Source organism: Staphylococcus nepalensis (assembly GCF_014635045.1).
GTDB lineage: Bacteria > Bacillota > Bacilli > Staphylococcales > Staphylococcaceae > Staphylococcus > Staphylococcus nepalensis.
On sequence record NZ_BMCF01000002.1, the window covers coordinates 288,358 to 346,028 of the forward strand.

General features: G+C 31.7%; 62 protein-coding genes, 1 pseudogene and 1 riboswitch (2 of these 64 only partly in view). Of the genes and pseudogenes, 54 read left to right on the forward strand and 9 right to left on the reverse strand.

The annotated features are described in order from the left end of the window. The 24 genes and pseudogenes from IEU88_RS04460 to gcvPB all read left to right on the forward strand — a co-directional run. Positions 1-702 carry the 3' portion of a DEAD/DEAH box helicase gene (locus IEU88_RS04460; RefSeq protein WP_096809474.1) on the forward strand. Its footprint begins 630 nt before the window's first position, so only the last 702 of its 1,332 coding nucleotides appear in the window; the start codon falls outside the window, past its left edge; its stop codon occupies positions 700-702. 20 nt (positions 703-722) lie between these two features. Next, positions 723-1,613, forward strand: coding sequence for a deoxyribonuclease IV (locus IEU88_RS04465; RefSeq protein WP_096809476.1), 891 nt, complete (start codon positions 723-725; stop codon positions 1,611-1,613). Positions 1,614-1,766: 153 nt separating this feature from the next. Beyond that, a complete protein-coding gene (locus tag IEU88_RS04470; protein ID WP_096809479.1) occupies positions 1,767-2,540 on the forward strand; it encodes a metal ABC transporter ATP-binding protein in 774 nt (257 codons plus the stop codon). Continuing rightward, positions 2,537-3,400: a metal ABC transporter permease gene (locus IEU88_RS04475; protein ID WP_096809481.1), complete on the forward strand. Its 864-nt coding sequence runs from the start codon at positions 2,537-2,539 to the stop codon at positions 3,398-3,400. The genes IEU88_RS04470 and IEU88_RS04475 overlap by 4 nt, the downstream gene beginning before the upstream one ends. Next, positions 3,387-3,803, forward strand: coding sequence for a Fur family transcriptional regulator (locus IEU88_RS04480; protein WP_096809484.1), 417 nt, complete (start codon positions 3,387-3,389; stop codon positions 3,801-3,803). The genes IEU88_RS04475 and IEU88_RS04480 overlap by 14 nt, the downstream gene beginning before the upstream one ends. 285 nt (positions 3,804-4,088) lie before the next feature. Next, positions 4,089-4,688 (forward strand): superoxide dismutase, encoded by a 600-nt coding sequence (locus tag IEU88_RS04485; protein WP_103373014.1) that lies wholly within the window; start codon positions 4,089-4,091, stop codon positions 4,686-4,688. A gap of 120 nt (positions 4,689-4,808) precedes the next feature. After that, on the forward strand, positions 4,809-6,860 hold the full coding sequence (locus tag IEU88_RS04490; RefSeq protein ID WP_096809489.1) for a peptidoglycan D,D-transpeptidase FtsI family protein: 2,052 nt from the start codon (positions 4,809-4,811) through the stop codon (positions 6,858-6,860). Between the two features lie 129 nt (positions 6,861-6,989). Continuing rightward, entirely contained in the window at positions 6,990-7,139 is a 150-nt protein-coding gene (gene rpmG / locus IEU88_RS04495) for a 50S ribosomal protein L33 (RefSeq protein ID WP_019469354.1), read from the forward strand. A gap of 143 nt (positions 7,140-7,282) precedes the next feature. Next, positions 7,283-7,825, forward strand: a complete 543-nt coding sequence (locus tag IEU88_RS04500; protein ID WP_096809492.1) for a 5-formyltetrahydrofolate cyclo-ligase — start codon at positions 7,283-7,285, stop codon at positions 7,823-7,825. 11 nt (positions 7,826-7,836) lie between these two features. Next, positions 7,837-9,285 (forward strand): rhomboid family intramembrane serine protease, encoded by a 1,449-nt coding sequence (locus IEU88_RS04505; RefSeq protein WP_107644053.1) that lies wholly within the window; start codon positions 7,837-7,839, stop codon positions 9,283-9,285. Beyond that, entirely contained in the window at positions 9,272-9,478 is a 207-nt protein-coding gene (locus IEU88_RS04510) for a YqgQ family protein (RefSeq protein WP_103373744.1), read from the forward strand. Before IEU88_RS04505 ends, IEU88_RS04510 begins: the two co-directional genes overlap by 14 nt. A gap of 299 nt (positions 9,479-9,777) precedes the next feature. Beyond that, the gene (locus tag IEU88_RS04515; protein WP_103373080.1) at positions 9,778-10,764 is read left to right on the forward strand and encodes a glucokinase; all 987 of its coding nucleotides are present in this window, start codon (positions 9,778-9,780) and stop codon (positions 10,762-10,764) included. Further along, complete coding sequence (locus tag IEU88_RS04520) at positions 10,764-11,090, forward strand: MTH1187 family thiamine-binding protein (protein WP_096809501.1); 327 nt, start codon at positions 10,764-10,766, stop codon at positions 11,088-11,090. Before IEU88_RS04515 ends, IEU88_RS04520 begins: the two co-directional genes overlap by 1 nt. Further along, positions 11,090-11,713: an MBL fold metallo-hydrolase gene (locus tag IEU88_RS04525; protein WP_103373081.1), complete on the forward strand. Its 624-nt coding sequence runs from the start codon at positions 11,090-11,092 to the stop codon at positions 11,711-11,713. The genes IEU88_RS04520 and IEU88_RS04525 overlap by 1 nt, the downstream gene beginning before the upstream one ends. Positions 11,714-11,774: 61 nt before the next feature. Continuing rightward, a pseudogene (comGA, locus tag IEU88_RS04530) lies at positions 11,775-12,748 on the forward strand (competence type IV pilus ATPase ComGA). Beyond that, complete coding sequence (gene comGB, locus IEU88_RS04535) at positions 12,720-13,787, forward strand: competence type IV pilus assembly protein ComGB (protein WP_229719007.1); 1,068 nt, start codon at positions 12,720-12,722, stop codon at positions 13,785-13,787. Before comGA ends, comGB begins: the two are co-directional and overlap by 29 nt. Before the next feature lie 20 nt (positions 13,788-13,807). Then, entirely contained in the window at positions 13,808-14,125 is a 318-nt protein-coding gene (gene comGC, locus IEU88_RS04540; RefSeq protein WP_096809507.1) for a competence type IV pilus major pilin ComGC, read from the forward strand. A gap of 34 nt (positions 14,126-14,159) precedes the next feature. After that, positions 14,160-14,555, forward strand: a complete 396-nt coding sequence (locus IEU88_RS04545) for a competence protein (RefSeq protein WP_229719008.1) — start codon at positions 14,160-14,162, stop codon at positions 14,553-14,555. After that, positions 14,536-14,829, forward strand: a complete 294-nt coding sequence (locus IEU88_RS04550; protein ID WP_096809511.1) for a hypothetical protein — start codon at positions 14,536-14,538, stop codon at positions 14,827-14,829. The genes IEU88_RS04545 and IEU88_RS04550 overlap by 20 nt, the downstream gene beginning before the upstream one ends. After that, entirely contained in the window at positions 14,807-15,250 is a 444-nt protein-coding gene (locus IEU88_RS04555; protein WP_096809514.1) for a competence type IV pilus minor pilin ComGF, read from the forward strand. Before IEU88_RS04550 ends, IEU88_RS04555 begins: the two co-directional genes overlap by 23 nt. 177 nt (positions 15,251-15,427) lie before the next feature. Next, positions 15,428-15,922, forward strand: a complete 495-nt coding sequence (locus IEU88_RS04560; protein ID WP_174221779.1) for a shikimate kinase — start codon at positions 15,428-15,430, stop codon at positions 15,920-15,922. 5 nt (positions 15,923-15,927) lie between these two features. Continuing rightward, a riboswitch (glycine riboswitch) is annotated at positions 15,928-16,025 on the forward strand. Between the two features lie 73 nt (positions 16,026-16,098). Further along, positions 16,099-17,190 (forward strand): glycine cleavage system aminomethyltransferase GcvT, encoded by a 1,092-nt coding sequence (gene gcvT, locus IEU88_RS04565; protein ID WP_096809520.1) that lies wholly within the window; start codon positions 16,099-16,101, stop codon positions 17,188-17,190. Positions 17,191-17,207: 17 nt separating this feature from the next. Then, positions 17,208-18,560, forward strand: a complete 1,353-nt coding sequence (gene gcvPA / locus IEU88_RS04570; protein WP_103372680.1) for an aminomethyl-transferring glycine dehydrogenase subunit GcvPA — start codon at positions 17,208-17,210, stop codon at positions 18,558-18,560. After that, the gene (gcvPB, locus tag IEU88_RS04575; RefSeq protein ID WP_096809525.1) at positions 18,547-20,022 is read left to right on the forward strand and encodes an aminomethyl-transferring glycine dehydrogenase subunit GcvPB; all 1,476 of its coding nucleotides are present in this window, start codon (positions 18,547-18,549) and stop codon (positions 20,020-20,022) included. The genes gcvPA and gcvPB overlap by 14 nt, the downstream gene beginning before the upstream one ends. Positions 20,023-20,589: 567 nt before the next feature. Here gcvPB and IEU88_RS04580 read toward each other — a convergent pair. Continuing rightward, positions 20,590-20,976 (reverse strand): rhodanese-like domain-containing protein, encoded by a 387-nt coding sequence (locus IEU88_RS04580; RefSeq protein WP_096809527.1) that lies wholly within the window; start codon positions 20,974-20,976, stop codon positions 20,590-20,592. A gap of 173 nt (positions 20,977-21,149) precedes the next feature. Between IEU88_RS04580 and lipM the strand changes: the two genes are divergently transcribed. After that, the gene (gene lipM / locus IEU88_RS04585; protein ID WP_103373704.1) at positions 21,150-21,980 is read left to right on the forward strand and encodes an octanoyltransferase LipM; all 831 of its coding nucleotides are present in this window, start codon (positions 21,150-21,152) and stop codon (positions 21,978-21,980) included. Between the two features lie 269 nt (positions 21,981-22,249). Here the strand turns inward: lipM and IEU88_RS04590 are convergent, their stop codons facing one another. Next, a complete protein-coding gene (locus IEU88_RS04590) occupies positions 22,250-22,468 on the reverse strand; it encodes an SA1362 family protein (RefSeq protein WP_096809532.1) in 219 nt (72 codons plus the stop codon). Positions 22,469-22,495: 27 nt separating this feature from the next. After that, entirely contained in the window at positions 22,496-23,077 is a 582-nt protein-coding gene (locus tag IEU88_RS04595) for a hypothetical protein (RefSeq protein WP_096809536.1), read from the reverse strand. Positions 23,078-23,180: 103 nt separating this feature from the next. On the opposite strand from IEU88_RS04595, the gene IEU88_RS04600 reads away from it, so the two are divergent. The 18 genes from IEU88_RS04600 to IEU88_RS04685 all read left to right on the forward strand — a co-directional run bounded on the left by IEU88_RS04600 (position 23,181) and on the right by IEU88_RS04685 (position 41,233). Beyond that, the gene (locus tag IEU88_RS04600; protein ID WP_096809538.1) at positions 23,181-24,239 is read left to right on the forward strand and encodes a M24 family metallopeptidase; all 1,059 of its coding nucleotides are present in this window, start codon (positions 23,181-23,183) and stop codon (positions 24,237-24,239) included. A gap of 27 nt (positions 24,240-24,266) precedes the next feature. After that, complete coding sequence (efp, locus tag IEU88_RS04605) at positions 24,267-24,824, forward strand: elongation factor P (RefSeq protein WP_096809542.1); 558 nt, start codon at positions 24,267-24,269, stop codon at positions 24,822-24,824. 293 nt (positions 24,825-25,117) lie between these two features. After that, positions 25,118-25,591 (forward strand): acetyl-CoA carboxylase biotin carboxyl carrier protein, encoded by a 474-nt coding sequence (gene accB, locus IEU88_RS04610; RefSeq protein WP_096809545.1) that lies wholly within the window; start codon positions 25,118-25,120, stop codon positions 25,589-25,591. Next, positions 25,591-26,949, forward strand: a complete 1,359-nt coding sequence (gene accC, locus IEU88_RS04615) for an acetyl-CoA carboxylase biotin carboxylase subunit (protein ID WP_103373191.1) — start codon at positions 25,591-25,593, stop codon at positions 26,947-26,949. Before accB ends, accC begins: the two co-directional genes overlap by 1 nt. 12 nt (positions 26,950-26,961) lie before the next feature. After that, entirely contained in the window at positions 26,962-27,324 is a 363-nt protein-coding gene (locus tag IEU88_RS04620) for an Asp23/Gls24 family envelope stress response protein (protein WP_096809550.1), read from the forward strand. A 118-nt stretch (positions 27,325-27,442) separates the two neighbouring features. Further along, positions 27,443-27,829 (forward strand): transcription antitermination factor NusB, encoded by a 387-nt coding sequence (gene nusB / locus IEU88_RS04625; protein WP_096809553.1) that lies wholly within the window; start codon positions 27,443-27,445, stop codon positions 27,827-27,829. Between the two features lie 14 nt (positions 27,830-27,843). Further along, complete coding sequence (xseA, locus tag IEU88_RS04630) at positions 27,844-29,184, forward strand: exodeoxyribonuclease VII large subunit (protein ID WP_096809556.1); 1,341 nt, start codon at positions 27,844-27,846, stop codon at positions 29,182-29,184. Next, on the forward strand, positions 29,174-29,416 hold the full coding sequence (locus IEU88_RS04635; RefSeq protein WP_229719009.1) for an exodeoxyribonuclease VII small subunit: 243 nt from the start codon (positions 29,174-29,176) through the stop codon (positions 29,414-29,416). Before xseA ends, IEU88_RS04635 begins: the two co-directional genes overlap by 11 nt. Then, positions 29,406-30,287, forward strand: coding sequence for a polyprenyl synthetase family protein (locus tag IEU88_RS04640; RefSeq protein ID WP_096809562.1), 882 nt, complete (start codon positions 29,406-29,408; stop codon positions 30,285-30,287). The genes IEU88_RS04635 and IEU88_RS04640 overlap by 11 nt, the downstream gene beginning before the upstream one ends. Positions 30,288-30,997: 710 nt before the next feature. Further along, positions 30,998-31,450, forward strand: coding sequence for a transcriptional regulator AhrC/ArgR (gene ahrC / locus IEU88_RS04645; protein WP_096809565.1), 453 nt, complete (start codon positions 30,998-31,000; stop codon positions 31,448-31,450). A 21-nt stretch (positions 31,451-31,471) separates the two neighbouring features. Next, positions 31,472-33,148, forward strand: a complete 1,677-nt coding sequence (gene recN, locus IEU88_RS04650; RefSeq protein WP_096809569.1) for a DNA repair protein RecN — start codon at positions 31,472-31,474, stop codon at positions 33,146-33,148. A 77-nt stretch (positions 33,149-33,225) separates the two neighbouring features. Further along, a complete protein-coding gene (locus IEU88_RS04655; RefSeq protein WP_103373628.1) occupies positions 33,226-34,122 on the forward strand; it encodes a phosphate acyltransferase in 897 nt (298 codons plus the stop codon). A 543-nt stretch (positions 34,123-34,665) separates the two neighbouring features. Next, a complete protein-coding gene (gene lpdA, locus IEU88_RS04660) occupies positions 34,666-36,087 on the forward strand; it encodes a dihydrolipoyl dehydrogenase (protein ID WP_103373554.1) in 1,422 nt (473 codons plus the stop codon). Between the two features lie 16 nt (positions 36,088-36,103). Further along, a complete protein-coding gene (locus tag IEU88_RS04665) occupies positions 36,104-37,102 on the forward strand; it encodes a thiamine pyrophosphate-dependent dehydrogenase E1 component subunit alpha (RefSeq protein WP_103373553.1) in 999 nt (332 codons plus the stop codon). Continuing rightward, positions 37,095-38,078 carry an alpha-ketoacid dehydrogenase subunit beta gene (locus IEU88_RS04670; RefSeq protein WP_103373552.1) on the forward strand — a complete coding sequence of 328 codons (984 nt, stop codon included), beginning with the start codon at positions 37,095-37,097 and terminating at the stop codon, positions 38,076-38,078. Before IEU88_RS04665 ends, IEU88_RS04670 begins: the two co-directional genes overlap by 8 nt. A gap of 12 nt (positions 38,079-38,090) precedes the next feature. Further along, the gene (locus IEU88_RS04675; protein ID WP_103373551.1) at positions 38,091-39,362 is read left to right on the forward strand and encodes a dihydrolipoamide acetyltransferase family protein; all 1,272 of its coding nucleotides are present in this window, start codon (positions 38,091-38,093) and stop codon (positions 39,360-39,362) included. A 426-nt stretch (positions 39,363-39,788) separates the two neighbouring features. Beyond that, entirely contained in the window at positions 39,789-40,226 is a 438-nt protein-coding gene (gene brxB / locus IEU88_RS04680; RefSeq protein ID WP_096809582.1) for a bacilliredoxin BrxB, read from the forward strand. Between the two features lie 11 nt (positions 40,227-40,237). Continuing rightward, the gene (locus IEU88_RS04685; protein WP_096809584.1) at positions 40,238-41,233 is read left to right on the forward strand and encodes an aromatic acid exporter family protein; all 996 of its coding nucleotides are present in this window, start codon (positions 40,238-40,240) and stop codon (positions 41,231-41,233) included. Between the two features lie 471 nt (positions 41,234-41,704). Here IEU88_RS04685 and prli42 read toward each other — a convergent pair whose 3' ends face one another. Then, entirely contained in the window at positions 41,705-41,803 is a 99-nt protein-coding gene (gene prli42, locus IEU88_RS04690; RefSeq protein ID WP_157772540.1) for a stressosome-associated protein Prli42, read from the reverse strand. 196 nt (positions 41,804-41,999) lie between these two features. Between prli42 and IEU88_RS04695 the strand changes: the two genes are divergently transcribed. The 5 genes from IEU88_RS04695 to IEU88_RS04715 all read left to right on the forward strand — a co-directional run bounded on the left by IEU88_RS04695 (position 42,000) and on the right by IEU88_RS04715 (position 47,313). Then, a complete protein-coding gene (locus tag IEU88_RS04695) occupies positions 42,000-43,136 on the forward strand; it encodes a M20/M25/M40 family metallo-hydrolase (RefSeq protein WP_103373659.1) in 1,137 nt (378 codons plus the stop codon). A 68-nt stretch (positions 43,137-43,204) separates the two neighbouring features. Beyond that, positions 43,205-44,614 carry an NADP-dependent phosphogluconate dehydrogenase gene (gene gnd, locus IEU88_RS04700; RefSeq protein WP_096809590.1) on the forward strand — a complete coding sequence of 470 codons (1,410 nt, stop codon included), beginning with the start codon at positions 43,205-43,207 and terminating at the stop codon, positions 44,612-44,614. A 420-nt stretch (positions 44,615-45,034) separates the two neighbouring features. Beyond that, positions 45,035-45,172 (forward strand): hypothetical protein, encoded by a 138-nt coding sequence (locus IEU88_RS04705; protein ID WP_157772541.1) that lies wholly within the window; start codon positions 45,035-45,037, stop codon positions 45,170-45,172. Further along, the gene (locus IEU88_RS04710; protein ID WP_157774139.1) at positions 45,159-45,317 is read left to right on the forward strand and encodes a hypothetical protein; all 159 of its coding nucleotides are present in this window, start codon (positions 45,159-45,161) and stop codon (positions 45,315-45,317) included. The genes IEU88_RS04705 and IEU88_RS04710 overlap by 14 nt, the downstream gene beginning before the upstream one ends. A 346-nt stretch (positions 45,318-45,663) precedes the next feature. Beyond that, positions 45,664-47,313 carry a glycoside hydrolase family 13 protein gene (locus tag IEU88_RS04715; protein ID WP_103373660.1) on the forward strand — a complete coding sequence of 550 codons (1,650 nt, stop codon included), beginning with the start codon at positions 45,664-45,666 and terminating at the stop codon, positions 47,311-47,313. Positions 47,314-47,741: 428 nt separating this feature from the next. Here the strand turns inward: IEU88_RS04715 and IEU88_RS04720 are convergent, their stop codons facing one another. Together IEU88_RS04720 and zwf are read right to left on the reverse strand one after the other, a co-directional pair. After that, on the reverse strand, positions 47,742-48,614 hold the full coding sequence (locus IEU88_RS04720; protein WP_096809595.1) for an AraC family transcriptional regulator: 873 nt from the start codon (positions 48,612-48,614) through the stop codon (positions 47,742-47,744). A 276-nt stretch (positions 48,615-48,890) separates the two neighbouring features. Beyond that, positions 48,891-50,375, reverse strand: coding sequence for a glucose-6-phosphate dehydrogenase (zwf, locus tag IEU88_RS04725; protein ID WP_096809597.1), 1,485 nt, complete (start codon positions 50,373-50,375; stop codon positions 48,891-48,893). 148 nt (positions 50,376-50,523) lie between these two features. On the opposite strand from zwf, the gene rnz reads away from it, so the two are divergent. Beyond that, a complete protein-coding gene (gene rnz / locus IEU88_RS04730) occupies positions 50,524-51,444 on the forward strand; it encodes a ribonuclease Z (protein WP_103373530.1) in 921 nt (306 codons plus the stop codon). A gap of 232 nt (positions 51,445-51,676) precedes the next feature. Here rnz and proC read toward each other — a convergent pair whose 3' ends face one another. Next, positions 51,677-52,492 carry a pyrroline-5-carboxylate reductase gene (gene proC, locus IEU88_RS04735; protein WP_096809603.1) on the reverse strand — a complete coding sequence of 272 codons (816 nt, stop codon included), beginning with the start codon at positions 52,490-52,492 and terminating at the stop codon, positions 51,677-51,679. Between the two features lie 143 nt (positions 52,493-52,635). Here proC and IEU88_RS04740 point away from each other — a divergent pair, with 143 nt between their 5' ends. Beyond that, positions 52,636-53,394, forward strand: a complete 759-nt coding sequence (locus IEU88_RS04740) for an SDR family NAD(P)-dependent oxidoreductase (RefSeq protein ID WP_096809605.1) — start codon at positions 52,636-52,638, stop codon at positions 53,392-53,394. A gap of 385 nt (positions 53,395-53,779) precedes the next feature. Here IEU88_RS04740 and IEU88_RS04745 read toward each other — a convergent pair whose 3' ends face one another. Then, positions 53,780-54,694 carry an aldo/keto reductase gene (locus IEU88_RS04745; protein ID WP_096809607.1) on the reverse strand — a complete coding sequence of 305 codons (915 nt, stop codon included), beginning with the start codon at positions 54,692-54,694 and terminating at the stop codon, positions 53,780-53,782. Positions 54,695-54,897: 203 nt separating this feature from the next. Here IEU88_RS04745 and IEU88_RS04750 point away from each other — a divergent pair, with 203 nt between their 5' ends. The 3 genes from IEU88_RS04750 (at position 54,898) to xerD (ending at position 56,915) form a co-directional block, all read left to right on the forward strand. Further along, the gene (locus IEU88_RS04750) at positions 54,898-55,440 is read left to right on the forward strand and encodes an NUDIX hydrolase (RefSeq protein ID WP_103373529.1); all 543 of its coding nucleotides are present in this window, start codon (positions 54,898-54,900) and stop codon (positions 55,438-55,440) included. A 104-nt stretch (positions 55,441-55,544) separates the two neighbouring features. Continuing rightward, entirely contained in the window at positions 55,545-55,991 is a 447-nt protein-coding gene (fur, locus tag IEU88_RS04755; protein ID WP_096809611.1) for a ferric iron uptake transcriptional regulator, read from the forward strand. A gap of 45 nt (positions 55,992-56,036) precedes the next feature. Continuing rightward, the gene (gene xerD, locus IEU88_RS04760; RefSeq protein ID WP_242692936.1) at positions 56,037-56,915 is read left to right on the forward strand and encodes a site-specific tyrosine recombinase XerD; all 879 of its coding nucleotides are present in this window, start codon (positions 56,037-56,039) and stop codon (positions 56,913-56,915) included. Between the two features lie 93 nt (positions 56,916-57,008). Here the strand turns inward: xerD and IEU88_RS04765 are convergent, their stop codons facing one another. Beyond that, entirely contained in the window at positions 57,009-57,515 is a 507-nt protein-coding gene (locus tag IEU88_RS04765) for a DUF309 domain-containing protein (protein WP_103373138.1), read from the reverse strand. Between the two features lie 92 nt (positions 57,516-57,607). Between IEU88_RS04765 and IEU88_RS04770 the strand changes: the two genes are divergently transcribed. After that, positions 57,608-57,671 carry the 5' portion of a segregation and condensation protein A gene (locus tag IEU88_RS04770; protein ID WP_096809616.1) on the forward strand. Its footprint extends 671 nt past the window's final position, so the window shows 64 of its 735 coding nt (coding positions 1-64); the start codon lies at positions 57,608-57,610; its stop codon lies off the right edge, out of view.

Genomic DNA, 57,671 nt, shown 5'->3' on the forward strand with positions numbered 1-57,671 from the left:
ACACAAAAAAATAAAAAGAATATCGAATTCTATTTGATCCCTACGAAAGGTGAAGCAAAAATAGAAAAAACAATTAAATTAATCGATATCTTAAATCCGTATTTATGTATTATATTTTGCAATAGTCGCGATAGCGCTGATGAACTTGCTGATCAATTAAACACTGCTGGACTGAAATTAGGTATGATACATGGTGGCTTAACACCTAGAGAACGTAAACAACAAATGAAACGTATCCGAAACTTAGAATTTCAATATGTGATTGCAAGTGATTTAGCTTCCCGTGGTATAGATATTGAAGGTGTGAGTCATGTCATTAATTTTGATGTACCGAACGACATTGATTTCTTTACACATCGAGTTGGCCGTACAGGTCGTGGCCAATATAAAGGGGTTGCTATTACACTATATAGTCCTGAAGAAGAAGAAAACATAGCATTAATAGAGCAACGTGGTTATCATTTCGAAAACGTTGATATTAAAAATGATGAAATAAAATCGATTAAAGCACACAATACACGCCAATCGCGTAAAAACAAAGATGATCATTTAACTAATGAATTGAAATATAAAGTAAAAAGAAACAAGAAAAAGGTTAAACCTGGTTATAAGAAAAAATTCCAACGTGATTTAGAACATTTAAAACGTCAAGAACGTAAAAAATTTAGCAAAAAGCAAAATCGTCAAGCCAGAAAAAAATAAATAAAGGATTGGTGGTAACTATGTTATTAGGATCTCACGTATCTATGAATGGTAAAAAAATGTTAGCAGGATCAGCAGAAGAGGCACATAAATTTGGTGAATCTACTTTTATGATTTATACGGGTGCACCGCAAAATACAAGACGAAAGCCTATAGAAGAATTGAATATTGAACAAGGTCAAGAATTAATGCAAACATATGGGCTTTCAAACATCGTAGTTCATGCACCTTATATTATTAATATAGCTAACACAGTGAAGCCACATGTATTTAATTTAGGTGTTGAATTTCTTCAAAGTGAAATTGAACGAACACAAGCTATCGGCGCTAAAGATATTGTATTACATCCAGGGTCACATGTAGGAGAAGGCGCTGATGCCGGCATTAAAAAAATAATCGAAGGATTAAACGAAGTGTTAACAAATGATAACAATGTCAGAATTGCACTTGAAACGATGGCTGGTAAAGGTTCTGAAATTGGTAGAAACTTTGAAGAAATTGCTAAAATCATTGATGGTGTGAATCATAATGAACGTTTATCAGTTTGCTTTGACACATGTCATACCCATGATGCTGGTTACAATGTTAAAGAAGATTTTGATGGTGTACTAAATGAATTTGATAAAATTGTCGGTGTCGATAGAATTAAAGTTGTCCATGTAAACGATAGTAAAAATGATATTGGCGCTCACAAAGATAGACATGAAAATATCGGTTTTGGCTATATTGGTTTTGATGCATTAAATTATATTGTTCATCATGACACATTTAAAGATATACCAAAAATACTTGAAACACCGTATGTTGGTGAAGATAAAAAGAATAAAAAACCACCTTATAAATTTGAAATCGAAATGCTTAAACAACAAAAATTCGATGAAAATTTAAAAGATAAAATTTTAACGCAATAATATTTCAACCAATTATTAAATATTATTGCCATTAACAGAGCGAGACGTGAAATCACTTAAAATTAGATTTCTAGTTCGCTCTTTTTTTAATTCGTAAACATTACTATTTACATAATTGTCCACAAGTTGTATAGTATAGAACGAGGTGAAAAGATGACTACTGCAGTATTTGAATTAAAAAATATTGATTATTATTTTGATAACAAGAAAGTTTTGGAAAATATAAACATAAAAATTAATAAAGGTGAATTTTTAGCGATTGTTGGACCGAACGGCGCAGGTAAATCAACCTTATTAAAAATAATTTTAGGTTTATTACCATTGCAAAAAGGTCAAATTTTTGTAGACGGTAAGGTGTATAATGGAAAGCAATCTTTATATAAAATCAGTTATGTTTCTCAAAAAGCACAAGCATTTAAAGCAGGGTTTCCTGCGAGCGTTAAAGAAGTCGTCATGAGTGGGCTTACAAAGCGTAAGAAATTATTTCAATGGTTTAACAAAAAGGATGAAAATCAGGTTGAGGCAGTATTAGATCGGTTAAATATTAGCCATTTAATGCATAAAAATATTGCAGAATTATCTGGTGGACAACAACAGCGCGTGTTGATTGCCAGAGCGTTAATTAGCAATCCTTCTGTGCTCATATTAGATGAGCCAACGAATGGTATAGACGCTAAACACGTTAATGAATTTTATGAAACTTTAGAAACATTGAAAAAAGAAGGTGTGACTATTATTTTAGTTACCCACGATATAGGCGTTGTGGCAGATACTGCTACTGAAGTAGCTTGTTTAAACAAACATTTACATTTCCACGGTACGACTGAAGATTTTAAATCATTAGATGAAGTAGAAATTTCAAAAATTTATGGACATCCCATCCAATTCGTAGACCATCAACATAATAGGGAGTGCTGTTCATCATGATTGAGGCGTTATTAAATTTTGATTTTATGCGTTACTCTTTTATTAGTGGTATTTTAATTGGATTTATTGCGCCATTAATCGGAGCTTTTATCGTGGTACGAAGATTATCTTTAATTGCAGACGCATTAAGTCACGTTACACTTGGGGGCATTTCTTTTGGCATGTTCGTTGTTACGATTGCACCAGCATTAGCGTTCATAAATCCAATGTGGTTTGGTATTCTCTTTGCAATCGTAGGTGCGCTGTTAATCGAAAACCTTAGAACTTCGTATAGTAATTATCAAGAAATCGCGATACCAATTATCATGAGTGCAGGTATAGCATTAAGTGCAATATTCATTTCATTAGCTGATGGTTTCAACCAAGAAATTGTAGGTTTATTATTTGGTTCAATAAGCGCCGTAACGGTTAGTGATTTATCAACAATTATTGTGATTGTCGTTATTGTATTAGCTTTCATTCTTTTATTTTATAAAGAATTATTTATTCTTTCTTTTGATGAGGAATATAGTAAAGTTATTGGCATACCAAAATGGATACAATTTTTATTTATTATCATTGTAGCATTAGTCATATCTGCATCTATGAGAGTTGTGGGTATATTATTAGTGAGCGCATTGATTACACTTCCTATAGCTATAGCTATGCGTATGACAAAAGGGTTTAAACAATTAATCACCCTGAGCGTTGTCATTGGTGAATTTTCCGTTATTGCTGGGTTAGTTTTAGCTTTTTATATGAATATTTCTCCTGGCGGTGTGATTGTAGTATTACTTGTACTTTTATTAGCAATCATGATGTTATATCAAAAAATTAAAGTAAGAACTGTGAAAGGGGCTATTAATAATGAAGACAGATGAAGCTATTAATATTCTAAAAACAGAAGGTCATAAATATACGAATAAAAGAAGAGATATGATTAATATTTTTGTAAATGAAGATAAATACATTAACGCAAAGCATATCCAACAAAAATTAGATGAAAGTTATCCGGGTATCTCATTTGATACTATATACCGTAACTTACACCTGTTTAAAGATTTAGGTATTGTAGAAGGAACTGAGCTTGATGGGGAAATGAAATTTAGAATCGCGTGTACGGACCACCATCATCATCATTTTATTTGTGAATCATGCGGTGACACAAAAGTAATTGATTTTTGCCCTATTGAACAAATTAAATCTTTTTTACCAAAAGTTGATATTCACAGACATAAATTAGAAGTTTATGGCATATGTGAAGCTTGCCAACGCGTGCAATAATTGTAAACAAAGTTGTAATGATTTGCTTGTAAAATAGCACAATATGTCGCTTATTACTAAAAACCTTCCTTCTAAGCATAGGTCATTAGTATGAATTACTTAGAATTTTTAAAATACTTAGCCAAAGATGTTTAAATTGCAGTGATTTGAGATATACTAATAAAGTAACTAAAGATAACAAATATTATTTTATGACTTTTGAATTAATATATAAGCATATTAATTGTTGTCATCATTTTTAGTTGTTATGCTTTATTTAAAGATTAATTAGGAGGATGATTATTTATGGCTTTTGAATTACCAAATTTACCTTATGGTTCTGATGCTTTAGAACCACATATTGATCAACAAACAATGGAAATTCACCATGACAAGCACCACAACACTTACGTAACTAAATTAAATGCAGCAATTGAAGGAACTGATTTAGAATCTAAATCAATCGAAGAAATTATTGCTAATTTAGATAGTGTACCAGAAGACATTCAAACAGCTGTTAGAAATAATGGTGGCGGACATTTAAACCATTCATTATTCTGGGAATTGTTAACTCCAAATTCTGAAGAAAAAGGAACTGTAGTTGATAAAATTAAAGAACAATGGGGTTCTTTAGATGCGTTTAAAGAAGAATTTGCTGATAAAGCTGCAGCTCGCTTTGGTTCAGGTTGGGCTTGGCTAGTTGTTAATAACGGTGACTTAGAAATCGTTACAACACCAAACCAAGATAATCCATTAACTGAAGGCAAAACGCCAATCCTAGGCTTAGACGTTTGGGAACATGCTTACTATCTTAAATACCAAAACAAACGCCCAGAATATATTAGTGCTTTCTGGAATGTTGTAAATTGGGAAAAAGTAGACGAATTATATAACGCTGCTAAATAATTAAGCTTCAATTTTTGACGGCCTTTTAAAGGCCGTCATTTTTTTAATTAAAATAATAGAAATCTCCGCCAATTTCATATATCATTTAAAGTGATCACTTTTGAATAGAGGTATGTTGTTTTGCTAAAAAGATTAAAAGAAAAATCAAATGATGAAAAAATAAGAAATACCATGAACAAAAGAATAAGTTTTGTATTTGGCGTCATTGTATTTATTTTTGCAATAATTGTATTACGTTTAGGTTACTTGCAAATAGCACAGGGCTCTCATTACAAGCAATTAATTAAAAACAGTGAAAACTTAACCGTCAATGAAGCGGTCCCACGCGGAAGAATTTTGGATAGAAATGGTAAAGTACTCGTAGATAACGCATCTAAAAAAGCAATTACATATTCCCGCGGACGGAAGACTTCTCAATCTGAAGTGTTAGATATTGCTGAAAAATTATCCAAATTAATCAAGATGGATACTGCTAAAATCACTGAGCGAGATAAACAAGATTTTTGGATTTTAAAACATCCAAATAAAGCGGAACAATTAATGAAAAACGAACAATCACTATTAGATGATGGCAGTATTTCTCAAGATGAGTATGATGATGCATTACATAAAAAAATTGGCGAAAAACAATTTGATTCGTTCTCGGACAAAGATTTACAAGTGTTAGCCATATATCGTGAGATGATGGCTGGTTCAGCATTAGATCCTCAAATGATTAAAAATGAAGATGTTACAGACGAGGAGTATGCAGCAGTATCACAAAAACTTTCTGATTTACCGGGCGTTAATACAACTATGGATTGGGATAGAAAATATCCATACAAAGATACATTAAGAGGTATTTTTGGTGATGTTTCTACTACACAAGAAGGTATTCCTAAAGAACTCACGGAACAGTATTTGTCAAAAGGTTATTCAAGAAATGATCGTGTTGGTAAATCTTATTTAGAGTATCAATATGATGATATCCTTAAAGGGAAAAAGAAAGAAATGAAATATACTACGGATAAATCTGGCGAAGTAATAGATTCACAAGTCATTCATCCAGGTTCACGAGGCGATGACCTCGTATTAAGTATTGATATTGATTTACAAAAGAAAACAGAAGAATATTTAGAAAAACAAATAAGTAAATTACGTAGCGAAGGCGCTAAAAATATGGATAATGCGTTAGTCGTCGTTCAAAATCCAAATAACGGTGATATTTTAGCGATGGCAGGTAAACAAATTGATAAAAATGGTGATCTCACGGATTATGATATTGGTAATTTCACTTCTCAATATGCAGTAGGGTCTTCTGTTAAGGGTGGAACGTTATTAGCAGGTTATCAAAACGACGCAATTAAAGTTGGCGAAGAAATGGTTGATGAACCTTTAACTTTCTCTGGAGGGCTTTCCAAGCGTTCGTACTTTAACCAAGATGGTAAAGTCACAATCGATGATAAAGAAGCATTAATGCATTCATCAAACGTTTATATGATTAAAACGGCATTGAAGATTGCAGGCTCTCCATACACACCTAATATGTCATTGCCAACAGATATTTCTGAAGCTGGCCAAAAATTACGTAAAGGTTTAAACCAAGTTGGATTAGGTGTTAAAACAGGTATCGATTTACCAAATGAAACAAGTGGTCAAATTGAACCATTGACTGATAACCCCGGTAATTTCTTAGACTTATCTATTGGTCAATATGATACTTATACACCACTTCAATTATCTCAATATGTTTCTACAATTGCTAATAACGGCTATAGAATTCAACCGCATATTGGTTTAGAAATCAGGAAAGCAACAAATAAAGATACACTAGGACCTGTTAAAGAAAAAGTTAAAGGCAACGTATTGAATAAAGTTAATAATACTTCTGATCAAATAAAACAAGTTCAAGAAGGCTTTAAAATGGCTTTTAATGAAAAAGAAGGTACGGGTTACCAAAGCTTTAATGATACTACTGTCCCATCTGCTGGTAAAACAGGTACAGCAGAAGTATTCCAAGATGGAGAACCAAGGGTCAATTCAACTTATGTCGGTTACGCTCCAATAGAAAATCCTAAATTAGCGTTTTCTATTGTCTACACAAATCACCCAGTCCCAGAACCTTGGTTGAACGGCGGGGACTTAGGAAGAGATATTATAAACTATTATTTTAAAGAAAAAGATAAAAATTAACAAAATACTTTCATATTTTAATGAAAAATCCTTTTGTTATGGTCTCTATTGAAAATTAATACTTTTCAATTTTATAACTAAATGGTATGATAAATAAGTCGTATTTTGAAAAGGTAAGGAGGAATTAGCATGCGCGTAAACGTAACACTAGCTTGCACAGAATGTGGAGAAAGAAACTACATCACAACAAAAAATAAACGTACTAATCCTGAACGTATTGAAATGAAAAAACACTGTGCTCGTGATAACAAACATACATTGCACCGTGAAACAAAATAATTTATATTTTAAACCAGATTCTAACTATAGAGTCTGGTTATTTTTTCGAAAAATAATAAGAGTGCTTGAAATAGCAGTTTAATGACATTATATTTTTAAAACGTTATAATAAAATGAGTATATCTAACGGGAAGGTGTCAAAATTGGATAAAAAATCATTAAGACAAGAAAAAATAAAATTAATGAAAGCATTTGCTGTAGAAGACCAGAAACCATCTGCCGATCAATACTTAACAGAAGCACTGATGCATACGAGCGAATATGAATCAGCAAAACGTATAGGTATAGTGCTTTCAATGCCCCATGAAGTGGATACATACCCAATTATTTCTAAGATGATTAGTGATAACAAAAAAGTATACGTCCCTGAAACAAACTATAAGGCTAAAGAAATGTCCTTTAAACACGTGGATGATTTATCTAATATTGGACCTGATGATAAAGGAATTAACCACGTCATATCCGATACAGAAATTTCAAATGACTTAGATTTACTCATTGTCCCTGGTTTAGCTTTTAACGATGCAGGTTATAGAATTGGATATGGCGGGGGCTATTTTGATAAATTTTTAACACACCATCAACAGTCAACGATAAGTTTAATTTACGACTTCCAGCTTGATGATTTCGAAATTGAAGCACATGATCAACCAGTACAAGCACTAATTATAGCAACAACAAAATAATGGAGGCTAAAATGATTACAGAAAAACATTATTGGAAGTCAATCTTTACTTGGGTTAAATATTTAAATTATCAAATAGTGCATCGCAATCAAGACGATACAGAAATTTGGTTGGCAAATAAGAAAAAACAATCCGTTGTTATATTTAAATTTGGAGCCAACTCCACACAAGAAGTTAGATTTGATAAAAGTAGAATCCAAGACCATGAAGAAGATATTATAGCATTTTTAGATTTCAAACCTAAAAGTTATAACTTATTTATTTATACTGATAAAACATTTACTGATGAAAATTTAGATGAACTGAAATCAATAAAGTTCAAAGTAAAAATTATCCGTCAAGTTGATCAAATTGAAAAAATAATGCCAAATTTTTTTATAAAAAGTGTTTTCAATCAAAGTTCTAATCAAACGAAATCATATTATAAGCAAAGAGCTTTAAACAATAATCCTATTGAAAAACATATGCTGAAATTTGCACCAATTACATACACATTAATTGCAATTAATATCATTATTTGGCTTTCTATGGTTTTATTTTTAAACCGATTTTCTGATTTGAAACTTTTAGACGTAGGTGGTCTAGTACATTTTAATGTAGTTCATGGTGAGTGGTATAGGGTAATTTCTTCTATATTCTTACACTATAATTTTGAGCATATACTAATGAATATGTTAACTTTATTCATATTTGGAAAAATAGTTGAATCTATAGTAGGACACTGGCGATTCTTAGTCATTTATTTTGTCGCTGGTTTATTTGGTAATTTTGCTTCATTATCTTTTAATACTGATACTGTATCCGTCGGGGCAAGTGGGGCTATTTTTGGCTTAATTGGTGCTATTTTTGCGTTTATGTATATTGGGAAACAATATAATCGAAAATTAATAGGACAATTGTTAATCGTACTTGTCATCTTAATCGGTGTGTCATTGCTTATGCAAAACGTAAATATAGTAGCACATATCGGTGGATTTATTGGTGGATTACTTATCACATTAATAGGCTATTATTTTAAACTAAACCAGAATAAATTTTGGATATTCCTTATTTTGCTTATTGTATTATTCATAGGATTTCAAATACGCATTTTCACCATACAGGAAGATAATATATATAATACAATCATTGAAAAAGAAATGAAAAGCGGTAACTATAAAGATGCTAAAGACATGGTTCAGCATACAATAAATAAAAATTACGCAGACGATGAGACATATTATTTAAAAGGATTTATCAGTGCGACAACTGACTCAAAAGCTGAAGGCATGGCAACATGGGAGCGAGGTTTAAGACATTTCCCTGATTCTGCAATATTAAACTATCAACTAGCTGTTGCAAATAGGTCCATCGATAATAAAGATAAAGCTCAAAAATATATTAAAACTGCATTAAAAAATGATCCAAGTAATAGAGATTATATCAATTTAAATAAAGAATTGAGCGATGATAGTGATTGAGGAAATAAAAACATTTTATGACGTTCAACAACTTTTGAAAAAATTTGGTTTTATTATTTATTTCAAAGATAAAGAAGATGTATATGAAATGATGGAACAAGAAATACATTCGTTGTATGAATATAACTTAATTACACAAGATAGGTATATCAAATGCAAATTAATTATTAATCAAAGAAGAAGTGAACAATAACTATATCATTTAAACTTAAAGGAGCGGGATAATGAAATCTTTAAAGGAAAATAGATTTCTATATCGCGCCTTTGTTCATTATTATTGCAATTGTGAAACGAATAATATTAAAATAGAAGTATATGTTTTTAACAAAGATACTAAATAAAATTTAAGGAAAAGAACAGTTATTTTCAACGTACTAAATGGATTTTAAAGTAGTAATATACACTTATTTTAACTAGAATTTTAATAGTTTGTTGCCATTACTATTATTAGAACTAACGTTTCCTTAAACTCAGAGAAGGATGAATAAATAAATGAAAAAAATTATCTTATCAGCAGATATTGGTGGAACAACTTGTAAGCTCGGAATATTCGATCAGCAACTTGAACAAATAGAGAAATGGTCTATTGAAACTGATACTTCAGATACTACAGGTTATGCACTGTTAAAAAATGTTTATGATTCTTTCGTTGAACATATCGACAATTCTGAATTTACTTTTTCAGATGTATTGGGAGTTGGTATCGGAGTGCCAGGGCCAGTTAATTTTGAAACTGGTGAAGTTAATGGTGCCGTTAACCTATATTGGAAAGATACGGTAAATGTGAGACATATCTTTAAACAATTTGTAGATTGTCCTGTTTATGTTGATAATGATGCGAATGTTGCAGCATTAGGCGAAAAACATAAAGGTGCAGGCCAAGGTTCGGATGAAGTGGTTGCAATTACATTAGGTACTGGTCTCGGTGGTGGTATTATTTCTAATGGTGAAATTGTCCATGGTCACAACGGTTCAGGTGCGGAGATAGGGCATTTTAGAGTAGACCATGATCAACGCTTTAAATGTAACTGTGGGAAGTCTGGTTGTATCGAAACTGTTGCTTCTGCCACTGGTGTAGTCAATTTAGTTAATTTTTATTATCCAAAATTAACATTCAAATCATCAATATTACAACTCATTAAAGATAATGAAGTTACTGCCAAAGCTGTATTTGATGCAGCTAAAGCAGGAGATCAATTCTGTATTTTTATTACAGAACGTGTTGCAAATTATATTGCTTATTTATGTAGTATCATTAGTGTGACAAGCAACCCTAAATATATTGTTTTAGGTGGTGGTATGTCTACAGCAGGATTGATTTTAATTGAAAATATTAAAACAGAATATCATAATTTAACATTTACGCCAGCACAACAAGGTACAGAAATTGTGCAAGCTAAACTAGGTAATGACGCTGGTATTACAGGTGCTGCTGGTTTAATTTATACTTATATCATCGAAAAGGAAGGTGTTAAATAATGGCTATCGTAGATGTAGTTGTTATACCTGTCGGAACAGAAGGGCCAAGTGTAAGTAAATATATTGCTGAGATACAAACAAAATTAAAAGAATATAAAGCGCAAGGTAAAATTGATTATCAGTTAACTCCTATGAATACTTTGATTGAAGGCGATTTAAAAGATTTATTTGAAGTAGTTCAAGCCATTCATGAATTACCTTTTAATAAAGGTGTCGATAGAGTGTGTACGAATATTAGAATTGACGAGCGAAGAGATAAATCTCGTAAAATGAATGATAAATTGGCATCTGTTGAAAAACATTTGGATAATGGAGGGCAAGAATAGTGCAAATATCGAGTTTAGCATTGGGTTTAGTTAAGACGAATACTTATTTCATTGAGAATGAAAAAAGCGTTATTTTAGTTGACCCTGCAAGTGATTATGATTTGATTAAAAAAAAATTAAATCAAATTAATAAACCGTTAAAAGCAATTTTATTAACACATGCTCATTTTGATCATATTGGCGCTTTAGATGACGTCGTAGCAAAATATCAAGTTCCAGTTTATATGCATCGACTTGAATTTGATTTTTTAACTGACACATATAAAAATGGTTCAGAGAAATTCAAGCAATATGGTCTTGAGCCTATAACTAGCAACGTATCTCCAAACCAACTTGATGAAGGTTCGGTAGAGATAGAAGGTTTCCAATTTAATGTGCTCCATACACCTGGACATTCACCTGGTAGTTTGTCATTTGTCTTTGATGAATTTGCAGTTGTCGGAGATACTTTATTTAAGCAAGGTATAGGTAGAACTGATTTATATAAAGGAGACTATGAAACACTCGTAGCTTCTATACTAGATAAAATATTTGAATTAGATGAAGACTTACCACTATTCCCTGGTCACGGACCATATACAACAATTAAAGACGAACAAGTTAACCCATATTTAAATGGCTAATTTTTAATTAACCAAAGTAATTTAAACACCTCTTACGTGTATAAGTGTAGGAGGTGTTTTTTTGAAGTTATTATTTAAAAATATTTTTGACAAGGCAATTCATGAAAATGTTACAGATGTACATTTTATACCAAACCAAAATAAAGTAAAAATTAAATTCAGAAAGAAAGCATTTTTAGTTACAGTAGAAACAATAGAAACCAACACTTATAAGAAATTACTTACCTATATGAAATATCAAGCAGGATTAGATGTTTCTAAACACAATGCTGCCCAAAGTGGTAGATATGCATATAAATTAAAACAACTATATTATTTAAGAATTTCTACTTTGCCATTGTCTTTAGGTTATGAGAGTTGTGTAGTTAGGATTATTCCTCAATATTTTCAAAAACAGCAAAAATTCAAAGTCTCAATCAATTATTCAAATTAATGAATAAACAACAAGGTTTACTACTATTTAGTGGTCCAACTGGATCAGGAAAAAGCACATTAATGTATCAAATGATTTTACACGCAAAAGAACAATTAAATGTGAATATTATAACAGTTGAAGATCCTGTGGAACGATTAATTGAAGGTATTACACAAGTTTCTATCAATGAAAAGGCAGGTATTAATTATGCTAACTCCTTTAAAGCAATTTTAAGATGTGACCCAGATATTATTCTTATAGGAGAAATTAGAGATGCAACTATCGCTAAACAGGTCATACATGCTAGTTTAAGTGGGCATTTAGTGCTTTCAACTATCCACTCTAATAACTGTAAAGGCGCATTATGCAGGTTATTAGAAATGGGGATAAGTGTTCAAGAACTACGTCAAACGATCTTAAGTATTATTAATCAACGACTTATCGTTACATCAAAAGAAGAGCGTTCATTAATATATGAACAACTAACACGAGAAGATATACAATTTTATTTCGAAAACCAGCTTACGCTTCCAAACACATTTCAAAATTTATCTTTTAAATTACACGAAATGGCTAAAGAAGGAGAAATTTGTGAAGAAACACTTAATAGATATATTTAGCATATCTCAATTTATGATTATTAACGAAAAAACGCGAATTGAATTACTCCAAAGGTTACAAAATTTGCTTGAACATGGTTTCACATTATCTGAATCATTTAATTTTTTACTTCAACATATAAGTATTAAATCCCCAAAATTAACCGCACAAATAAAAGCGCAATTAGAACAAGGTGCACAATGTTATCAAATACTTTTATTATTAAACTATCCTAAAATTATCATCATGATCATCTATTTTGCAGAAATGTTTAGCGAACTTACTTCAACATTGCCACATGCTCAAGATTATTTACTTAGAAATTATAAAGCTAAACAACAACTTCTTAAAACGCTCCAATATCCACTTTTACTTATGGCTATTTTTATCATTATGTTAATTGTTTTAAACCACACAATCATACCAGAATTCCAATTACTATATAAAAATTTTGATGTAGAACTCTCTACAATACAATTTATTTTATCTTCGATATTAACTCACTTACCTAAGACACTTCTCGTTACTTTATTAATGATATTACTTTGCATATTACTATTTTATAAATATATTAAAAAATTACCAATTAAAGCGAAATATAAAATCATCTTACGCATACCCATTGTACGTAAATTTTTCAAATTTTATAAAACTTATAGATTATCTACAGAATTTGCATTGTTCTATAAAAACGGCGTGAACTTGTATTCTATTGTCGATATTTATTCAAAGCAAAAAAAGGACCCATATCTAGTTTATCTTGCATCAGAATTATCAAGTGGAACGCAACAAGGTTATAAACTAAGCGAAATATTAAATAATATTTCTTGGTTTGAAAAAGGACTCATTACTTTTATAGCAGAGGGCGAAAAGAAAGGTAAATTAGAGATTGAATTAAAATTATATAGCGATATTATTTTTACGAAAATTGAACAATATACGCAAATTTTAATAAAATTTATACAACCAATCTTATTTACAGTATTAGGTTTATTCATCATTGCCTTATATTTAGTCATTATGTTACCTATGTTTGACTTAATGCAAACGATTAAATAACTACACTAGGAGCGCATTCAATGCATAAAATAAAAAAACTATACAATAAAAAAGCATTCACATTGATTGAAATGCTACTTGTTCTATTAATTATTAGTTTATTACTTATCCTTATTATACCTAATATCGCTAAACAATCATCACATATCCAAAGCACTGGTTGTGAAGCACAAATAAAAATGGTAGAAAGTCAAGTTGAAGCTTACACATTAAAACATAATAAAAAACCACAATCTATAGAGGAACTTATTTCAGATGGTTATATCAAAGAAAATCAGAAATATTGTAAATCAGGTGCTACTATCCATATTAATAACGGTGAAGTAGTTGCAAACTAGCAAGGCATTTACATTAACCGAAATATTGTTTGTTATGGGTATCATAAGTGTTTTATTAATTGTTCAAGTAAATCACTTGTCCAGTAAAAAAGAAACGCGTGAAACAGCCAATCCTTTTATGAATTCCTTAATATTGAAACTTAATTATTTAAAATCAAAAGCCATTAAAGATGGAAAGCCTATTACACTGATATTCAATCATTACTCAAATAAAATAACCGTTAAAGAACCGTCGATTGAAAATAACGATATAAAATTGCCAGATCATTCATTTATCTATCCTCAAACTAATATCAATTACTTAACTTTTGATAGTAAGGGAAATACAAATAAATTTGGCACTGTCTATATATCTGTAAATAAAGTGATTTATAAAGTGGTTTTTCATATTGAAAAAGGGAGAATGAGATATGAAAAAAAGAAAAATTAAAGCTAGCATACTCATAGATTCAATGTTAAGTTTTACGATTATGATCGCAATGTGCAGTTTGTTACTACCAATGATCTTACAACTAAACTATTCTTTTAAAAATAAATTAGACTATATTAATATGAAACGCGTGATGCTACTCACGTTAAAACATAATGATCAAAAGGATTTAAACAAAGGTGTGAAAATAGCCGACTATGAAATAAAATTAGACAATTATAAAATTTGTATAAAATCGAAGGACTATTTAAATGAAAAATGCTATTACAAATAAAGTTACTGGTTTTACTTATATCGAAGTATTATTTGCATTATTTATTACCATAGTTGTATTTACAATGCTGCCACTATTATACAAATCCATCGTTCCATTGAAGCATCAATCAAATTTTGCTTCTTCTATTGATTTAGAATTTTTTGCAAGGGATTTAACAGAAGAGTTGTTACTTAACAAATCGCAATTTTTTAATATAGAAAATCGGGGACATAGATTAAAAATTACAAACAAGGAAAAAAATATTTATTACGAATTTAAAAATCGTAAAATAATTAAAACCATAAACCATAGCGGCAATATCACTTTATTAAATAATGTTATAGAAGCTCAATTTACAATGTTAAAAAATAAACGAATGAAATTATATGTAAAATTATATAATGAGGGAACTTACTTTGAAAAAGAAATTTACTTTTAATACAAAAGGCTATATATATCCTTTTGTGATGGTGGTTTATATGCTATATTTATCATTGATAGCGATTTATACAGCTCATTTTAACATTCAATTGAAAACACTTGATAATATTGAATCATATTATGAAAAGCAAATTCAAATACTTTTGCATAAAGGAAGATATTTTTGAAAAACAAGATGAATACCCCACTTATTTTAGTAGGATTTATGGGAACAGGAAAGACAACTTTAGGTAAACATATTGCTGAAAAGGACCAGTTAACTTATGTAGATTTAGATGAATTCATTGTACAACAAGAAGCTAAATCTATACCAGAAATTTTTGAGGAATTCGGTGAAGAAACGTTTCGCAGTTTGGAATATAAATATTTAACTATATGTATTAACCAATTTGATATCATTTCCACTGGTGGAGGTATCATAGAAGGGGAACACGCTTATAATTTATTGAAAAATCAAAATTACGTTGTATGGCTAGATTGCGAATTAAACATTTTATACAATAGAATTAAAAATGACAGCAATAGACCAAATGCAAATAATAAATCATTTTCCAAACTAAAAAGCTTGTATTCATCTAGGGTTTCAAGATATAATGAAATCGCATTCATCAAAGTGAATAGTAGTAAATCGCTTTCAAACTTATATAATGAGATAATGAAATCGATGTAAAGCGAATGACCAGTATTAGAGAGAATGGTACATGATTTAATGTATCCATCGCCGAAGGTGCAAGTTTAACGAAACTCTCAGGCAAAAGGATAATACTGAGACGCATTCCTGGATTTATTGACAGGGTAGGCTTAGTCTACTCTGTCTTTTTTAATATAACAATAGGGGGTTTATTAATGGCTAATGAATTAAAACACACACCACTTTATCAAAATTTTGTGGATCTCGGGGCAAAAATTGTTGAATTTGGTGGCTGGGCAATGCCAGTCCAATTTTCAAGTATCAAAGAAGAACATAATGCTGTTAGAACTAAAATGGGATTATTTGATGTCAGCCACATGGGTGAAATTCTTATAAAAGGCCCTGAAGCTGATAAACTTGTACAATACTTGCTTTCAAATGATACTGACAATTTAGAAACAACAAAAGCTCAATATACAGCATTATGTAACGAGCATGGTGGTATTATTGACGATTTAATTACTTATAAACTCAGAGAAAAAGAATATCTATTAGTTGTAAACGCTGGTAACACTGATAAAGACTTTGAGTGGATGAAAAATAATGCTACTAACTTTGATGCAGAAGTTTTAAATGTATCAAGTGATTATGGACAATTAGCTGTTCAAGGTCCAAATGCACGTGACTTTGTTCAAGAACATGTCAATATAGACATCTCTGAAATGTCTCCTTTCGAATTTAAACAAGATGTTGAATTCTTTGGAAAAAAAGTGATACTGTCACAATCCGGTTATACTGGTGAAGATGGTTTTGAAATTTATTGTAAATCTGAAGATACGCCATATCTTTGGGTATCCATTTTAAAATATGATGTGGCCCCTTGTGGTCTAGGCGCAAGAGATACATTAAGATTAGAAGCTGGTTTACCATTACACGGACAAGATTTAAGTGAATCAATAACGCCTTATGAAGGTGGAATAGCATTTGCAGCTAAACCTTTAATTGATGCAGATTTTATCGGAAAAAGCGTTTTAAAAGATCAAAAAGAAAACGGTTCGAAACGAAGAACAGTTGGAATTGAAATGATTGATAAAGGAATTCCAAGAACAGGTTACACAGTTTATGATGTCGATGGTAATGAAATTGGTGAAATTACATCAGGTACGCAATCTCCATTAAGTGGTAAATCCATTGGTTTAGCTATAATAGATAGAGATGCTTTTGAAATGGGAAAAGAAATTATAGTGCAAATTAGAAAAAGACAAGCTAAAGCAAAAATTGTTAAAAAAAATCAAATTAGTAAATAATTTAAAGGGGTGTTACTGTGAGTCATCGTTATATTCCGTTAACAGAGCAAGATAAACACGAAATGCTAGAAACTATTGGTGCTGGTTCAATCAATGAATTATTTGGAGATGTTCCAAAAGACATTCTATTAAATAGAGAATTAGCTATCCCAGATGCAGAATCAGAAACAACATTAACTAAAAGACTAAGTAAAGTTGCAAGTAAAAATATTACTAAAGAAACACACACATCATTTTTAGGCGCTGGTGTCTATGATCACTATGCCCCAGCAGTAGTAGATTCAATGATTTCACGTTCAGAATTTTATACGGCTTATACACCATATCAGCCTGAAATTTCCCAAGGTGAATTACAAGCCATTTTTGAATTCCAAACGTTAATATGCGAATTAACTGATATGGATATCGCTAACTCATCTATGTATGATGGGATTACAAGTTTTGCAGAAGCATGTATTTTAGCATTTAATCAAACTCGTAAAAATAAAATTGTTGTTTCTAAAGGGATGCACTACCAAGCATTACAAGTATTACACACTTATGTTAAAACACGTAAAGAATTTGAAGTCGTTGAAGTGGATTTAGATGGAACAATCACTGATTTAGAAAAGCTTGAAAATGCTATTGATGACGAGACTGCAGCAGTTGCGGTACAATATCCAAACTTTTATGGCTCAATTGAAGATTTAGAAAAAATCCAAGCTTTAATTGAAGATAAAAAAGCATTATTTATCGTTTATGCAAACCCAATTGCACTTGGATTATTAACACCACCAGGTAGTTTTGGAGCGGATATCGTAGTAGGAGATACTCAACCATTTGGTATCCCAACGCAATTCGGTGGACCACACTGTGGTTTCTTTGCTACTACTAAAAAATTAATGAGAAAAACCCCAGGACGTCTAGTTGGACAAACAGAAGATCAAGATGGAAATCGTGGTTTTGTTTTAACTTTACAAGCGCGGGAACAACATATCCGTAGAGATAAAGCAACATCTAATATTTGTTCAAACCAAGCTTTAAATGCTTTAGCTTCATCTATATGTATGTCTGCTTTAGGTAAACAAGGTATTTATGACATTGCAGTTCAAAATTTTGAAAATGCAAATTATGCTAAAGAGCAATTTAGGCAACAAGGCTTTGAAGTTAGCAATGGTACATCATTCAACGAATTTGTCGTTAAATTTGATAAATCTGTCAAAGATATCAATGATGCGTTAATCCAAGAAGATATTATCGGAGGTTTCGATTTAAGCGAAATTGGAGAAGGCTTTGACAGTCATATGCTGATTGCTGTAACAGAATTAAGAACTAAAGATGAAATTGATACATTTGTTAAGAAAGCAGGTGAATTAAATGGTAGTAAGTAAATCTAGTCCATTAATTTTTGAGCGTTCTAAAGAAGGTCGTTATGCGTATTCATTACCTAAAAAAGAAATTGATAATAAAGCTGTAGATAAATTATTAGATGATAAATTTATAAGAAAAGACAAAGCTGAATTCCCAGAAGTGGCCGAGTTAGATTTAGTTCGTCACTATACAGAATTATCAAATAAAAACTTTGGCGTAGATACAGGTTTTTATCCTCTTGGCTCTTGTACGATGAAATACAATCCAAAAATAAATGAAAAAATTGCAAGAATCCCTGGATTTGCTGAATCACATCCATTACAAGATGAATCTCAAGTGCAAGGTTCATTAGAAATCATCCATAGCTTGCAAGAAGAATTAAAAGAGATTACAGGTATGGATGAAGTTACACTACAACCAGCAGCTGGCGCCCACGGAGAATGGACAGCGCTTATGATTTTCAAAGCATATCACGAAAAAAATGGCGAAGGACATCGTAATGAAGTCATCGTTCCTGACTCAGCTCATGGCACAAACCCTGCTTCAGCAGCGTTTGCTGGATTTAAAGCTGTAACTGTTAAGTCTAACGAACGCGGAGAAGTTGATATTGAGGACTTAAAACGCCTTGTTAACGACAACACAGCTGCAATCATGCTCACTAACCCTAATACGTTAGGTATTTTTGAGCAAAATATTATGGATATTCGAAATATTGTGCATGAAGCTGGTGGCCTATTGTATTATGACGGTGCTAATTTAAATGCAATTATGGATAAAGTCAGACCAGGCGACATGGGATTTGACGCTGTTCATTTAAACTTACACAAAACATTTACAGGACCTCATGGCGGCGGTGGCCCAGGTTCAGGCCCAGTAGGCGTTAAAAAAGAACTTGCCCATTTTTTACCAAAACCAATGGTGGTTAAAGAAAACGACGTCTATAAATACGATAATGATATTGAAAACTCAATCGGACGTGTTAAACCATTCTACGGGAACTTTGGAATTTATTTAAGAGCATACACTTATATTAGAACTATGGGTAATAAAGGCCTTGAAGAAGTTTCAGAAGCTGCAGTATTGAATGCAAATTATATTAAAGCACGCTTAAAAGAACATTTCGAAATTCCATATGAACAATATTGTAAACACGAATTTGTCCTAAGCGGTTCTAAGCAAAAAGAATTTGGTGTTCGTACATTGGATATGGCGAAACGTTTACTAGACTTTGGTGTCCATCCGCCAACAATTTACTTCCCACTTAACGTAGAGGAAGGTATGATGGTAGAACCAACAGAAACAGAATCTAAAGAAACGTTGGACTATTTCTGCGATACTATGATTGAAATTGCTAAAGAAGCAAAAGAAAATCCTGATAAAGTATTAGAAGCACCACATACAACAATTATTGATCGTTTAGATGAAACACAAGCTGCGCGTCATCCAGTATTGAAATTTGAAAATTTACGTTCAGAAAAATAAAAGTTCTGAAAGCGTCATATTTAAGGTATAAGTTAGACATCCCATTTTTTAACATGATGTCGTTTGTCCTCTAAAACAAAGGTAATTAAAAAACGTTAAGATATCAATATCCCAAGTATTTTATAAAACGGATGGTTTTTACATAAATCTAAGTAAAAAATCACCCGTTTTTTTAAACATTTATTTAATTTGATATATTTACAAACATCAAATTTACGTTTGGCTTAATCTATACGTCTTTAAATGTAGACGATGCGCTTATGGCTTTGTTTATCAAATATTAAAAATATTACCAGTTAAATTTCTATGTTAAATACTCATTGAATGCGTTATTAGTTTGTGTACATCGTAACGTTAATAGATATTTACTACCATATAATTATGCCAATTTTTATTGTGTTGTTCCACAGAGTATATATGAATGAGAGATGACGAAATCCAAGTATATTGGTAAAATCTGAATAGAGTTTAAATATAAAAAAACACCTTCATTATTAAATGAAGGTGTTTTTTACTTTGAACATAAACATTTATATCTCATGCTCATTTAAATAATTGATTAATAACTCATTTTTTTGATTTGATTTTACCAGTCCATTTTTTATATCCGCCTTTGAGCATATATATATCTTTATACCCATTCTTCTTTAAAATTCTAGCGGCACGATAGCTAGCAATTCCGTTAGCATCACAAAGATAAATAGGTTGGTCTGTTCTCAAACCTTGAAACCTTTGTTTGAACATTGTGATTGGAATGTTACGAGCACCGTTGATATGACCATAATCATAATCTACTTTTTCTCTCACATCAATAACTTGAGCTTTACGCAAACCATTATGGAATTCATTTTGGTTTAATTCAATGACCGCTTTTTTGTTCAAATATCTGTTAAATAACATATAAGCGACGATTATTATTAAAATTGCTAAAGCTATAAACCAAAAATTACTCATCTTGCATCCTCCCTAATTAACCGATATTATATATTATAAGACTGTTAGCACAATTTATCAAAATATTTTTATCACAAACTGTACACATTGCTAACAAATTTTAACAATTATTGAAAACGATAACACAATTTGGCTGTTACCACAATTTAATTTTAATGAATGGAGTTTTGAGTGTGACTGAAACATGGCATTTTATCAATACAGGTAGTAATGATCCATTTTATAATATGGCAATGGATGAAGCATTATTAAATTTTGTTTCAAGAGGTGAGATTGACCCGGTAATCAGATTTTACACATGGAATCCAGCAACACTTTCAGTAGGTTATTTTCAAAGACTAACAAAAGAAATAGATATACATAAAGTAAAAGAAAAAAGTTATGGCCTTGTTAGAAGACAAACAGGTGGTAGAGGTGTACTTCATGACAAAGAATTAACTTATAGTGTTATTGTACCAGAAACTCATCCAGAAATGCCAAAAACTGTTACAGAGGCATATAGAGTTATTTCAGAAGGTTTACTTGAAGGTTTTAAAGCGTTAGGTTTCAATGCTACTTTTGCCATACCGCGTTCTAAAGAAGAAAGAGCTAAATTAAAACAGCCAAGAAGTGCAGTTTGTTTTGATGCGCCAAGTTGGTATGAGTTAGTAGTAGAGGGACGTAAAATCGCAGGCAGTGCACAAATGAGACAAAAAGGCGTGATACTTCAACATGGCTCATTGTTACAAGACATTGATGTGGACGATTTATTTGATATGTTCATATATAAAAACGATCGCTTAAAAGAGAAAATGAAACAAGCTTTTGTTGATAAAGCTGTGGCAATAAATGACATATCAGATAGACATATTACATTAAAGGAAATGGAACATGCTTTTGAAGAAGGATTTAAAAAAGGATTAAATATAGATTTTAAACCTTTAACATTAACGCCAAAACAAAATGAAGAAGTAAAAAATTTAATAGAAAAATATAAATCTGAAGAATGGAATTATAGGAAATAAATTTATGAACCATTTAGGATTAAATACAAACGGGCCTGGGGTATAAATATCTCAGGCTCGTCATTACATATAACAAGTAGATAATTGGAATAAAACATAAAGTTATATTTTTTATTGGGTTGAATGAGTAAAATATAAGTCTGTGCTTTATCCCTTTGTAAACTTTTTCCTAATGATCCATATAAAAACGGACCGAAATCCTAAATGAAATTTCGGTCCGTTTTCTATACCACCTCATGCTATTCATTTATGAAGTTTCAAAACATCAACTACTTTTTCTTGTTTCGTTTTCTATATTTTCTTTGAGCACGTTTGTATTTTCTTTGATCTTCTGTTAAAAAGAAGAAATAATAAATCGCATAAATAATTCCTGCAAAAATAGCTAAACTAATAATCATTTTTACAAAACTAAATAAAAACGCATCTAAGTTAAGTAATAAGCCGATTAATGCAATAGCGATTACGATATAAAATATTGCTTGTTTCAAAATAAACACTCCTATTTGATTGTATCCTTAGTTATTATTAATGCTCACCTTTGACAAAGTAGCTTGACCTTTTTGGATTTTCTTTTTGTCTTTTTCATTATAACCGTCTCTAATGTCATCCATAGCTGAATTGAGTTCTTTATTTAATTTATTTATATTTTTACTTTTCTTTTTATCTTCATCACTCATTTTATCTTTATCAATTTTACTTTTATATGTAGTGTAAGCAGAATCAAGTTTATTCGTAATATCTGTTAATTTTGATTGTATTTTTTCGCTTTTTTTGTTTTTTGATACGTCATCTTCAATATTAGTGTAATCATCAATTGCTTTAGTAACATTTTGATAATATTCAGAAGAAGCTTTTATATGATTTAGCTTATTCTTGTTATTTTTAGCGTTTTTAATATTATCCTTATCTTTTTCCAATGCAGAAATATTTGTTTTTTCTTTCTTGATTTCAATTTTTAAATCTTGGATATCACTCTTTAATTTATGATTTTCATCACGTAGTTTTGTTGTCTTATCTTCTAATGGGCCTAAATTTTGACTCCCACACCCAGCGAGTATACACGAAGCTACTAAAATAGCGACCAATTTTTTCTTCATAACTCTCTCCTAATTCAAAAACTATAAATTTATACAATAATTATGCTATCATTTTAATGTATATAAAGGAAATGTACAAATTTATTGAATAGGGGGATTAATATTGAATAGAATTGAAAAATTAAATGCTGCAATAGAGGCAAAACATTTAGAAGCGGTTATTGTGTTGTCAGACTACAACAGACGATTTTTATCTGGGTTTACAGGAACGAGTGGCGCACTTATCATCACAAAGGATGAAAAATTATTAATTACTGACTTTAGGTACATAGAACAAGCTACTACACAAGCACCTGATTTCAAAATTGTTAAACAACAAGGTCAACTTGTAGAATCTATTAAAACTACGCTAGAGAAATTAAATGTACAAAATGTTGGTTTTGAAGGTAATTTAGTCAGTTATGATACTTATTTACAATTGAGTAAATCTTATATAAGTTTAATCAGTATATCAGGTTTAATTGAAAAAATAAGAGAAGTTAAAGATAAAGATGAAATCGCATTTATTCAAAAAGCTGCTCAAATTGTTGACGAAGCTTATGAATATATCTTAACAGTTGCTAAAGCTGGTATGACAGAACTACAGTTAAAAGCTAAATTGGAAAGTAAAATGTTAGAACTAGGTTCAGAGGGGCCATCTTTTGACACTATTGTTGCTTCAGGGGTTCGCGGTGCACTTCCACATGGCGTAGCAAGCGATAAAGTAATTAACGAAGGTGAATTGATTACATTAGACTTTGGTGCTTATTACAAAGGTTATGCATCAGATATTACCCGTACCTTTGCTATAGGTGAACCAGAGCAACAATTAAAAGAAATTTATAATATTGTATTAGAAGCTAATTTAAAAGGAATAGAAGCTGCTAGAAAAGGGATAACTGGTAAAGCGTTAGACGCAGTTGTAAGAGACTATATCACTGAAAAGGGGTATGGTAATGCATTCGGGCATTCTTTAGGTCATGGTATCGGTTTAGATGTTCACGAAGGCCCTAATTTATCTAAAAAATCTGAAACAGCTTTAGAGATAAATAATTGTGTTACAATTGAACCCGGTATATATTTAGATGGTATTGGTGGCGTTCGCATAGAAGATGACATTTTAATCACTGAAAATGGTTGCGAACGCTTTACTAAATCGTCTAAAGACCTTATTATTTTATAGAAGACCTTATATTAAGGAGGAGACTGAATGATTTCGGTTAATGATTTTAAAACAGGTTTAACAATTTCTGTAGATAATGGCATCTGGAAAGTGTTAGATTTCCAACACGTAAAACCAGGTAAAGGTGCTGCCTTTGTACGTTCTAAACTACGTAATTTACGAACAGGTGCAATTCAAGAAAAAACATTCAGAGGCGGAGAAAAAGTTGAAACTGCAATGATTGAAAATCGTCGCATGCAATATTTATACGCTGATGGAGACACTCATGTTTTCATGGATAATCAAACATTTGATCAAATTGAACTACCTGCTGATTATTTAGAACATGAATTGAATTTCTTAAAAGCAAATATGGAAGTTCAAATTCAAAGCTATGAGAATGAAACTTTAGGTGTTGAATTACCTAAAACTGTAGAACTTACTGTAACAGAAACAGAACCAGGTATTAAAGGTGACACTGCTACAGGTGCTACTAAATCTGCTACTGTTGAAACGGGTTATACGTTAAATGTACCTTTATTCGTTAACGAAGGTGACACTTTAGTAATTAACACAAGTGATGGTAGTTATGTATCAAGAGCTTAATCTTTTTAACGTCATAAGTTTCTAAAAAATTTATGGTACTCAAAAGCCTTTCCACTCTATTTATTGGAAAGGCTTTTATTATTTAAGGATAACCATATTACATACGATATAAAATTAGAGGGGTTTTAAAAAGTAAAATAACTCAAAAATTTCGATGGCATTGAGATAAAAAATATTTTATACGGTTATAGCGCAACGAGTTATAATAGAAAGTGTGTATATGCTTGAATTGAACATTTTACTAAAGTAAAATAAACTAGGTAAATGAAAACAATTTGAAGGAGTCAGTATTTATGAATTTTAAAGAAATTAAAGAATTAATTGAAATTCTTGATCAATCTAGCTTAACTGAAATTAACATTGAAGATAAAGGGAACATCGTTAATTTAAAAAAAGAAAAAGAAACTGAAATCATTACGCCGCAAGTTTCACAACAACCAATGCAACAAGTAGCGCCGCAACAAGCCGTTACACCAATTCAATCAACAAGCGAAAGTTCTGAAGAAGGAAGCGCCGCACAAGAAAATGACAACTTAGAAACAATTAACGCGCCAATGGTTGGTACTTTCTACAAATCACCTTCACCAGAAGAAAGTCCATATGTTCAAGTAGGCGATGCAGTGTCTAACGAATCGACTGTTTGTATATTGGAAGCGATGAAACTATTTAACGAAATACAAGCTGAAGTCACAGGGGAAATTGCAGAAATACTAGTAGAAGACGGTCAAATGGTAGAGTATGGCCAACCGTTGTTCAAGGTGAAATAATGAATAAAATTTTAATTGCAAATAGAGGGGAAATTGCTGTAAGAATCATTCGTGCTTGTCATGATTTAGGTTTACAAACTGTGGCTATATATTCTGAGGGAGATAAAGATGCATTACATACTCAAATTGCTGATGAAGCATATTGCGTCGGCCCTACTCAATCTAAAGATTCTTATTTAAATATCCCTAATATTTTATCTATTGCAACTTCTACAGGTTGTGATGGCGTTCACCCAGGGTATGGCTTTTTAGCAGAGAACGGGGATTTTGCTGAACTTTGTGAAGCCTGTCAACTTAAGTTTATTGGACCAAGTTATGAGTCTATTCAAAAAATGGGAATCAAAGACGTTGCAAAAGAAGAAATGAAACGTGCTGAAGTTCCTGTTGTGCCTGGTAGTGAAGGTTTAGTCCAAGATATTAAAGAAGCCAAAAAAATTGCCAAAGATATTGGTTATCCAGTGATTATAAAGGCAACTGCTGGTGGCGGTGGTAAAGGTATACGTGTAGCACGTGATGAAAAAGAATTAGAAACAGGTTTCAAAATGACGCAACAAGAAGCTGAAACAGCATTTGGTAATGGTGGACTATACTTAGAAAAATTCATCGAAAACTTTAGACATATTGAAATACAAGTAATTGGAGATAGTTATGGTAATGTGATCCACTTAGGCGAACGTGATTGTACAATACAAAGACGTATGCAAAAACTTGTGGAAGAGTCCCCGTCTCCTATTTTAACTGATGCTAAAAGACAAGAAATGGGTAATGCAGCAGTAAGAGCTGCAAAAGCAGTAAACTATGAAAATGCTGGAACGATTGAATTTATCTATGACTTAAATTCTAATGAATTTTACTTTATGGAAATGAATACACGTATTCAAGTTGAGCATCCTGTAACTGAAATGGTAACTGGCATTGATTTGGTGAAATTACAATTAAAAGTGGCCATGGGTGAGAAGTTATCATTTACTCAAAAAGACATCCATATTCAAGGACATGCTATAGAGTTTAGAATTAATGCTGAAAACCCATATAAAAACTTTATGCCTTCTCCAGGAAAAATCACACAATATCTTGCCCCAGGTGGTTTTGGAGTAAGAATTGAGTCAGCATGTTATACTAATTACACAATACCACCATATTATGATTCTATGGTAGCCAAATTAATTGTGCACCAACCAACAAGAGATGAAGCAATTATGACTGGCTTACGAGCATTAGGAGAATACTTAGTATTAGGCATTGATACTACAATTCCATTCCATATTCGTCTTCTAAATAATGATATTTTCAGAAGTGGCGAATTTAATACTAATTTCTTAGAAACTTATAATATTATGGATGATCAAACTAAATAGGAGGTATGTGAAATGGTTAAAGTAGCAGAATCATCACATTCCAATTTAGGAAAAATAGAAATTGCGCCTGAGGTTTTGACTATTATTGCGAGTATAGCAACCTCTGAAATAAAAGGGCTAGAAGGACATTTTAAAGAAATTAAAAACTTAAGCGTGGAAAAGATTACTAAAAAACAATTATCGCGTGGTATTAAAGTAGATACAAAAGATGATGGGATTCATATAGACGTATATTGTTCACTATCTTATGGTGTTAATATCTCAGAAACTGCAAGAAAGATACAAACAACCATTTATAACTCTTTAACTACTATGACAACGATTGTTCCTAGCCAAATTAATGTCCACATTACACACATTGAATCTACAAATTAAATATATAATGCAAATTGACTTTAATGCAGTCATTGAAAAAGAACTAAGCTTTTAAATAACTTATGCTTTTCTTTTCTAAAATGAGTAATAAAGTAAACAATGCGAGAAGGAGTTTATAATGAGTCGAAAAGAATCAAGAACACAAGCCTTTCAAACTCTATTCCAACTAGAAATGAAAAATAGTGATTTAACCATAGATGAAGCGATTAGCTTTATCAAAGATGATAATCCCGATTTAGAATTTGATTTTATTAGCTGGTTAGTAACAGGTGTCAAAGATCATGAATCTGTATTAGATAATAAAATTGCGCCTCACCTTAAAGATTGGACGATTGACAGATTATTAAAATCTGATCGAATTATACTAAGAATGTCTACATTTGAATTGTTAAATAGTTCGACACCACAAAAAGTAATCATAAATGAGGCTGTTGAATTGGCAAAACAATTTAGTGATGATGAACATTATAAATTTATTAATGGTGTATTAAGTAATATTGAATAAAAGAGTGATATAATATGTCAGATTATTTAAGTGTTTCGGCTTTAACAAAATATATCAAATATAAATTTGACCAAGACCCACATTTACAAACTGTACTACTTAAAGGTGAGCTTTCTAACTTTAAAAAGCACAGTAGTGGTCACCTTTATTTTAATGTTAAAGATAAAAATAGCGTTATTAGCGCGATGATGTTCAAAGGTAATGCCTCAAAAATAGATTTCGAACCAAAAGAAGGGGACGAAGTATTATTAGAGGCACGCGTTTCTGTGTATGAAAGACGTGGTAATTACCAGATTTATGTCAATAAAATGCATATTGATGGAATTGGTAATTTATATCAAAAATTAGAACAATTAAAAAAGAAATTAACTAAAGATGGCTATTTTGATTCAAACCATAAAAAGTTAATACCTAAGTTCCCCCAAAAAATCGCAGTATTAACTGCCGGTACAGGGGCTGCGATACGTGATATTCATACTACAATCAATAGTCGCTACCCTTTAGCAGAACAAATTCAAATTAACACCTTAGTACAAGGGGAACAGGCTAAAAACGATATAATTGAAAAAATAAAGCAAGCTGATGAATTAAATGTAGATACAATTATAATCGGACGTGGTGGCGGTTCTATTGAAGATTTATGGAATTTTAACGAAGAAGATGTGGTAAAAGCAATTTATGCTTGTGAGACGCCTATTATCTCAGCAGTAGGTCATGAAACAGATTTTACATTAAGTGATTTTGTGGCAGATGTGCGTGCAGCAACGCCTACTCAAGCCGCTGTTATGGCTACGCCAGATCAATATGAACTTAGACAATATCTCCAACAACTCAAGCTTTCGCTTACAAGGTTTATTAACCAACATATACAACAGCAAAGAAAGCATTTAGAACATGTTGCTTCTTACTACAAATTTAAAACACCAACTCTGTTATATGATCAACAAATTCAAAAGCGTGATGATTTAGAGAAACAGCTTAATTTAAATATAAATTTCAAAATCAATCAGCATAACCAACAATTACAGTTAATGAAACAGAACTTTAACTTAAAATACTTTAAGCAAAGTATCCACAGAGAACAAACAACGATTTCTCAAAAACAAATGGAACTTAATAAATTAATGAATCATTATATTACAAAACAAAAAAACAATTTAACTGCCAAACTAGAAAGCTTAAATAATCTGAGTCCAACAAATACAATGTTACGTGGTTACACTATTGTAAACAAGGAAGACAAAGTGATAACGAGCACTAATGATTTGGTTGAAAATGATAACATTGTGTTAACAATGAAAGACGGCATTGTTGATGCACAAGTTAAGAAAGTAAGGTGTAATGATGACCAATAACACGCAAAGTTTTGAAGAAATGATGAAAGAATTAGAAAATATAGTTCAAAAATTAGACAGTGAAAATGTTTCATTAGAAGAGTCTTTGAATTTATATCAACGCGGTATGACCTTATCTGCTAGTTGTGATGAAACATTAAAAAATGCTGAAAAAAAAGTGAATGAACTAATGTCAGAAGAAAGTACTGATAACGTTCAAGAAACGGATAAGGTAGAAGATAATGACGAATAATAAAATGAATCAATTAATCAAAGAAATCAATCAACTATTAGGACAAACGATTCCTCATTCCTCACTGGGTACAGATTTAGAAGACAGCATGCGATACTCATTAGAAGCCGGAGGTAAACGCATTAGACCGGTTTTACTATTATTAACATTGGATATGCTATCAACGGATTATAAACTTGGTTATACATCTGCACTCAGTTTAGAAATGATTCATACTTATTCATTGATTCATGATGATTTGCCACCAATGGATAATGATGATTATCGTAGAGGTAAACTTACAAATCATAAAGTTTATGGAGAATGGAAAGCCATTCTAGCTGGGGATGCATTACTTACTAAAGCTTTTGATGTTATTGTCAACGATGCAAATCTCAAAGATAGTGTGAAAATGAACCTTATTAAACGTTTATCGTTTGCCAGCGGCCATTTAGGTATGGTTGGTGGACAAACACTAGATATGCAAAGCGAAGGCTCTGCTATTGACCTAAATACTTTAGAGCACATTCACCATGCCAAAACAGGGGCGTTATTAAAATTTGCTGTAATGGCAGCAGTAGATATATCTGAACCTGAACAAAATGTTGCCGATTTATTAGAAACATATAGTGAACACCTTGGTTTAATGTTCCAAATCAAAGATGATTTATTAGATGTATATGGCGATGAAACAAAATTAGGAAAAGCCACAGGCAGTGATATCGAAAATGATAAAAGTACCTATGTATCATTATTAGGTCAAAGTGGTGCTGAAGAAAAGTTACAATCACATACTAAATCTGCGTATGAATGTTTAGAACATTTACCAAAACAATATGATACACGTAACCTTGAATACGTTATAGAATTGTTCAATAATAGAGAATCTTAAATATTTCATAAGCGCGTCATTTTTACTTTAGTTTAAAACATAACAACCAAAAGAAAAACAAATCGTAGATAGGGCCAGGGATTAGAACCTAATTAACTCATTAGAATTTGTGATTGGAACAGTACTCGCATTTTCAAAAATTTTTCTGTTCCATTATACATGCTTTTGTTAGCTAGAAAAAAGTTAAGAACTAAAACTTTGTTTTAAGAAATTTAACTTTAGAAAAGTTTAAGATTAAAAGGCTACATTAGGTCAAACGCATGTGTAAGCACATTTTTATTTTTACAGCACTATCTATTACTTATAATACATTTTGTGGCCGAGACATTAATAACGTCTCGGCCACTCATTTTTGTTGAACACAAACTATTATACTCGTTGGTAATGCTAGCAATATAATGGCCAACTTTACTTTGCGATACCTTCAAAGGGTAAGTCAACCAATGCTAACAACAATCCTCTATGTATAAAAGGTTGTTTATACTTTGAAATTTATAAACATATAAATAAATATTCATAATTTGACAGATACCACTATACTTAGTACTTTCAAAAATGATGAATTTGCCACAATTATAAACTATTAATAATTGCTTATCACTCGGTATATCAATATGGCGTTGCGATTTTATAAAATTAACTTTAGTAGTAGTATCATCTTCCATGTGTTAAAATCATTGTATAAATATTCGTTTATAGAGGTGCTATACATGGCTAAAAAATCAGTAAGACATATAAAAATAAGAGAAATTATCTCAAATGAAAAAATAGAAACACAAGATGAATTAGTAAAACGTTTAAATGAATACGAATTAAACGTAACACAAGCGACGGTTTCAAGAGATATCAAGGAATTACAATTAATCAAAGTCCCCACACCGTCAGGACAATATGTTTATAGCTTGCCAAATGATAGAAAATATCATCCCTTAGAAAAACTTGGCCGTTATTTGATGGATTCTTTTGTGAATATTGATGGGACTAGTAATTTACTTGTACTTAAAACATTACCAGGTAATGCACAATCTATCGGAGCTATTTTAGATCAAATAGATTGGGACGAAGTCTTAGGTACAATCTGTGGTGACGATACTTGTTTAATCATATGTCGTGATGAATCTGCCAGTGAAAAGATTAAAACGCGTATCTTTAATTTATTATAAGTTTAAGGAAGTGATTAATACATGCTACAAACCTTATCTATTAAACAATTCGCAATTATTGATGAATTAGAAATACAATTTGGGCAAGGTCTGACTGTTTTAAGTGGTGAAACAGGCGCCGGTAAATCCATTATTATAGATGCAATTGGACAATTAATCGGCATGCGTGCTTCATCCAATTTTGTTAGACATGGAGAGAAAAAAGCAATCATTGAAGGAATCTTTGATATCGATGATAGCAAAGAAGCCATCTCGATTCTTCATGATTTATCTATTGATGTAGATGAAGACTTTTTATTAGTCAAAAGAGAAATTTTCAGCTCTGGTAAAAGTATTTGTAGAGTCAATAACCAAACAGTTACTTTACAAGACTTACGTAAAATTATGCAAGAATTGTTAGATATACATGGCCAACATGAAACGCAAACATTATTAAAACAAAAATATCATCTACAATTATTAGACAATTATGCAGAAAATACATATAAAGATTTACTCGATAAGTATGTGGTAACTTATGATAAGTATAAAGCTAAGAAAAAAGAATTAGAGGATTTAGAATCAGCTGATCAAGCTTTATTACAACGTTTGGACTTATTAAAATTTCAATACGAAGAATTGCAAGAAGCAAATTTACTTGAAGATGAAGTAACACAACTTGAAATTGATATCAAACGTATCCAAAACTCAGAAAGTTTGAGTTTAGCATTAAATAATGCACATGTTACATTAACTGATGAACATGCAATTACAGATCGTTTGTATGAATTAAGTAATCAATTGCAATCTATTAGCGAGATACTACCTGATAAATATGATCGTTTGAAAGAGGACGTAGACCAGTTTTATTATACGCTTGAAGACGCTAAACACCAATTATATGACGATTTAACCAACACAGAATTTGATGAACAATATTTAAATGAGTTAGAATCTAGGATGAATTTATTAAATAGTTTAAAACGTAAATATGGTAAAGACATTAATGAGCTCATCATTTATCAAGACAAAATGGCAGATGAAATTAATAAAATAGAAAATTACGAAGAAAGTACTGCGCAATTACGCCAAGAAATCGATGATTTATACCATAATGTTATCGAATTAGGCGAAAAACTATCAAAAGAAAGACGAAAGGTTGCACAATCATTGCGTAATCATATAGTAGACGAAATCCAGAATCTTCAAATGAAAGATGCTAATTTAGAAATCTCATTCAAAACATTAGATGTGCCAAATCGAGAAGGTATAGAGCTTGTTGAATTTTTAATCAGTCCAAATAAAGGTGAACCATTAAAAAGTTTAAATAAAATTGCCTCTGGTGGAGAACTTTCTAGAATTATGCTTGCATTAAAAACAATTTTTGTTAAAACAAGAGGACAAACAGCAATATTATTCGATGAGGTTGATTCTGGCGTCTCTGGCCAAGCCGCACAAAAAATGGCTGAAAAAATGAAAGGGTTAGCTAAACATATTCAAGTCATATGTATTTCTCATCTACCCCAAGTTGCTTCTATGAGCGATCATCATTTGTTTATTAGTAAAAATACAAGTGCAGATAGGACGACAACACAAGTCCAAGAATTGACAGGAGAAGAACGAATCGATGAAGTAGCAAGAATGATTTCTGGAGCAAGCGTGACTAAACTCACTAGACAAAATGCTAAAGAAATGATTGAGCAAAACCATAAATCATAAATAAGATATCGCTTTTATTTTGTTATTTTAGGGAAAAGACTGAGTAAGACAAATAATCAGTGAAGGGTGTCGATTTTATGCAGTACCAACATTTAATTGAACCGTCAAACACATTAACTGGAAATGTAGCTGTTTTATATGCAAATGACGAGAAAATGATTGCTGTTTTAGTAAAGGCGTTAATGATGACTGATATTGATATCTACATCTACGATACACAAGATACTACTGAAATCATACGTTCTTTTAACTTAGAGTCACAAATTTTAAATAGAATTCATACTTTTACGTTTTCAAGTGATTATCAATTATTGAAACAATGTTCAGAAGATTTATCTCGTGGAAAAATTTCAGTTTTAATGAAAGGCAATATGAAAGCTTCTTCACTCTTATCATTTATATTGAGTAATAAAAACTTTATAGATAATTATGGCTTTTTAAATCACCTCGTATGTTTCAATGTACCAAATTATCATAAAACATTAATGGTTAGTGACGTAGCTTACAATATTTCACCTACCATAGAAGAGAAAAAACAAATTATTAATAATTTAGTTCATTTTAGCAAAAAAATAGGGTACACCCACTTTAACATTGGTTTATTATCTTCAGTAGAATCCCCTCATAAAAAGATTCAATCCTCAGTGGATGCTGAAAAAATTAAACACATTTTTAATAGGGAAGCAAACGACTATTTAAATATTGATGGCCCCATTCTTTTTGATAATGCAATTAGCAAAAAGAATGCAATTCAAAAGAACATTAAATCTAATATTGCTGGAGATGTTGATGCGTTGATTGTCTCAAATACTGATGTTGGTAGTGTGTTGTCTAAATCATTGGTTTATTTTAGTAATGCCAGTGTAGCAAGTTTATTACTTGGTGCAAAATTCCCAATCGTATTCACATCAAGAACTGAGAACAAACAAAATAAATTGGATTCTTTATTACTTGCTTTGAGAGCACAAAATTAAATTCAACTACTAAATTTATTTGAATTATTACACTAATATTAAGGTTATTAATTTTATAATGGCAAAATTTGATGTAAAATAGTAAAGGATATTAGTTAATAGATCAATTTCGAGTTTAAATTTTATATTATTCTAATTAATAGGTGCTGAGTTTTTCTATTAATTGAATTCTTATTGTAATCATTGTCGATAATCTTATAACATGGTAATCGATTAAAAGTATTGGTTTCTTCTAGTAATCATAAATTCAAGTGTGTATCGTTTTTTAATGATTTTAAAGTAAAGATACTGCAAACAAATCACTTTTAAAATTTAAAGGTGATTTCATTGGCATGTTTAAATAAATAACTTTGAAACAATATAGTTTACACAGTATGTGATTACCGTTTGAAATTTTGTTGGGCTAGTATATTTTAAACACTATATTTCTAGTTATCATCATATCATTTCAGGTAAACTAAATTTTAATCAATACAGCATACATAAACTTGTATAAATAGGATGCTTTAAGAAAAGGCTAATATGATAGTTAGGAGTCAAAACATGGCAGATGAAAAATATGATTTAGTAATTTTAGGTGGAGGAACAGCTGGATACGTATCAGCGATCAGGGCGTCTCAGCTAGGTAAAAAAGTGGCGTTAGTAGAAAAATCTATGTTAGGAGGCACATGCTTACATAAAGGATGTATACCAACAAAAGCGCTTTTGAAATCTGCTGATGTGTTGAGGACAGTAGCAAATTCAAGCGAATTTGGCGTCGATATAGATAATTTCAAATTGAATTTTTCGCAAATCCAAGCACGTAAAAATGAAGTGGTTCAACAAATGTTTAGTGGCGTTAAACAACTGATGGATCATAATAAAATAGATGTTTTTAATGGCGTTGGACGCATTTTAGGTCCTTCTATCTTTTCACCACAAAGCGGCACAGTTTCAGTAGAATACGAAGATGGAGAATCCGAGTTAATACCAAATAACAATGTACTTATTTGTACTGGATCTAAACCTATGTCATTACCATTTTTACCATTTGATGGAGACATAGTGTTATCTAGTGACGATATATTAAAATTAGACGAATTGCCACAATCGCTTGCTATCATTGGTGGCGGGGTTATTGGTTTAGAGTTTGCGTCTCTCATGGTAGATTTTGGTGTTCAGGTTTCAGTAATTGAAGCCGGTGAAACTATTTTACCGACTGAAAGCAAACTATTGGCTAAGTCTCTACAAAATGAATTAGAAAATAGAGGCGTGACATTTTACATAAATACACAATTAGCAGAAGCACAGTGTTCAGTAAACGAAAATAATATTGAATTAATACTCGGAGAAGATGTTCAAGTATATGACAAAGTATTAGTCGCAATTGGTCGTAACCCGAACACTACAGATATCGGGTTAAACAATACGAAAATTGAGTTGACCGACAAACAGCACATTGTTGTTAATGAATATCAACAAACAAAAGACAAACATATTTATGCTGCTGGTGATTGTATAGGTAAATTACAATTAGCTCATGTTGGTTCAAAAGAAGGGTTGACAGCTATTGAGCATATGTTTGATGTTTCGCCAATACCTATAGATTATAATAAAATGCCTAAATGTGTTTACACCCAGCCTGAAGTTGCAAGTATTGGTAAAAATAAAAATGAAGCGACTCATGAAGGTATAAAAGCAAAAGCAGTTAAAGTGCCATTTAAAGCAATAGGGAAAGCAGTAATTGAAAATACCAAAAATCTAAATGGCTTTTGCGAAATCGTGATTGATCAAGAAAATGATACGGTATTAGGCCTCAATATGATCGGACCACATGTGACCGAACTTATTAATGAAATATCATTGTTCCAATTTATGAATGGTTCAACTTTAGAATTAGGTTTAACAACCCATGCACATCCTTCACTTTCAGAAGTGTTAATGGAACTAGGATTAAAAGTTGAAAACAGATCAATTCACGTTTAATTAAGGAGGATTCAAAATGTTTGATTATAAATCAGCAGGTCTTAGTAAATCTGAACTACAATCTATGTATAAGTGGATGGATTTAGGCCGAAAAATTGATGAACGCATGTGGTTATTAAACCGTGCAGGGAAAATCCCATTTGTTATAAGTTGTCAAGGACAAGAAGCAACACAAATTGGAATGGCTTTTGCAATGCAAGAGGGAGATATTTCATCACCCTATTATAGAGATCTCGCACTAGTAACATATTTAGGTATGACTCCGCTAGATTCAATGTTAGCCGCTTTTGGTAAACGTGATGATATTAGTTCTGGCGGAAAGCAAATGCCATCACATTTTAGTAAAAAAGAAAAAGGCATCTTATCTCAAGGTTCACCAGTAGCAACACAAATTTTACATGCGGTCGGTGCAGCTTTAGCACTCAAAATGGATAACAAACAAAACATCGCAATGACAACTGTAGGTGAAGGTAGTTCAAACCAAGGCGATTTCCATGAAGGATTAAACTTTGCCGGCGTACATAAATTACCTTTTATTTGTGTCATAGAAAATAATAAATATGCTATTTCTGTACCTGATTCATTACAATATGGTGCAGAAAAATTATCAGATCGTGCGTTAGGATATGGTATTCATGGTGAGCAAGTAGATGGTAACGATCCGATTGCTGTTTACAAAATAATGAAAGAAGCGCGTGAGCGTGCATTAAACGGTGGCGGCTCAACTTTAATTGAAGCGATGTGTACAAGGATGACAGCACATTCGTCTGATGATGACGATACATATCGTCCACAAGAAGAACGAAACGCGTTAAAATCATTAGATTGTAACCTTAAATTTAAAGCATTTCTATTAGAAGAAGACATTATCGATGAACAATGGTTAGAGGAAGTAGAGAAAGAACATAAAGAGATTATAAATCAAGCGACAAAAGAAGCTGAAAAAGCACCTTATCCATCACCAGAAGAAACTTATACACATGTTTACGAAGAAGGGAGCTTAAATAATGGCTAAAATATCTTATTTAGAAGCTATCCAACAAGGCTTAGATCAAGCAATGGAAAAAGATGACAACGTATTTGTATTAGGAGAAGATGTTGGTAAAAAAGGAGGCGTCTTCGGTGTAACGTTGGGATTACAGGAAAAATATGGCATCGCACGTGTATTAGACACGCCCTTAGCCGAATCTAATATTGTAGGGACTGGCATCGGTGCAGCAATGATGGGAAAACGACCAGTTGCTGAAATACAATTTGCAGAATACATTTTACCTGCTACAAACCAAATTATGAGTGAAGCGGCAAAAATGAGATACCGTTCAAATAATGATTGGCATTGTCCTATAACAATCCGTGCTCCTTTTGGCGGGGGTATACATGGAGCGTTATACCATTCACAAAGTGTGGAGTCTATTTTTTCATCTACGCCAGGTTTATCTATTGTTATCCCTTCTTCGCCATACGATGCAAAAGGGTTACTGCTCTCATCTATTGAGTCTAACGATCCCGTTTTATATTTTGAACATAAAAAAGCTTACCGCTTATTAAAAGAAGAAGTGCCAGATTCATACTATACTGTGCCGATTGGTAAAGCGGATGTAAAACGTGAAGGTGAGGATATTACAGTATTTACATATGGTCTATGTGTAAATTACTGTATACAGGCTGCTGATATGTTAGAAGAAGAAGGTATTAATGTAGAGGTAGTTGATTTACGTACGGTATATCCTTTAGATAAAAAAACAATCATTGAAAGAGCAAAAATGACAGGGAAAATATTATTAGTCACTGAAGACAACCTAGAAGGTAGCGTTATTTCTGAAGTTGCTGCTATTATTTCCGAAAACTGTTTATTTGACCTCGACGCGCCTATCATGAGATTAGCTGGACCTGATGTGCCATCAATGCCGTTTGCGCCGACGCTTGAAGATGAGTTTATGATGAATCCAGAAAAAATAAAAACGAAAATGCGTGAACTCGCAGAATTTTAAGGAGGCACAATCATGGAAATTAAAATGCCTAAACTCGGCGAAAGTGTACATGAAGGAACAATAGAACAATGGCTGGTTTCTGTAGGCGATAAAATCGAGGAATATGATCCTCTTTGTGAAGTGATTACTGATAAAGTAACAGCTGAAGTACCTTCTTCTTATGCAGGGACAGTTCGCGAAATCATTGTTGAAGAAGGTACTACTGTTGAAGTTGGAGAAGTTATTTGCTACTTAGAGACAGAAGAAACAGTATCGAACGATAGCGATCAGACCCACCCAAAAACTGAAACTGAAGTGAAATCAACACAAAATGATAAAAATACAAAGGGTCAAGCGCATAATAATACAAGTTTATCAGAAAGCGAACCTAAAAATAACGGTAGATTTTCACCTGTAGTATTTAAACTGGCTTCTGAACACCAAATAGATCTTCCCCAAGTTACGGGTACTGGCTTTGAAGGTAGAGTAACTAAAAAAGATATTGAAAATGTCATTAAAGAAGGAACTCATAGAATAGGTTCTGAAATCATTGCACCTAAAGATTCTCCTAAAGTAAGTAAGCAAGTTCAATATAATGAACCTTCTCCAGGTTCAGCTATACCAGTTAATGGTGTACGTAAGCAAATAGCAGAAAATATGGTGCACAGTGTCAATGAAATTCCACATGCATGGATGATGGTCGAAGCTGACGCTACGAATCTTGTTAAAACGAGAGATTACCATAAAAACAGTTTCAAAGAAAACGAAGGTTACAACTTAACTTATTTTGCATTCTTTGTTAAAGCTGTAGCTGAAGGGCTAAAAGCATATCCGCTTCTAAATAGTAGCTGGCAAGACTCTGAAATAGTGATGCATAAAGATGTTAATATATCAATTGCCGTAGCTGATGAAGAGAAACTATATGTACCAGTTATTCAAAATGCGGATGAAAAATCACTTAAAGGTATAGCGAGAGAAATAAATGATTTAGCTCAAAAAGCACGTAACAAAAAGTTAAGAACAGAAGATATGCAAGGTGGCACATTCACAGTGAATAACACCGGAACATTTGGTTCAGTGTCATCGATGGGCATCATTAACCACCCTGAAGCAGCTATTTTACAAATTGAGTCTATTGTTAAAAAACCCGTAGTCATTGAGGATATGATAGCAATTAGACATATGGTTAATTTATGTATTTCGATTGATCACCGTATTTTAGATGGCTTACAAGCAGGAAGATTTATGAACTTTGTAAAAACAAGAATTGAGCAATACTCTATTGAAAATACAAGTATATACTAAGATTGTTATTGCATTATTTATCAAATGCTCAATGTTTTTAAAATTAGAGCGATGTATTTCATATTTATATTATGTTTGCGTGGAATACCATTTCGTCCTCTCAGCTAAACATCAAAACGCTTGATATAAATGTATTTTGGTACCAGTTACCGGCTAACAATTTTATACCATGATGCAGCTCTGACATTGCTTTGTCATAAGTATTTGTTAAAGATGTCATTAAAAAGAAGTAAGCCTTTGAAATCAAAAGTGTTCATTTTGGTTTCTAGTTTACTTCTTTTATTTTATATTTTAAGTATTTATTTCAATGTCTTTAACGTTTCCATGGAGTTTGTCATGCCTTACACATTGAACGCACATGTTGAACTATTGTTTAGATATTAGTAGAATGAAGTTAATAAATTGATAATGAAAGGTGATTTGAAAATGGATTTAAATTTTGATTTATATATGAATGACGTAGTAAGCCAAGCTAGAAATGAAATAGAAGAGGCTGGATATGAGCAATTAACAACTGCAGAAGAAGTAGATAAAGTATTAAATCAAGATGGGACTTCACTCGTTATGGTGAATTCAGTTTGTGGTTGCGCAGGTGGCATCGCAAGACCAGCAGCAACACATGCTTTACATTATGATGTATTACCAGATAGACTTGTTACAGTTTTTGCTGGGCAAGATAAAGAGGCAACGCAACAAGCAAGAGATTATTTTAAAGGTTATGCGCCATCTAGTCCATCATTTGCGTTAATAAAAAATGGTGAAATTACTGAGATGATAGAACGTCACCAAATCGAAGGTCATGATGTCATGGATGTCATCACTCAATTACAAAACTTATTTGAAGCATATTGTGATGAAAGATAGAGGATAAATCGATGTCGCGGTTAAATCCATATCGAATCGGATTTAGAACAATTAAAACAGCTATCGGCATGGCACTGGGGATTATTATCGCTAAATTCATAGGTTTAGATAATTTTGCTTCTAGTGCCATTTTAGTTGTGCTTTGTATTAAGCACACGAAAGTACACTCTCTACAAGCAATTGTATCTCGGTTTGTCTCATGTTTATTAATCTTAATTATAGGATCTTTCGTTTTTAGTTACTTAGGTCAAAGTGCCATTGTACTCGGACTCATCGTACTTCTGTTTATACCACTCACTGTAGTTTTCAAAGTACAAGAAGGCGTGGTAACAAGTTGCGTTATCCTACTTCACGTGTTTAACGCAAATACCATCGATATACACTTATTTATAAATGAAGTTTTACTGTTAATTGTAGGTCTTGGTATTGCTTTTATAATGAACTTAATCATGCCTAGCTTAGATTTTAAATTAAAGCAATATAAAGACGAAATAGAAAGTCAATTTATAGTTATATTTGAAAGATTCAGCGCTACGTGTAAAGACCCAAAGCAAACTTTAAATATTTCTTTTAATCAATTACAACTCACAATTCAAAAAGCAAAATCAATAGCCTTTAGAGATGTTAAAAACCATTTTGTTCGTAACGAAAATTCTTATTACCACTATTTTGATATGAGAGAAGAACAACTAGAATTATTAGAAAGAATGGCTAAAATGATTAATCATATTGAAACGCAAGATGCAATTTTGTCAAAAATATGTGGCTTATTTTCTGAAGTTGCTACAAATGTAAATAGTAATGATTATACAGTGTTAAGATTGCATTCTTTATATGAAATAAGAATAGAACTAAATCAATTAGATTTACCAAAATCACATGCTTCTTTTAGAACGAGAGCGAATATGATGCAATTGTTAAATGAATTGGAAAAATATTTAGAAGTCAAATCACAATTTGGTTCTTTAAAACTGCACAAAAATAAAAAACTACCAAACCTTTCATAAAATAATAAAAAGCGAAACATATACAAATTGATCACCTTAACTTGTATAGTGAGAAAGCATAAAAATCTATCTTTTTAAAGATTTTGTATAGCTCTGGCAAGTATAATTAGAAAAGGTGCAAACGTTGAAATTTTTTTACAAGCAATCTGAAGAGACCTATCTGGGTCTCTTTTTTATATAAAGGAATCAATAGGGGTATATGACATGTGAACTCAAGTTTATACTTAATTGCTAACCAACTTTATAATCGTATTACAACGCTCATAACTTATATCCATAGACGCATTTTGATTCTAGGTATTCTCCTCACCAATATTATAGATAAACGTATGATATTGACGTTGCAAGTTTTTTAGCTAGTTTTTAAAATTAGATTAAAAAAATATCATTTAACGATGGCATCAATAACACCTAAACCGTTAAATGATATTTTAACAAAATCTGTTTTTTAATCAGTTCAAATTTTTTATTTTAACTTGTTAAAGGAACAATACTTGTTAATATTAATGCAAGTACTACGGCCACTAACATTATTACAATAATAACTCTTAATACTTTGTTGTTATTCAAAGTTTATTCCTCCAAATCTTATATAAGCATTTCACTTTTTCAAATTAAATCATTCTCTTGATTACAATAATACATCACTTTCACTGCATTATTATATCATAATACGCGTTATACGTATAAACATATTAGTTTTTCTTAACTTTGTATTTATGTAAACTAATATAAGTAATCACGATGTAGAAAAGGGGATTTAATAATGATAAATAAACAACGTCTTTTAGATACGTTTTTAGAATTAGTGAAAATCGACTCAGAAAGCGGTAATGAGCAACCAATTCAAAGCTATCTCAAAGCTATCTTAGAAATGTATAATATAGAAATGGTTGAAGATAACGCAAGTAGTGAGACTGATTTAGGGGCAAATAATTTAATATGTACATTAAAAGCTACGCCCAATTTAGCCTCTCTCGACAAAATATATTTTACAAGCCATATGGACACCGTAGTGCCTGGTCAAAGCGTCAATCCAACAGTGAAAGACGATGGATACATATATTCGGATGGATCCACCATATTAGGTGCAGACGATAAAGCAGGATTAGCTGCAATTTTAGAATTTATTCGCGTTCTTTCTGAAAAGAATATACCTCATGGCCAAATACAATTTATTTTAACTGTAGGCGAAGAAATTGGTTTAAAAGGTGCTAAATTTCTCGATCAATCATTACTAGATTCAGATTACGGTTACGCAATAGATGCAAGCGTACCTGTAGGCACAACTGTTATCGGTGCACCGACTCAAATGAAAATAAATACAACAATATATGGTAAAACCGCGCATGCAAGCACGCCTACTAAAGGGATAAGTGCTATCAACATTGCTGCTAAAGCTGTTAGCGAAATGAATTTAGGCCAAATTGATACTTATACTACGGCGAATATTGGTCGCTTTGAAGGAGGTTCAGCAACCAATATAGTAGCTGATAAAGTAACTCTGAACGCAGAAGCACGTTCCCATTCAGAAGAAAGTATCATCAAGCAAGTCAATCACATGAAATCTGTATTCGAAACGATAGCTAAGAAATACGATGGCCATGCAGAAGTAGATATAACGAAAAGTTATCCTGGGTTTAAATTGTCTGATGACTCAAAAGTAACTACTGTGGCAAAAGCTAGTGCCTCTTCTCTAGGATTAGAAGCCAATACTGTTATCGCAGGCGGAGGGTCAGATGGTAATATAATAAACGAACTTGGTATACCAACTGTTATTTTAGGTGTGGGCTATGAAAATATTCATACAACAGAAGAAAGAATCTCGGTTCAATCTTTAAACTTACTGGCCGAACAACTTTTAAGTATTAATCATGTATTAAATTTGCAGACTATAAACTGATTAAGTGAATACTTAGTTACCTTTGTGATACAATATACTAGAAAACTTTAATAAGAGAGGTTAGTTAAATGACACAACAAATTGGTGTAGTAGGTTTAGCCGTAATGGGTAAAAACCTTGCTTGGAATATTGAATCACGTGGATATAGCGTTTCAGTTTTTAACCGTTCTTCTGAAAAAACAGACGAAATGGTCAAAGAATCTGAAGGAAAAAATATACATCCAACATATTCAATGGAAGAATTCGTAAATTCTTTAGAAAAACCCCGTAAGATTTTATTAATGGTAAAAGCAGGCGCTGCTACTGATGCAACGATTGATACATTGTTACCGTTATTAGATGATGATGATATCTTAATCGATGGTGGTAATACAAATTATCAAGATACAATTAGACGTAATAAAGCACTTGCTGAAAGTGGCGTTAATTTCATTGGTATGGGTGTATCTGGCGGTGAAGTTGGTGCATTAACAGGACCTTCACTTATGCCTGGTGGACAAAAAGACGCATTTGATAAAGTCAGTCATATCTTAGAAGCAATTTCAGCAAAAGCAAAAGACGGCGCACCATGTGTAGCTTATATTGGACCTAATGGCGCTGGTCATTATGTTAAAATGGTTCATAATGGCATAGAATACGCTGATATGCAATTAATTGCTGAAAGTTATGCAATGATGAAAGATTTACTAGGTATGTCTCACGAAGATATAGCGCAAACATTTAAAGATTGGAATGCTGGTGAATTATCAAGTTACTTAATTGAGATTACTGGTGACATTTTCAATAAATTAGATGATGAAACTGATGGACCTTTAGTTGAACAAATCTTAGATACTGCTGGTCAAAAAGGTACAGGTAAATGGACATCTATCAACGCATTAGAATTAGGTATTCCATTGACTATTATTACTGAATCTGTATTTGCTCGTTTTATCTCTTCAATTAAAGAAGAACGTATAAATGCTTCAAAACAATTAAATGGCCCAAATGCTAAATTTGAAGGAAACAAAGAAGCATTTCTAGAAAAAATTCGCAAAGCGCTTTACATGAGTAAAATATGTTCTTATGCACAAGGTTTTGCTCAAATGAGAAAAGCAAGTGAAGACAACGAATGGGAACTTCAACTTGGTGAATTAGCTATGATTTGGCGCGAAGGTTGCATTATCCGTGCACAATTTTTACAAAAAATAAAAGAAGCATATGATAATGATAAAGATTTACAAAATTTATTATTAGATCCTTATTTCAAAGATATTGTAACGAATTATCAAGATGCTTTACGTGATGTAGTAGCAACAGGTGTACAAAATGGCGTCCCTACGCCAGGTTTCTCTGCAAGCATTAACTATTATGATAGTTACCGTTCAGAAAACTTACCTGCTAACTTAATCCAAGCACAACGTGATTATTTTGGTGCGCATACTTATGAACGTAAAGATCGTTCTGGCATATTCCATACACAATGGATTGAAGACTAGATTACGTATATAATTGACGATTTAAGCAAAGCATAGCGCTTGGGATATAAATACCCATGTTCAAAATAAGAGGGCCAACCCGTAATATCGGGTTGGCTCTCTTTATATTTAAAACCTTATGTTTTTAAATATAATATGGCTCAATTCTCATTAACAATGTAAATGTCAATCTTAACTCCTATGAATGATAGAATACGATTTGTAAACAAAATGAAAATAGAATATATTTTTTAACATATTACTTGTTATCAATAACAATAAATATACAACTTTACCTCCAACACAATACAGGTTAGTAACATTGATTTTTATGCAAACGATTGCATATATCTTTTGACTTTTATTTACTTATTCATTACGCTAATCATGCAACTAAATAATAATTTAGCCCTCAGTAGCAGAGATGAAGAAGTTAAATATATGATTTTTCATCATTCAGTGGACGAATTTATTTTATTATATCCTATAGAACTTGATAAAAGCACTAATTTATTAAAATTACATAAAGCACCTTATGCAGTAATGGGTAAATCTTTAGATGATAATGATGACTTCTGAATCATTAACTAACTACCTTATACAACAAAATCATACGCGTTTATTGTTTTTAGCTGAAAAAGATAAATATCAAGTTGTTAAAGATATAATCTGCGGTTTGCAAAACATATTTCAATTTAATGAAGTTACAGCGATATTAAATTGATTGATATAGATATAGGGCGAATAAAAACTATTTGAATACCTTAATATCAATACATAAATTGCCAACTGGTATAATTATATCTGGTACTATGTTAAATCATCTTCTACTTAGTATTTAAACATTAAAATTACAGATGATATACATACTAATACTATTAGCAAATATTATATAACAAGATTTGCGACATCTCCTTAAATAACGGTAGAGATATTTTCAAAATCTTTGAGAGAACGTGCTAGATTAAAATTAGTAGCATTGATTAAAAATCCAAAAATAAAGAAACAAAATATTGAAATAGTTACGAAAATTAATAAACTTAAATCCATACATATAAAGGAGCATCTATATGATTAAACAATGGTGGAAAGAAGCTGTTGCTTACCAAGTTTATCCACGAAGTTTTAAAGATACAAATAATGATGGTATTGGTGATTTAACAGGTGTTATAGAAAAATTAGATTATCTTTATGATTTAGGCATTGATGTGATTTGGCTTAGTCCAATGTATAAATCCCCTAATGATGACAATGGTTATGATATTAGTGATTATAAAGATATTATGGATGAATTTGGAACGATGTCAGATTTCAACCAACTGTTAGAAGCAGTGCACCAAAGAGACATGAAATTAATTTTAGATTTAGTAGTTAATCATACGTCAGATGAACATCCATGGTTTATAGAATCAAAATCTAGTATAGATAATCCTAAAAGAGACTGGTATATATGGAAAGATCCAAAACCAGATGGCTCTGAACCAAATAATTGGGAAAGTATATTTAATGGTTCTACATGGGAGTTTGATGAACATACTGGTCAATATTATTTTCATTTATTTAGTAAAAAACAACCAGACTTAAATTGGGCAAATGACGAAGTAAGAAATGCAATTTTTAATATGATGAACTGGTGGTTTGAAAAAGGCATCGATGGTTTTAGAATAGACGCTATTACTCATATTAAGAAAACATTTGAAGCAGGTGATTTAAATGTGCCTGAAGGTAAAACTTATGCACCAGCATTTGAAGTTGATATGAACCAGCCGGGCATTCAAACTTGGCTACAAGAGATGAAAGCTAAGTCGTTGAGTAAATACGATATTATGACTGTAGGAGAAGCAAATGGTGTGAGCCCTGATGATGCTGAGCTATGGGTTGGTGAACAAATCGGAAAATTTAATATGATCTTTCAATTTGAACATTTAGGTTTATGGAATTCTGGCGATATCAAATTTGACGTAAATGCTTATAAAAAAGTGCTGAATCATTGGCAGAAAAAACTTGAAAATGTTGGATGGAACGCATTATTTATAGAAAACCATGACCAACCTCGTCGTGTATCAACTTGGGGAGACGATACATATTATTGGTTTGAGTCAGCTACAAGTCATGCTATTGTTTACTTTTTACAACAAGGGACACCGTTTATCTATCAGGGGCAAGAAATCGGTATGACAAATTACCCATTTAAAGATATTGAGACCTTTAATGACGTAGCCGTAGTAAACGAATATAAAATCGTCAAAAAGCAAGGTGGAGATGTTACAAAACTATTAGATAAACACAAGGTGGAAAATAGGGATAATTCACGTACACCGATGCAATGGGACGATTCTGATTTTGCAGGGTTCTCCCAAGTAGAACCTTGGTTCCCAGTCAATCCAAACTATAAAACAATTAATGTTGCACAACAACAAGATGACCCAGATTCAATTTTAAACTTTTATAAGTCATTAATTAACTTGAAAAAATCTCATGACATTTTTACTTACGGTATATTTAATTTAGTAGATCCAGACAACAGTCAAATATTTGCTTATACAAGAGAATTGGGTAACCAAATGGTTTTGGTAGTTGGTAATTTAACAGATAAAAAAGCAACACTTAATTATCCAATCAATTTCAAACAAGAAAATATATTATTACACAATTATAAGCATAGCTTCCCAGATGTTGAAAACATTCAACCATACGAATCGTTTGTTATTAGAATATAAGTGAATTTAGTGAATTTGCTCAATAAACAAATTAAAAAACGGACAGATCATAAAAAATAAAACGCATCTTCATTTTATTAGAAGAAAAAATTTCTAATTTTGGATCTGAATACTTATCTTAGTATTATAGTTCAAGCTGCAGTATCTCACTCGTAATATCCTACTTAAGCAATCAGTATGTTAAAAACCACAATGATTTCAATGTAAACAAAAAAAGACAAGAGCTAGGGCTCTTGTCTCAAACTGTCGACAAAGTCTCCAATTTTGTTGGCAGTTTTTTTGTACGCTTTTCATGGACACTGATTTAGCCTGTAGTATTCAGCTAGCGCTCTTCTCTCAGGAGTCGGCCAAACCTCTGCCGGTATGATACAAAAATATTATAATATATAAATTAAAGAGTGGTAGTGTTTATTATTTTATTTAAATGCTTAATAATCTAATTTATTATATTGTTCTTGATCGACAGGCATCCATAATTGGACTTTCGTGAAAGGGTTGTCGAAAGAAATATCAAATGGGTATATTTCAACATACAGACTATTATGCTCATAAGGTAAAGTCATTTGGAGACTCGTTTCAATATAATACCAAGCTTCATTAATGACATAGTCTATTTCACCCTGTAAGTTGAATTTAGCATATTGTCTTTCAGGTAAAAATCGATCTTCTAAATGTGCAGGATAACGTTCACTAGGAACACCTACAAATATTTCCATGCCTTGATCAAGTGGGCAGTTAACCACAAATAGTTCATATGGACTGACATCATTATATCGTTGTAATTCTTTAATTTTACCTTCAACCAATAAATCTTCTAAGAAATCAGGTACTTTATAAGGGTTATCTATTTCCTCTGAATCTAAAAATTTAGCATAACCTACTAATGAAATACCTGGCGTATCTTCCAAACGATACGTATAGGGTGCACGTTCAGTAGTAGTAAGTTTAATATAAAGCCTTGGTTGCATTTTTAATTCGTCTCGTTTTGTATTGACTTGAATAGGAGAAACGCCATGAAAGTCACTAAAATCATTGGCAAAATCATTAGTATCTTTGTAGTTGTACTTTTTTGCGACATCCACCAAGCGCGTTGAACCGCTTAAAATATCTTTGGCTGCTAAAGTTAATCTTCTTGATCTAGCATATTCTGTTGGTGACTGGCCCACAATCATTTTAAATGATTGGTCAATATGGAACGGTGAAAGACCAACGTAATCACTCAATGCTTGCAAATATAGAGGCTCTAGCAAATGATCTTCAATATACACAATTGCCTGTTGAATTTGCTTGATAACGTCCAAAACTTTCACTCCTAATTTAGTTAAATACAAGTATATATTTAACTTTGTTTCTATACATAATGTTATGAATAATTGATGATTAATACTATTTTACATCATTTTTGTTCTACTGACATCTCAAAAATATTAAATAGGATAAAATGTAAACAAGTTAAAAATTACTTATGTATGATTCAATCAATAGTCTAAATCATAACACAAACGAGGTATAAGAAAAAAGCAACAACACAAGCTATATTTCAAACTTGTATTATTGCAATATTTAAAAACTATAAATTAGTGTATATCGTCCCACCAATGGAAACCATCTCTACTTAAAAGTAATTCACTAGCTAATGGGCCGTTTGTCCCAGCAGTGTAGTTAGGGAATTCTGGTTCACTTTGATTCCATTCTTCTTGAATCGCATCAACAAATTTCCAAGTTGATTTTAATTCTTCCCAATGCGTAAAGTTCGTCGCATCACCATTTAAACAATCAAATAATAAATTTTCATAAGCATCTACCGTGTTCATTTTATCTTGTGCGCTCATCGCATATGATAATTGAACTGGCTCAGTTTCGATACCTTGAACATTTTTTTTGGCGTTTAAATGAAGTGAAACGCCTTCGTTAGGTTGAATATTAATTACTAATAAATTGGAATCTAATTTTTTATCTGTTTTGTAATATAGATTCATTGGTACTTCTTTAAATTCTACAACGACTTGAATGGTCTTACTCTTCATGCGTTTACCAGTTCTAATATAGAATGGCACACCAGCCCATCTAAAGTTATCGATTGTTAATTTACCGGAAACAAAGGTTGGTGTAGTAGAATCTTCAGCTACGCGATCTTCGTCTCTATAACGCTTAACCTTTTGACCTTCAATGATACCTTCATCGTATTGTCCACGAACAAAGTTTTGACGGACTTCATCAGGTTGTAATTTACGTAGTGATTTCAAAGCTTTTACCTTTTCTGCTCTGATATCTTCACTTTTCAGACTGATGGGTGCTTCCATTGCTAGTAGGGCGACCATTTGTAACATATGGTTTTGTACCATATCTTTCAATGCACCACTAGACTCATAGTAACCGCCTCTATCTTCAACACCTAAAACCTCAGATGAAGTAACTTGGATATTTGAAATATATTTGTTATTCCATAACGGTTCAAACATCGCATTAGCAAAACGTAATACTTCAATATTTTGTACCATGTCTTTGCCTAGATAGTGATCAATACGATAAATTTCTTCTTCTTTAAACGAATGACGCAATTGTTCATTTAATTCTTCAGCAGATTCTAAATCTGAACCAAACGGTTTTTCAATGACTAAACGTTTGAAACCACTTGTATCTGTTAAGCCAGAAGATTTTAAATAATCTGATATAACACCAAAGAAATTAGGCGCCATAGCTAAATAAAATAATCTATTGCCTTGTAATTGGAACTCATGATCTAATTTATTACTAAACTCTAATAACGATTGATAACTTGCTTCATCACTTACGTCATGCTTGTGATAAAATACGTGCTCCATAAACTTATCTAGATGCTTAGTGTCTTTGACATGTTCTTGAATTGACGACTTCACTTGACTACGGAAATCATCATTTGATAAGTCTCTTCTACCAATTCCAACAATCGCAATATGTTCATTCAAATTTTCTTGCTGATATAAATGGAATAGCGATGGAAATAATTTTCTGTGACTAAGATCACCAGTTGCTCCAAAAATAGTTATTAAGCATGGGATATCTTTATTTCTAGTATTCAAGATCAAAACCTCAATTCTTTATTAAATCTGTATTTATTATAGACCAATCTACTGCTATGTTCCCACAATTTTGCTTGTGTTATCATATTTTATTATATTTTTCGTTCTTTTATATGATAAAATATGAAGCAGAAGAGGAGGCATATGCATGGAAATTACGTTTTTTGGGACAAGTGCTGGTCTACCAACTAAAGACAGAAATACGCAGGCAATTGCTTTAAATTTAGAGCCTTATTGTAATAGTATTTGGCTTTTTGATGTCGGTGAAGGGACACAACATCAAATACTGCATCACTCAATTAAATTAGGGAAAGTAGATCACATTTTTATTACGCATATGCACGGAGACCATATTTTTGGATTGCCTGGTTTATTAACAAGTCGCTCTTTCCAGGGCGGAGAAGGTAAACCACTTACAATTATTGGGCCTAAAGGTATAAAGTCGTATGTAGAAACTACACTTAATTTATCAGAATCTAAGTTAAATTATCCTGTTACATATATCGAGATAGAAGAACAACTATCTTACCAACACAACGGTTTTAATGTTGAAGCGTATATGCTAAACCATGGCATACCATCATTTGGATACAGAGTAGAAGTGCCCTATAAATCTGGTAAAATTAATGTTGAAGCACTTAAAAAAATTGGTTTAGAACCTGGACCTAAATATCAAGATGTTAAAAATAATGAAACATTCGAATACAAAGGAACAATATATAATTCCAACGACTTTAAAGATGATGCTACAAAAGGGCCAGTTGTAGCGATATTTGGTGATACAATGCCATGTAAAAACGAATTGCTTATCGCACGCGATGCGACAGTAATGGTACACGAAAGCACATATATAGAGGGTGACAAAACATTGGCTAATAGTTATCATCACAGCCATATTGATGACGTTTTTGAATTAATCAGAGAAGCTCAAGTAGACTATAGTTTGATTACGCATATCAGTAATCGTTATACCAAAGAAGAAGTTAATGAAATTAGTAAAAGATTAAAATCTTTAGATGATACACCGCCATTTAATTTTGTTAGTGATTTTGATTCATGGCAGTTTTGAAAATAGGATTGAGAAATAAATAATATTTCAATCTCGAATATCATAGTAGCACTAGGTAACTGGAATGCAAATGTAAAGTCTATTTCCATTAAAAAAGCGGGGCAGAAAGTCTGGTTTTTAATCAGATTTCCTGTCCCGTTTCCGTGTAACAAACATAAATGAATCTCAAAGTTAATATGCTTTAGTTTTAAAAATCAATAGTTTTTTATTGCAATTTAAATTACAATTATGCTTAATCATTATCTTGGTTTGATAATTCAATACTTCTATTAACTGCAGCACGTAGACAATCTTCAAAAATACCTTCAATGTCGTGCTCTGCTAACGCATTAAGTCCTGATTGAGTCGTTCCACCTTTAGAAGTAATATTCTTTCTTAACTGTTCCATACTTAATTCTGAACGTTCAATCATTTTACTTGTACCTATAATTAAATTACGAATGGATTCTTCTACTTGGGATTTTTCTAGGCCCAAACGCGTACCAGCAGTAACGTATTGTTCAAATACATGATATAAAAAGGCTGGCCCACTACCTGTAATGGCTGTAACTTGATGCAAATTATCTTCTGAAACTTCAATAGCAGAGCCAAACGCATTTATTAAATCATCAACTTCTTCTTTAGATTTAGCTCCGAAATTATTTGAGAAACTAATACCGGTTACGGAATGTCCTACTTGAGCGTTAGTATTTGGCATAGTACGTGCGATAGGATTGCTTGTTTCTAATTTATCTTTAATATAACTAATCGGTAACCCAGCCATGATTGAAATAAATTTATTTTTTTCGTTGATATGAGGTTTAATTCGCTCAGCTAAACTATCAAAATCATACGGTTTAGTGCCTAAAAACACATAATCAGCATCTTTTAATAAAGCGGCGTCGTCATAACTATAATTAACGCCTAATTCGTCTGCATATGCTTTTAATGCTACTTCATTAGATCGATTGGTTAAATAAATTTTATCGGAATCAATTACTTTAGAGTTAACAATTCCTGTAAATATTGCATGTGCCATATTACCAGCACCATAAAATACGAGTTTCATGTAAAGACTTCACTTCCCCTTTGTTTTTTATGTTTCCATACTAACATAGTTTTAAAATATGGCTAATAATTTTAAAAAATGCATGACAAAATGCAATTCAATACATATACTAGTACTAAGTTCAAAAAGGTAGGGATTTCATTATGATTGGTAAACATTATGTTTTAACAGGTGGCACAAGCGGGTTAGGTCAATCTATTTTACAGTCACTACTTCATAAAAGCGTGTATGTAACAGTGCTTGCAAGAAACCCAGAGAAATTAAATTACATTAAAGCGCAATACGACACAAATCACTTAACTATAATCAAATGTGATTTACAATCTCAAGCACAAATTTTAGATTTAGATATGCATTTTAAACATACAAAAATTGATGGTTTCATCTATAGTTCCGGACTAGGTTATTTTAAATCAATAGAAAACCATACAGTAACTGAAATGCAAGAAACCTATAATTTAAATGTGGTCCATTTTAATATTTTATTAAAAGTGTTACAACCTTATCTATCTAAAAATCCTTCTATTGTTGGTATTGGTAGCCAATCTGCTTTTTTAACACAAGGCTATGCAGCGCATTATGGCGGAAGTAAAGCGGCCTTGAATCAAGTGTTAAACGCATTACGCATAGAAAAACCAAATTATCATGTCATGACTGTCAACACTGGCCCAATAGCAACACCGTTCCATGATAAAGCAGACCCAACCTTAAAGTTTGCTCAAAAATATAAAAAAATGATGCTTAATCCTGATGTATTAGCAGACCAAATTATTAATAGTATCATAAACAAAAAGATAGAACTCAACGAACCCAAATGGATGCATATCATGCTAAAGTTTTATCAATTACTACCTCGTTTTATTGAAAAAAACTTTGTGTCATTGTTTAAAAACAAAGCTTAACCTTTTTACACAATGTCTAAATGATAAATCCAATATATCAAATAATTTTTTATTATTAAGCTAGAGTTCTATAACTTTTATACTCTTTTTAGTTTAAAAAAGTTTAAAGCAAATAGTTATATCCAAATAACATAAGGCGTATTACTTCGGATAATTCAGGTAAATGGGATAGTCAAAAATGGTATCTATGAAAGTTGTGCTATTTTAGCTAACAATTGAATTGTATTCTAAAAAGGAGATAGGCGTTTTTAAGTTTGAGTCTACTGCTGCTGACAAAAGATGAACTTAAACTATTTATTTCTAATAACGCTATTTTTACAAAATAAAAAAACGTCAAGTTCCTTATAACTTGGAACCTAACGTTTTTGACTAAATGAAAAAAGAATTAATTTAAGTGCTGTGTATAGTTTAAATCTTTAACACGATCTTGGGCTGCTTTTAATTTTTCTAGGCTTATATCTTTCGAATGTAGGTAGTTGTTTACATTTTCGTCTAGCTGTTCTGGGCTACTTGCACCAACGATAATAGAACCTAAAGCATCGTGTGAGGTTAAATAATTAAAGGTAAGCGCAGTTAAATTACTTTCTATTTCTTTAATTGAAGCAATTGTTTCTCCTAGTTCTTGATACGTATAATCAAAAATACCTTCGCTAAATTTTGAATCTAACACACTATTACTTTTTGCTGTTAATAGGCCTTTAAATACTGGCCCACGAGCTAAGACTTTTACTTTTTTAGCATGCACATCATCTAATAATGGCTCTGGTCTGTTATCAATTAAATTAAATTGAGACATAAGTGTTTCGATGTCGCTGTGTTTTAAATAATAATCAATCACGTTAGGTCTAATTGACGAGATACCGTAAGCTCGTATGATGCCTTCCTTTTTTAATTCGTCAAAGGCGCTAATCGTTTCATCCAAAGGATCACCGATTGTTCCGCCATGCAATTGATATAAATCTAAGTGGTCTAAACCTAATCGTTGTAGCGAACCTTTAACTGCTTCTTTAATATAAGATTTAGAAGGATCCCATGTTGTAGAGCCATCATCTTTCAAACGATTACCCACTTTCGTTCCAATTACAATATCGTCTCTGTTTTGATATTTTTTTAAAGCTTCTCCTACTATAGCTTCGTTTACACCTTTATCATACATATCAGCTGTATCAAAATACGTGATACCATGTTCTATTGCACGTTCTATGATAGGTTCTGCTTGCTTTTTATCAGTGCCGAGACTCATACAACCTAAACCTAACTCTGAAATTTCAATGCCACTTTTTAAAACATTTTTTTGCATGTTGTTTCTCCTTTCGATACACTTAAATAATAGGGCGTAGACATAATAAAGTAAGATGAACATTTTCATTATTAACTATCTATACATAGCTAAAAAACAAATAAATCATTTAACGCATTGATTTGTTAAATCGCTAACCCCTTAATTACTAATGTGTTTATCTTAACAATATCTTAAACCAATTAAAAGGACTGTGATTATTTATGAACTTATTTGAAAAAACAATACATAGAGCTTCCATTTATAAAGGCGCGATCATCGATTTGGAAGTCCACGATGTTGAACTACCCGACGGTCAAAATTCTAAACGTGAGCTGATATATCACAATGGCGCTGTTGCTGTTTGTGCTATCACGCCAGATGATAAGATTATATTAGTCAAACAATTTCGAAAAGCATGTGAAAAACCACTTTTAGAAATCCCAGCTGGTAAATTAGAAAAAGGGGAAGAGAGAGAAGCTGCAGCAAAACGTGAGCTCCAAGAAGAGACCGGTTATATTGCTGAAGAATTAGAACTTATTTCAGAAATGTATGGTTCTCCAGGTTTCTCAAATGAAAAAATATCTATATATTTAGCTAAAGATTTAAAAAATGGCGAAATGCATTTAGATGAGGATGAATTTTTAGAATTAGAATACTATCATATGAGTGAGATACAAACAATGCTAGATAATAAAGTATTTGAAGATGCAAAAACCATTATCGCGTTACAATATATTTTACTTAATTATAATCATTATAAATAAGAGGCGAGAATACTTGCGCTTTTTATCAATTATTGGTATTTTATATATATAAATCATAACTAAATTAAAATGATTATAATTATTAGTAGGGGAGTGAGGCTTCCGTGGAAGAACGTTTAAATCGCGTGAAGCAGCAATTACAGCAATCATCTTATAAATTGACTCCACAACGCGAGGCAACTTTGAGAGTTTTAATTGAAAATGAAAAAGATCATTTAAGTGCTGAAGATGTTTATTTAAAGGTCAAGGATAAGGCGCCAGAAATTGGACTTGCAACGGTTTATCGTACACTAGAATTATTAGCAGAACTCAAAGTAGTTGATAAAATAAATTTTGGCGATGGCGTAGCTCGTTTTGACTTAAGAAAAGAAGGTGCAAAACATTTCCACCATCATCTAGTTTGTATGGAATGTGGGAAAGTAGAAGAAATCGAAGAAGATTTGTTACCTCGTGTGGAGGAAAGAGTCGAAAATGAGTTTAATTTTAAAATATTAGACCATCGTTTAACGTTTCATGGTGTATGCGCTTCATGCCAAGCTAAAGGAAAATAAATCGAAAATGACTATTTCAGAAATAGAGGTAGTATAGTGAATAATATGATAGATGAATATTTAAAATTTATACAACTTGAAAAAGGATTAAGTGTAAATACAATAGGCGCATATCGCCGCGATTTAAAGAAATATGCTGAATTTATAGAATCACGCAAAATCAGCCATATAGATTTTGTAGATAGACAATTAATTCAAGAATGCTTGGGACACCTTCATGATGAAGGTGCCTCTTCGAAATCATTAGCTCGATTTATTTCAACCATACGAAGCTTTCATCAATTTGCTTTAAGAGAAAAATACGCTGCCAAAGATCCAACTGTATTAATTGAAACACCTAAATATGATCGTAAATTACCAGACGTATTAGAAGTCGAGGAAGTACTTAGATTATTAGAAACACCTAATTTATCTAAAAATAACGGTTATAGAGATAGAACAATGCTAGAATTGCTTTATGCTACAGGTATGCGCGTTTCTGAACTTATCCAAATTGAATTAGAAGATATTAATTTAATTATGGGGTTCATACGTGTATTTGGTAAGGGGAATAAAGAACGTATTGTACCATTAGGCGATACAGTTATTGAATTTTTAAATACTTATCTTGAAACAGTTCGACCTCAACTTTTAAAAAACACTGTAACTAATGCACTATTTTTAAATATGCATGGAAAACCTTTATCAAGACAGGCTATATGGAAAATGATTAAACAAAATGGTATTAAAGCAAATATTTTGAAAACTTTAACACCTCATACTTTAAGACATTCATTTGCAACACACCTGCTGGAAAACGGAGCAGATTTACGTGCAGTTCAAGAAATGTTAGGGCATTCTGACATTTCAACTACGCAATTGTATACACATGTGTCTAAATCACAAATTCGTAAAATGTATAACGAATTTCATCCACGAGCATAAACACAGACCAGTTTATTCGGTTGAATAACTAGTCTGTGTTTTTTAACATAGTATATGTGGAAAATATAACTTCAATAAAATGCCACTATAATTTTATTGTGCATTATGTCGCGCTTGTAATGCACGTTGTCTAGCAGCTTCAACTTCAGTACGATCTCTTTTTAAATGGTGATCTATAATATAACTATCTTCTATTTTATAAAAAGTCACTATATAATTAGGATATCTTTTTAATATGTCTTCTTCCATTTCGTTTGTAATAGGTAATTGAATTGGCGTAAAAGATTGTTCTCTATTAACTGTTTTTATCAAAGTTTGTATTTGCTGTTGATATGCTTGTATATCAAGACCAATGTTTAAAGCTGAATCAAATTTTCGAATCACACTTAATGCCTTTTTAAAAGATTTAACAGCGCCTACAAAATTTTGTCTTCTGTAATGATAACAACCTGTCGCAGTTAAGATTAAACTAACAATTGCGTCCTCTTTACTATAATGCGGGTTTGCTTTCCAAGCATCTTCTAAAATGTCATGACAAAGAAAGTAATGTTGTTGCGTATGAAATTGAAAATAAAAATCTTGTAATGCATTTCTTAACATGAATATCGCTCCAAATTTAAATGTTTATACTAAACATGCTATAATATTTTAGTGAATTCCGCACTTAACTTGCTAATATGAGGTAGATAAAAATGTATGAAGTAAAACTCGATGCCTTTAATGGACCTTTAGATTTATTATTGCATCTTATTCAAA

What these genes read in the sequence shown, in the direction of transcription:
- IEU88_RS04465 (WP_096809476.1), top strand. Translation starts at nt 723, where the DNA reads ATGTTATTAGGATCTCACGTATCTATGAATGGTAAAAAAATGTTAGCA.
- IEU88_RS04470 (WP_096809479.1), top strand. Translation starts at nt 1,767, where the DNA reads ATGACTACTGCAGTATTTGAATTAAAAAATATTGATTATTATTTTGAT.
- IEU88_RS04475 (WP_096809481.1), top strand. Translation starts at nt 2,537, where the DNA reads ATGATTGAGGCGTTATTAAATTTTGATTTTATGCGTTACTCTTTTATT.
- IEU88_RS04480 (WP_096809484.1), top strand. Translation starts at nt 3,387, where the DNA reads ATGAAGACAGATGAAGCTATTAATATTCTAAAAACAGAAGGTCATAAA.
- IEU88_RS04485 (WP_103373014.1), top strand. Translation starts at nt 4,089, where the DNA reads ATGGCTTTTGAATTACCAAATTTACCTTATGGTTCTGATGCTTTAGAA.
- rpmG (WP_019469354.1), top strand. Translation starts at nt 6,990, where the DNA reads ATGCGCGTAAACGTAACACTAGCTTGCACAGAATGTGGAGAAAGAAAC.
- IEU88_RS04505 (WP_107644053.1), top strand. Translation starts at nt 7,837, where the DNA reads ATGATTACAGAAAAACATTATTGGAAGTCAATCTTTACTTGGGTTAAA.
- IEU88_RS04510 (WP_103373744.1), top strand. Translation starts at nt 9,272, where the DNA reads ATGATAGTGATTGAGGAAATAAAAACATTTTATGACGTTCAACAACTT.
- IEU88_RS04515 (WP_103373080.1), top strand. Translation starts at nt 9,778, where the DNA reads ATGAAAAAAATTATCTTATCAGCAGATATTGGTGGAACAACTTGTAAG.
- IEU88_RS04520 (WP_096809501.1), top strand. Translation starts at nt 10,764, where the DNA reads ATGGCTATCGTAGATGTAGTTGTTATACCTGTCGGAACAGAAGGGCCA.
- comGC (WP_096809507.1), top strand. Translation starts at nt 13,808, where the DNA reads ATGCATAAAATAAAAAAACTATACAATAAAAAAGCATTCACATTGATT.
- IEU88_RS04545 (WP_229719008.1), top strand. Translation starts at nt 14,160, where the DNA reads ATGGGTATCATAAGTGTTTTATTAATTGTTCAAGTAAATCACTTGTCC.
- IEU88_RS04550 (WP_096809511.1), top strand. Translation starts at nt 14,536, where the DNA reads ATGAAAAAAAGAAAAATTAAAGCTAGCATACTCATAGATTCAATGTTA.
- IEU88_RS04555 (WP_096809514.1), top strand. Translation starts at nt 14,807, where the DNA reads ATGAAAAATGCTATTACAAATAAAGTTACTGGTTTTACTTATATCGAA.
- IEU88_RS04560 (WP_174221779.1), top strand. Translation starts at nt 15,428, where the DNA reads ATGAATACCCCACTTATTTTAGTAGGATTTATGGGAACAGGAAAGACA.
- gcvT (WP_096809520.1), top strand. Translation starts at nt 16,099, where the DNA reads ATGGCTAATGAATTAAAACACACACCACTTTATCAAAATTTTGTGGAT.
- gcvPB (WP_096809525.1), top strand. Translation starts at nt 18,547, where the DNA reads ATGGTAGTAAGTAAATCTAGTCCATTAATTTTTGAGCGTTCTAAAGAA.
- IEU88_RS04580 (WP_096809527.1), bottom strand. Translation starts at nt 20,976, where the DNA reads ATGAGTAATTTTTGGTTTATAGCTTTAGCAATTTTAATAATAATCGTC.
- IEU88_RS04595 (WP_096809536.1), bottom strand. Translation starts at nt 23,077, where the DNA reads ATGAAGAAAAAATTGGTCGCTATTTTAGTAGCTTCGTGTATACTCGCT.
- efp (WP_096809542.1), top strand. Translation starts at nt 24,267, where the DNA reads ATGATTTCGGTTAATGATTTTAAAACAGGTTTAACAATTTCTGTAGAT.
- accB (WP_096809545.1), top strand. Translation starts at nt 25,118, where the DNA reads ATGAATTTTAAAGAAATTAAAGAATTAATTGAAATTCTTGATCAATCT.
- accC (WP_103373191.1), top strand. Translation starts at nt 25,591, where the DNA reads ATGAATAAAATTTTAATTGCAAATAGAGGGGAAATTGCTGTAAGAATC.
- IEU88_RS04620 (WP_096809550.1), top strand. Translation starts at nt 26,962, where the DNA reads ATGGTTAAAGTAGCAGAATCATCACATTCCAATTTAGGAAAAATAGAA.
- nusB (WP_096809553.1), top strand. Translation starts at nt 27,443, where the DNA reads ATGAGTCGAAAAGAATCAAGAACACAAGCCTTTCAAACTCTATTCCAA.
- xseA (WP_096809556.1), top strand. Translation starts at nt 27,844, where the DNA reads ATGTCAGATTATTTAAGTGTTTCGGCTTTAACAAAATATATCAAATAT.
- IEU88_RS04635 (WP_229719009.1), top strand. Translation starts at nt 29,174, where the DNA reads ATGACCAATAACACGCAAAGTTTTGAAGAAATGATGAAAGAATTAGAA.
- IEU88_RS04640 (WP_096809562.1), top strand. Translation starts at nt 29,406, where the DNA reads ATGACGAATAATAAAATGAATCAATTAATCAAAGAAATCAATCAACTA.
- ahrC (WP_096809565.1), top strand. Translation starts at nt 30,998, where the DNA reads ATGGCTAAAAAATCAGTAAGACATATAAAAATAAGAGAAATTATCTCA.
- recN (WP_096809569.1), top strand. Translation starts at nt 31,472, where the DNA reads ATGCTACAAACCTTATCTATTAAACAATTCGCAATTATTGATGAATTA.
- IEU88_RS04655 (WP_103373628.1), top strand. Translation starts at nt 33,226, where the DNA reads ATGCAGTACCAACATTTAATTGAACCGTCAAACACATTAACTGGAAAT.
- lpdA (WP_103373554.1), top strand. Translation starts at nt 34,666, where the DNA reads ATGGCAGATGAAAAATATGATTTAGTAATTTTAGGTGGAGGAACAGCT.
- IEU88_RS04665 (WP_103373553.1), top strand. Translation starts at nt 36,104, where the DNA reads ATGTTTGATTATAAATCAGCAGGTCTTAGTAAATCTGAACTACAATCT.
- IEU88_RS04670 (WP_103373552.1), top strand. Translation starts at nt 37,095, where the DNA reads ATGGCTAAAATATCTTATTTAGAAGCTATCCAACAAGGCTTAGATCAA.
- IEU88_RS04675 (WP_103373551.1), top strand. Translation starts at nt 38,091, where the DNA reads ATGGAAATTAAAATGCCTAAACTCGGCGAAAGTGTACATGAAGGAACA.
- brxB (WP_096809582.1), top strand. Translation starts at nt 39,789, where the DNA reads ATGGATTTAAATTTTGATTTATATATGAATGACGTAGTAAGCCAAGCT.
- IEU88_RS04685 (WP_096809584.1), top strand. Translation starts at nt 40,238, where the DNA reads ATGTCGCGGTTAAATCCATATCGAATCGGATTTAGAACAATTAAAACA.
- IEU88_RS04695 (WP_103373659.1), top strand. Translation starts at nt 42,000, where the DNA reads ATGATAAATAAACAACGTCTTTTAGATACGTTTTTAGAATTAGTGAAA.
- gnd (WP_096809590.1), top strand. Translation starts at nt 43,205, where the DNA reads ATGACACAACAAATTGGTGTAGTAGGTTTAGCCGTAATGGGTAAAAAC.
- IEU88_RS04705 (WP_157772541.1), top strand. Translation starts at nt 45,035, where the DNA reads ATGATTTTTCATCATTCAGTGGACGAATTTATTTTATTATATCCTATA.
- IEU88_RS04710 (WP_157774139.1), top strand. Translation starts at nt 45,159, where the DNA reads ATGATGACTTCTGAATCATTAACTAACTACCTTATACAACAAAATCAT.
- IEU88_RS04715 (WP_103373660.1), top strand. Translation starts at nt 45,664, where the DNA reads ATGATTAAACAATGGTGGAAAGAAGCTGTTGCTTACCAAGTTTATCCA.
- rnz (WP_103373530.1), top strand. Translation starts at nt 50,524, where the DNA reads ATGGAAATTACGTTTTTTGGGACAAGTGCTGGTCTACCAACTAAAGAC.
- proC (WP_096809603.1), bottom strand. Translation starts at nt 52,492, where the DNA reads ATGAAACTCGTATTTTATGGTGCTGGTAATATGGCACATGCAATATTT.
- IEU88_RS04740 (WP_096809605.1), top strand. Translation starts at nt 52,636, where the DNA reads ATGATTGGTAAACATTATGTTTTAACAGGTGGCACAAGCGGGTTAGGT.
- IEU88_RS04745 (WP_096809607.1), bottom strand. Translation starts at nt 54,694, where the DNA reads ATGCAAAAAAATGTTTTAAAAAGTGGCATTGAAATTTCAGAGTTAGGT.
- IEU88_RS04750 (WP_103373529.1), top strand. Translation starts at nt 54,898, where the DNA reads ATGAACTTATTTGAAAAAACAATACATAGAGCTTCCATTTATAAAGGC.
- xerD (WP_242692936.1), top strand. Translation starts at nt 56,037, where the DNA reads ATGATAGATGAATATTTAAAATTTATACAACTTGAAAAAGGATTAAGT.
- IEU88_RS04765 (WP_103373138.1), bottom strand. Translation starts at nt 57,515, where the DNA reads ATGTTAAGAAATGCATTACAAGATTTTTATTTTCAATTTCATACGCAA.